Raw genomic sequence first — 57,671 nt, forward strand, 5'->3', positions numbered from 1 at the left:
CTCCAGGGGCTTCGCCCCTTCGGCCCCGCTTGGGGGCTGCTGCCTCCAGGCTTCCGCTGGGGGGTGTGGGGTGGGTGGGCAGTGAGTGGGTGGGGTACTTCGGGTGGGTGCGTGGGTGCGTGGGTGCGTGGGTGCGTGGGTGCGTGGGTGCGTGGGTGCGTGGGGGTTTGGGTGGGTGGGTGTTTGGTCTGGGGTGGGTGGTGTGGGTTGTGGGGTGTCTGCGGGTTGTGTGTGGCTGGTCGCGCCCATGCGGCGGAGCCGCATATCGATACAGCCCCGTGCCCCCTGACGGGGCGCGGCTGCAGCCCCGGCCAGTCCAGGCCAGGGCCCATCAGCCTGTGCCCCACCTCGCCAGCCCCGCACCAGGTTCCTTTGCCCCAGCGCCAAGGTTCTCCGCCTCCGTGCCAAGCTCCTCCGGCTCCACGCCAAGCCTTTTCAGCCCAGGCGAGCCCCCATCGGGACGACACCCTGGCCCGTCTCGTCACCTTCCCCAACGTCCTGGTCACCTCGCACCAGGCGTACTACACGGCGGACGTGGTCGCCCAGATCATCGACACCACGGTCCGCAACGTCCTCGACTACAGGGCGGGCCGCCGCTCCGAGAACGTGCTCGTCCCCCGCAGCTGACCGACCAACTCCCGTACGACGGCCGTACCGTTCAGCGTCAGCACCGACTCCGGGTGGAATTGGACGCCCGCGAAGCCGGGGCCGCGCAGCGCATGCACCTCCCCGTTCCCACCCCGGCTGACCTCCACCCCGTGTGCCGCCAGCTCGGCCTCCGTCTCGTCGTCGCAGTACGCCACGAAGCTGTTGTAGAAGCCGACGGTCTCCGTCCGCCCGAAGAGGTCGATCTCCGTCTGCGCGCCCTGGTACGGGACCTGCTTGCGCACGATCTCCAGCCCCAGTTCGGCCGCGATCAGCTCATGGCCGAGGCAGACGCCGAGGACGCCGTGGCCATGACCGCGGAGCACCTCGGCCGTCAGCTCCCGCAGGAACCGCATCTTGGGGTCCCGGAGATCGCCGGGGTCACCCGGACCAGGGCCCAGGACCAGCGGCCCCTCGTGCACGAGCACGGCCTCCCACAGCCCGGGGGTGTCGTAGCGGCGTACCGTCACCTCCAGGCCCGACGACCGCAGCAGATGCGCGAGCATCGCGGTGAAGGTGTCCTCGCCGTCGACGACGAACGCGTGCCCGGCGAGTGCGTCCGACCGCTCCTGCATCCGCAGCCAGAACGGCGCCAGCGAGGCCCGGCGCCCGTCGAGCGCCGCCCGCACCCGCGGATCGTCCGCGAGTCCCTGCCGTACCCCCTCCTCACGGCGCCGCCCCGGTCGTACTCCCAGAGCCGCCAGCACCCCCGCCGCCTTCGCGTGTGTCTCGGCGACCTCGCTCGCCGGGTCCGAGCCGCGGACGAGCGTGGCACCGACGGGCACCCTCAGCCGGCCGTCGGCCGCGATGTCGGCCGTACGGATCAGGATCGGCGAGTCGAGCGTCTGAGCCCCGCCGGCCACTCCGTCGCGCCCGCCAGCACCCCCTTCCCGCCCGCCACCCGCGTCCCTGCCCACCAGCGCCAGCGCACCGGCGTAGTACCCACGGCCGCCCACTTCGTGCCGCTCGATGACCCGGCACGCGTTCTGCACGGGCGAGCCGGTGACGGTCGCCGCGAACATCGTCTCCTTCAGCACCTCGCGTACGTCCAGAGAGGACCGACCCCGCAACTCGTACTCCGTGTGCGCGAGATGGGCCATCTCCTTCAGACGCGGCCCGATCACGACCCCGCCCATGTCGCCGACCGTGCACATCATCTTCAGTTCCTCGTCGACGACCATGGAGAGCTCCTCGATCTCCTTGCCGTCGGCGAGGAAGCCGAGCAGGTCCTCCGGCGTCGGTCCTTCGGCCGGATAGCGGTACGTGCCGCTGATCGGGTTCATCACGACCGTCCCACCGGACATGCGGACGTGCACCTCGGGACTCGCCCCGACCAGGGTCCGTTCGCCGGTGTGGACCACGAACGTCCAGTACGCGCCCCGCTCGCCCTCCAGCAGCCGCCGGAAGAGCGCGAGCGCGTCGGCGCGGCCGAAGCCGGGGACCCGGCCCTCGTACGTGCGCCGGATCACAAAGTTCGCGCCCTCGCCCCGCCCGATCTCCTCGTGCAGCACCCGCCCGACGATCTCCGCGTACTCCTCGTCACTCACATCGAAGCCGCCGTCCCGGACCTGGACGTCGTGCGCGGGCAGTTCCGCGAGGGCTCGCGGGAGCGGGATCTCGTACGACTCCTCCGGGGTCAGCACCGTCAGCGGGGTGCCGTCGTCGCGGACGTCGAAGCCGCGCTCGCGGATCTGGCGGTAGGGGATCAGGGCCAGGCCCTCGTCGGGGATGTCGGCGAGACGGTCGTACGTGGTGACCGGGCCGAGCAGCAGTTCCACCAGGTCGTGGTCGCGGCCGGGAGTACGGCGGCGCAGCAGGGCGAACGGTCGTTCGTCGTACGGGAGTCGAGCCAGGTCCATGGGTTCCTCTTCCGTCTTCCGTCGGTGATCGGGGAGGAACGGCCCTGGTGCTGAAAACACTGAAGGCCGCCCCTCGGGCGGCCTTCGCGAAGTCTTGCGTACGCGCAGTCAGTGGGCCGCCGAAGAAGCGGTCCACCACCAGTTCTGGGTCGGATGCGCGAACATGCGGGGAATCATAAGGCGCGCGGCGTACCCGTGTCCACCGAGGCTCGTCTTCGTTGTTCCGGACACGGCTCGCGTATCCCCGCCGCTGCAGGGGTGGTCCGGAGTGGCGGTTGCGAGTCGACGTCCGCCACGTGGTCCCCGCCGCGGCGGGGTAGGAGACGCCGGGCCTGCCGGGCCCTGCGTCCCACACTTTGGGCATGCGGCAGATTCCCGGCGCGCAGCCCGTAACCTAGGCGTGTGAACGCTAAAGCCTCTTCTGTCGACGTGAACACCTGGCGAGACCTCCCTGCGGCACAGCAGCCGGAGTATCCGGACCAGGTAGCTCTCCGAAAGGTGATCGCCGAACTGGAGAGCTTCCCGCCGCTCGTCTTCGCCGGCGAGTGCGACCAGCTGCGCGCCCGGATGGGCGCCGTCGCCAGGGGTGAGGCGTTCCTGCTCCAGGGCGGCGACTGCGCGGAGTCGTTCGATGCCGTCGGCGCCGAGCAGATCCGGGCCAAACTCAAGACTTTGCTCCAGATGGGCGCCGTCCTCACGTACGCGGCCTCCGTGCCGGTCGTGAAGGTGGGCCGGATCGCCGGGCAGTACTCCAAGCCGCGCTCCAAGCCGACCGAGACCCGCGACGGGGTGACCCTGCCGACGTACCGCGGCGACTCCGTCAACGGCTTCGACTTCACCGAGGCGGCCCGCGTCCCGGACCCCGAGCGGCTGAAGCGGATGTACAACGCCTCCGCCTCCACGCTCAACCTGGTCCGCGCCTTCACCACCGGCGGCTACGCCGACCTGCGCCAGGTGCACGCCTGGAACCAGGACTTCGTGAAGTCGTCGCCGTCCGGGCAGCGCTACGAGCAGCTCGCGCGGGAGATCGACAACGCGCTGAACTTCATGCACGCCTGCGGGGCCGACCCGGAGGAGTTCAAGACCGTCGAGTTCTACGCCTCGCACGAGGCCCTGCTGCTCGACTACGAGTCGGCGCTGACCAGGGTCGACTCGCGTACGGGCCACGTGTATGACGTATCGGCGCACATGGTGTGGATCGGTGAGCGCACCCGCCAGCTGGACGGCGCGCACATCGAGTTCGCCTCGAAGATCCGCAACCCGATCGGCATCAAGCTGGGCCCGACGACGACGGCCGAGGACGCGCTGCAGTACATCGAGCGCCTCGACCCGGACCGCGAGCCGGGCCGGCTGACCTTCATCGTCCGCATGGGCGCCGACAAGGTCCGCGACAAGCTCCCTGAGCTGGTCGAGAAGGTCACCGCCTCCGGCGCGACCGTGGCCTGGGTGACCGACCCGATGCACGGCAACACCTTCGAGGCGGCCTCCGGCCACAAGACCCGCCGCTTCGACGATGTGCTCGACGAGGTCAAGGGCTTCTTCGAGGTCCACAAGGAGCTCGGCACCCACCCGGGCGGCATCCATGTGGAGCTGACCGGCGACGACGTCACCGAGTGCGTGGGCGGCGGCGACGAGATCTTCGTCGACGATCTGCACCAGCGCTACGAGACGGCCTGCGACCCGCGGCTGAACCGCAGCCAGTCGCTGGACCTGGCGTTCCTCGTCGCCGAGATGTACAGGGACCAGTAGATGTACAGGGACCAGTAGTAGGGCCGGTAGCAGGCCATCAGTAGCAGGGCCGGGTAGTAGGCCAGTAGCAGGGACGCCTGTTACGGCAACGTCGAGTGGGGCGCGGATCACATACGATCCGCGCCCCACAGCACTTTTGCGGCTCCTGAGAGCCGGGTAAGGTTAGGTTAGCCTCACCGACTAGTCGGGGACGGCACCACTTCGATCCCGGCGGGAGGTGAGCCGCGTGTACGTCTGCAGTTGCTTCGGGATCACCGAGCAGCAGGTGAAGAAGCACGTGGAGGGCGGCGCCTGCACCCCCCGGCAGATCGCGTCGGCCTGCAAGGCGGGCACCGACTGCGGCTCGTGCGTACGCCGTATCCAGGCGCTGCTGGGCAGGGGTGCGTGCCCACGCCGTGATCCGGCCGATCAGGGTCGGCCGGTGCTGTCCGAACCGGTGCTGTCCGGACTGGATGAGCTGGAGCAGCTGGAAGAGGCGGCCTAGCCCGGCCTAGCCCAGCCTAGTTCGGCCTAGCTCTCCGGCTGCTCGATCAGCTGCGCGATGTAGAGCGCCTCGCCGAGCTTGTCGATCAGCTCCAGCTGGGTGTCGAGGTAGTCGATGTGGTGCTCCTCGTCCTCCAGGATCGATTCGAAGATGTTCGCCGACGTGATGTCGCCCTTGCTGCGCATCACCTCGATGCCGCGCCTGAGGCGGTCGATCGCCTCCACCTCGATCTGCCGGTCGGCCTGGAACATCTCGGTGACCGTCTGCCCCACGCGGACGTGGAAGAGGCGCTGGTAGTTCGGCAGCCCCTCCAGGAACAGGATTCGGTCGGTGAGCACCTCGGCGTGCTTCATCTCGTCGAACGACTCGTGCCGGGTGTACTTCGCGAGCTTGGTCCAGCCGAAGTTCTCCTGCATCTTCGCGTGCAGGAAGTACTGATTGATCGCGGTCAGCTCACCGGTGAGCTGCTCGTTGAGGAATTCGATGACTTCGGGGTCGCCCTGCATCGCAGAGGCTCCTTCCAAGCGGGGGGACTGGCGGGATGCGCCGCATGATTCCATCGGCACTGAAGATCGTCCAGTAAGTGCATGCTTAGTAAGTAAGTACAGCCTTAGGGCGAGTTGTCCCTGGTCGGCCGGGGTCGGTCAGGTGCATCGCCCGGGGTCTGTCAGGATGGAGTCATGGGTCAGCCGGTGGAACGCGAGTCTGGAGTTCGCGCATCTGAGGATCGCGTCACCTTGGGGATCGCGTGACAGGGAACGCGGCACAGTCACAGCTTCCGCCGGGACAGCGACTCCAGCGCGGCTGGCCGGTCACGCACTACGGGCCCGTGCCGAAGTTCCGCCCCGAGCGCTGGGAGTTCCGCGTCTTCGGCCACACCGCCGACGGCGAGAAGCACTGCTGGACCCACGAGGAGTTCACGGCCCTGCCGTACGCCACTGTCGTGGCCGATCTGCACTGCGTGACGAAGTTCAGCATGATCGGCGCCGAATGGGGCGGCATTCCGACCCGTACGATCCTGGACCTCGCGCCGCCCGCGCCCGACGTCACCCATGTGATGGTGTGGGCCGAGTACGGGTTCAGCTCGAACCTCCGCCTCGCGGACTTCGCCTCCGACCGCGCGATCTTCGCCACCCACAAGGACGGCGAACTCCTCACCGCCGAGCACGGCTACCCGCTGCGGCTGATCGTCCCCCACCTGTACGCGTGGAAGGGCCCCAAATGGGTCCGCGGCGTCGAGTACATGACCGCCGACCGGCGCGGCTTCTGGGAGGAGCGCGGGTACCACAACCTCGGCGACCCGTGGAAGGAACAGCGGTACTCGTACCAGGAGGAGCCCGGAGACGGCCCCGAGCTCTGAGCGTCTGTGTCATGTCCCCGGCCGGGCGCCCGGAGCCGGTTTCCGGTAAGGGCCGGACCGCCGGATGGGCGGTCGGCTACGGGGCGCATTCCGGAAAGGCGCGCGCTCTCCGTCAGCATGGCGCTACGCTTGGTCCCTCGCCTGGCGGGCGGACCCGCGCGGGCGATGAACCACGCGGCTCGGAGTATTCCGCTTGGGACTGTCGGGGGATAGCGGTCGGGGGACGACGGTGGGGCTGTTCGGTGAGCGCCAGACCTTCATGGGAAGGCTGGGGTCCGCGGATCGCGCCACCCTGGCCGACATCGGAACCGGGCACGAGTACCCGCCCCAGCACACGATCCTGAGCGAGGGCGATCGCACCACGTTCGCGGTGGTCATCCTCCAGGGCTGGTGCACGGTCTGGTCGACCACCGAACGGGGCGGACGGCTGATCCTGGGGCTGCGGCAGGCCGGCGAAGTGGTGGGGGACATGGCGGCGCTCGACGGCCGCCCGCGCAGTGCGTCGGTGAGCACACTCGGCCCCGTGAAAGGGCTCGTCCTGCCGGGCGACCGCTTCCGCCGCTTCCTCGCCGCACGGCCGCACGCCAACGCGCTGATGGTGAGCCAGCTCACCGAACGGCTGCGCAGCGCCGATCACGAGCGCCGGGCCCTGGCCTCCATGACCGTGCTGCAACGGCTCTCGGAGCGGCTGGTCGAACTCGCCGACCGGACCGGCCGGCAGGAAGGACGGACGGTGACCATCCGGCTGCCCCTGGCCCAGCACGAACTGGCGGCCTCCGTGGGATCCACCCGGGAGGCCGTGGCCAAGGCGCTGCGGCTGCTGCGGGAACAGGGGCTGGTCCGCACCGGCCCCGGCACCCTCGCCGTGGCCGATCTCGAACCACTCCGCCTGCTCGCGAGCGGCGGGAACCCGGAGCCGGACATCTGACGGACACACCTGGCAGGAACGGACACACCGGCAGGAACGGACGTACCCGGCGGGACACGGATGTCCCCCGCTGTGTAAACGCCTACAGCGGCTGTTCCCCGGCGCCGGAAGCATGGGACGCGTCCCCGGTCGGCGGGACGACAGGGGAGGAGAGGGCAATGGAGACAGAGGCCGAGTACGGATTCATCGTCAACCTGGACGCTCAGGGATCGGGCCTGCTGACCGACTCCGAGAAACCGGACATGCGGCGCAGGCTCTACGAGGTGTCCGGCAAGGCCTTCGAACAGGCGGACATCCGGGCGCCGCGTTTGTACCAGGAGGACCGCGGGGACGGCATCCTCTGCATTCTGCGGGCCACCGTCCCGCCCAGGCGTGTGGTCGGCGAGTGGCTCGAATACCTGCACCAGAACCTGCGCGAGAGCAACCGCGGACTGAAGACCCCGCTCAGACTGCGGGTGGGCATGCACATCGGCCCGGTCACCGCCGACCCCCACGGACGCTCCGGCCGCGCCGTCGACCTGGCCTGCCGGCTGGGCGACTGCGCCACGACCAAGGCCGTGCTGGCCGCGGCACCGGGGTCCCCGCTGGTCGCGGCGGTTTCCGCGACGGTGTACGAGGACGTGGTGCAGGCCGGGGGCCGCTGGGTGGAACCCGGGCACTACCGAGCCTTCGACGTGGAGCTGAAGGAGGGGCGGCGGACCGCCTGGTTCCTGGTGCCCGGCCTGCCGGAACCCCCGCTGCCGGACCACTCCACCGCCTCCCCGACGCCCGGCACCCCTTCCGACGCACCCGGCACGGCGGTGCGGCAGGGGGAGCGGGAGGAGCGGGAGGAGACGGCTCGGCGCACCGTGGTCAACCACAACTACGGCAGCGGGGAGTTCTACTCCAACGAGCACGTCGGCACCATCAACATCAACAAGTACGCGTCGCCCGCGGACGGTGAACGGTGAACGCGCAGAACCCGCCGCCGAGCCCGTCGCCGCCGCAGCAGCAGGACAACGCGCAGCCCCAGAACCCCCAGCAGGAACCCCAGCACGGCCCCGACGCCGCCGGCGGTCCGGACCGGGCCGACCTGATCGGCGGCCCTGCCGCCGACCCGCTGGCCGGGGAGGGACTGCCGGGAGCCGGCGCGGCGGCGTCCAGGATCTACCGGTCGGCCACCCCCACCTTCACCGCGCAGGACTCCAGCACTTTCATCGGCTCCGGCAGCGTCGGCACCATCAACGTGTTCGACCGGCAGCAGGTGCGCCTGCTCGCCGGGCCGCTGCCCGAGGGCGAACTGCGCACCCTGCGCCGGGTCTTCCAGGAGCCGGAAGGCTACGGAGAGTTCAAGGACGAGCTCCGGTCCGGGCGGCTGCTCGTGCTGTGCGGACAGCCCGGGACCGGCCGGATGTACACGGCCCTGTCCCTGCTGGACGACCTGGCCCGGGGCCGGGTCTCCCGGCTCGACCCCGGCTCCGAACCCGACCGGCTGGATCCCGGCCAGTTCGCCGAGGGCCACGGCTACGCCCTGGAACCCGCCTCGGTGGGGCTGCCGGACGAGACCGGGCTCGACCGGCTCGGCGCCCTGCTGGCCGAGCGGCAGGCGTACGCGGTTCTGCTGGCCACTCCCGAACCCGGCGACGTACGGGTGCGGGCCAGCCGCTACTACCGTCCCCACGCCCCGGCGGTCGCCGCCGCCGTACTGGAGGGGCACCTCGCGGACGAACTGGCCGACGATCCCCCCGCCCTGCTGGACGAGGCGCGCGCCCTGGCGGCCGGTGCGGACGTGGTCGAGGCGCTGGGTCTTGACGAGCTGCGCCCGGCGGAGGCGGCCCGGTTCGCCGCACGGGTGGCCGAGCGGGTGCGGGGCACCCTCACCCACGACGAACTGCTGGCCGAGTGCCGGGGCTTCGCCGAGGCGCAGGCCGCGGAGTGGTTCGCGGCCGGCGCGCGGTCCGAGACGCCGGAGACACCTCAGGGGCTGCGGGACGCGGCGTACCGGATCGCGGTCTCGGCGCTCGGCGGGGCCTCGCTCAGCGCCGTCGCCGAAGCGGCCGAGGTGCTCGCCTGGGAGCTCGCGGTCACCGTCGACCCGGAGGCCACCCCGGGCCGGCCACTGTTCGGCGACGGCGTCGACGCGCGGCTGGTCTCCGCCCGCGCCGTCGCGGAGCCGGGCGTCGAGCAGGTCGGCGACGAGGACGTACCGGTGCGCACCGTACGGTTCCGCGGCGAGGGGCTCGCCCCCGCGGTACTGGGGCACCTGTGGGAGCACCGGCACAATGTGCGCGGCCCCGTCCTGCGGTGGCTGGCCGGGCTGTGCGAGGACTCCCGCCCCCAGGTCTGGGTCCGGGCCGCCGTGGCCGCCGGACAGCTGTGCCGGCTCGACTGCTCGCACACGGTGCAGGAACTGGTCCAGCCCCTGGGCCAGGCCGACCAGGCGCGCCGCCGGCTCTTCGCCGCCACTGTGCTCGACGTGGCCGCCACCTCCCCGGAGGTGGGCACGGCGATCCGCGCGCTGGTCGCCCACTGGGCACGCGAGGGAGGCGAGAACACGCGGTGGACCGCCGCGGCGGTGCTCGGCCGGGGGCGGGCCACCGCCACGGCCCGTCAGACGCTGGACCTGCTGGGCGGGATCGGCGTCTGGGAGGAGGGAAAGCTGCGGGCGCCCGCCGCGGTCCAGGTCGCGCACTGCGCGGGGGCGAGCTGTGACGCGGCGGTGTTCCGGCGGATCCGCGCCTGGCTGTCCGACGAGCGGCGGCCCCAGCAGGACCTCGGCCTGCAGAGCGCGGTCTTCCTCGCCGCCGTCTCCGTGGCCGACCTGTGGAACTCCCACCCCGACCTGGAGGGCCACGGCGGATGGCCGCTCATGCTGGCCCTCGCCGCCGTACGGCCCGACTGCGCCGCGGAACTGGCCGGACTGCTCTGGACGGCGCTCCAGACCGGCCGGTCCTACGAGGCGGCGCTGGACACGTTGTCGGACTGGCTGCGCGGCTCGGCCGAGCAGCCGTGGGCAGAGCCGCTGGCTCAGTTCCTGCCGCTGCTCGTGCACACACCGGACGACCGGCACCGGCTGCTGACACTGATCAAAGAACTCTCGGAAGACCCAGACAATCCACTGGACGACACGCAGGTCCGCCGCATGTGGGAGGCGGTCCGGGGAGCGAGTACGCAATGACGCACAACGCATGGGGCCAGCCGTGGCCGCCTCAGCAGAACCAGGAGTTCGTCCTCCCGTACGACCTCCGGGGGCCCTTCTTCAGGGAGTTCACCCCTCAGGGGCCGTACCGGCACAAGCACAGCCAGGTGGCCTCCGTGCTCTACTACCGCAACGGCGGCCACAGCGTCGTGACGGTCCGCGGCGCCCAGCACCACAACAAGCCGCTGATGGGCAAGCCCACTTCGGTGTGCTGGATCGCGCGCGGACAGCATCAGGCCTCGTTCCAGCTGGAGTTGCCCACCCTCGGTGACCGGGCGCAGTTCAAGGCGGGCGCCGACGTCAACTGGGAGGTACAGGACTTCCATCTGGCCGCCGAGAAGCGGGTGGTGGACGTGGAGCGGATGCTCCGCCCGCCGCTTCAGGCCCGGCTGCGCGGGATCAGCAGACAGTACAACCTGGACGCGGCCCAGCAGGTGGACGAGTCGATCCAGACCGAGCTGGCGAGCGGCCGCTGGAGCGACTTCGGCGCCGATCTCGGCCTGACCACCCAGGTGTTCATCCGCATCGACCTCGGCCAGGCCGCCGCCGACTACCAGGCCCAGATGGTGGCGGTGGAGAAGGGCAGCGCGATCCAGGGGGCCATGGACGAGGCCCACCAGCGCCGGGTCGAGGCGAACAAGGCGTACGCCCTCGAACTGATCAACGCGGGCGAGGCCGACCAGTACGCCCACGTCCTGGCCCAGGACCCCGGCCGTGCGCAGGAGATCCTCGGCGAACTCCAGCAGCAGGCCAGGCAGCAGCGGCACGCCGCGCTGGACTACCTGACCAACCTGATCAACCAGGGCGTGGTCCAGCGCCACCAGATCGACGAGCAGGTGCAGGCGCTCATCGACTACAGCCGTACGGTCGCCGGCGGCGTCTTCCAGCAGGGGCTGCCGCCCGCCCCGACGTCGTTGCCGCAGCCGCCGACGCCACCGGCTTCGTTGGCGCCGCCCGTACCGCCGGTTCCGCCCGCTCCGCCCGCCGTCGCGCCGGCAGCCTCCCGTGATCCGGAGGACGAGGCACCGGAACCGGACGCGGTGCGCAACGACAGCGCGGGGCCGCGGTGACTCTCCCGGCGACCCGGCCCGAACCGGACGCCGCCGCCCGCTATGTCGCCGAGCGGCTCCTGCTGACCGTACGCGAGGACCTGGGCAGGGCGGACGTGAAGGCGTCCGTGCTGCTCTCGGGCGCCCTGGCGGTGCCCGCGCTGGTGCTCGGCGGTGGCGGCGGCGTGGCCTCCGGTGTGTCCGGCGGCGCCCTGGTGCTGCTGGTGACCGGGGGCCTGTGCTGGGCGGCCGGTGCGCTGGTGCTCCTCCTCGGCGTCATCCTGCCCCGCACCGGGACCGTACGGGCGGCGCCCGGACCCACCTTCTACGTCGACGCCCTCGACGCCGCGGACCCCGACGCACTCCTGACCTGCGTCACCGAGGCCGGCCAGGACCAGGTGCGGTGGCTGCTCACGCAGTTCCAGGACGTCAGCGTGATCCTGGCGGCGAAGTACCGCTGGCTGCGGTGTTCGATGGCGTTGCTGGGACTGGCGGTGGTGCTGGCGGCGTATCCGCTGGCGACGGGCGGGTGAGCGGGGCGGTGACGAGCGGCTGACTGGGACCGCGGCGGACGGTTGGCCGGGACGGCGGCGGGTGGGGCTGACCGGGGCGGCGGTGGGCGTCGGCTTCGGTCCCCGGTTTCGGTCTCCGGTCCGCCTGGTTCACGTCCGCTTCGCTCGCGTCCGTCCGCAACGCCCTGCGCGTTCAGCCGTCCTCTTCTTCAGCCGTCCCTGAGCTTCTTCAGGCGCTCCACGTCCGCCGCGTGCCCCTCCTTGCGGCCCGGGGTCTCGATGATCAGGGGTACGCCCTCGGTGGCGGGGTGGGTCATCAGCGCCCGGAACGGGTCCTCGCCGATGTGCCCGGCGCCGATGTTCTCGTGGCGGTCCTTGTGGGCGCCGGCCACGTCCTTGGAGTCGTTGGCGTGGATCAGCTTCAGGCGGCCCTCGCCGACGGTGTCCACCAGCAGGTCGAGGGTCTGGTGCATACCGTTGGGGCCGGTGAGGTCGTGGCCGGCCGCGAAGATGTGGCAGGTGTCGAGGCAGACGCCCAGCTTCGGGTGCGCGTCGAGCGCCTCGAAGTACGGTCCGAAGTCCCAGGTGCGGGAGCAGAGCGAGGCGCCCTGGCCGGCGGTCGACTCCAGCAGCAGGTACGGGTCGTCGTCATGGGTCAGCTCGTCGAGCAACGGCAGCATGTACTCCCGCACCTGCTTCAGCGCCACCGACCTGTCACGGCCGCCGGTCGCGCTTCCGGTGTGCACGACGACGCCGAGCGCGCCGATCTCGCGTCCCCTGCGCAGCGAGTGCCGCAGCGACTCCACGGACTTCTCGACCGTGGCCTCCGTGTGCGAGCCGAAGTTGATCAGGTACGGGGCGTGTACGTACGCCGGGATCTTCTCGGCGGCACACGTCTCGCGGAACTCCTCGTCCTGCCTCGGGTTCCCCGGGGGTGTCGCCCATCCGCGCGGGTTCGCGACAAAGACCTGTACGGTCTCGGCCTTGAGATCGTGCGCATAGCTCAGTCCGACGGAGTGAAGACCACCGGCCACGGGGACGTGGCTGCCGACGGGGTTGCGGGCGGGGCCGGGGAGAGGCCGGGACTGCTGAGTACTCACGCCCCCAGGGTGCCATGTGGGAGTTCCTCGCCCTCGCCGCCCCTACGCGTCCCATCCTCCAGGGGCTTCGCCCCTTCGGCCCCGCTTGGGGGCTGCTGCCTCCAGGCTTCCGCTGGGGGGTGTGGGGTGGGTGGGCAGTGAGTGGGTGGGGGAGTTGGGGTGGGTGGGAGTGTCTGCAGTGGGTGGGGTACTTCGGGTGGGTGCGTGGGTGCGTGGGTGCGTGGGTGCGTGGGTGGGTGGGTGTTTGGTCTGGGGTGGGTGGTGTGGGTTGTGGGGTGTCTGCGGGTTGTGTGTGGCTGGTCGCGCCCACGCGGCGGAGCCGCATATCGATACAGCCCCGTGCCCCTGATGGAGCGCGGCTGCAGCCTGGACCGGTACCCACCAGCCCGCACCGGTCTCTCCGGTCCCGCGCCAAGCCTTTGCAGCCCGGCCAGGTACTACAGCCTGTCCGGCGTTTGAGGACGAGGCCGAAGGCCACCCGCCCGCACGGTCCCACCCACCCGGGGGTCTGGGGGCGCAGCCCCCAGCGGGGTCCGGGGCGGAGCCCCGGGGATGGGACGGGTAGGGGCGGCGGGGGCGAGAGACTCCCGGGCGAGCGAGCTGACGTGGACGTGCTCGGACAAAACCGCTTGGGTCAGCGGATCTCGATCGTGATGGTCGACCCCTTGGGCGCTTCGTCGCCGCCCTCCACCGACTGGCTCCTGACGGTGTCGCCGAAGAGGCCGAGGATCCCCCGGTCCTCGTCGACCTCGAAGCCCGCGGCCTGGAGCTTCTGCTTGGCGTCGTCGACGCTGTCACCGACGACATCGGGGACCTCGACCATTTCGGGACCCTTGGAGATGGTCAGGGTCACCGTGTCGCCCTCGCCGACCTCCTTGCCCGGGGCCGGCGACTGCTCGGCGACCAGGCCCTTGTCGAACTCCGAGTTGACCTGCTCCTCGGCGATCCGGACCTCCAGGCCCGCGTCCCCGAGCTCCTGGGTGGCGTCCTCGACGGAGTCGCCCGTGACCTCCGGGACCTCCACCGGGCTCCCCTTGCTGACGACGAGCGCGACGGCCGAGCCCGACTTGCGCTCGGTGCCGGCCCCCGGACTCGTGCTGATCACATAGCCGTTGAGGACGTCCTCGCTGAACTCCCGGGTGACCAGGCCCGGTTCGAGCCCCTCGCTCTTCAGCCGCTCCTGCGCCTTGTTCAGCCGGAACCCCTCCAGATCGGGCACCTTGACGACCTCCGGGCCCTTGGAGACGGTCAGGGTCACCGTGTCGTTGTCCCGGATCTGCGCCCCCGGCGCCGGATCGCTGCTGATCACCTTGCCGCGCTTGACGGTGTCACTGAACGCCTGCTTGATCTCCACGCCGAGCCCCGCGCCGGAGAGCTGCCGCTCCGCGTCCGCCTGGGTCTTGTCCAGCACCGCCGGCACCTGCGTGAACTGGCCCGAGTTGATGTACCAGACACCCGCACCGACCCCCAGCACCAGCAGTACGGCGGCGACGACGGCGAGTATCCCGCGCCGGGGCGCCACGGCCCGACCGCGCGGCCTGGTCCGCCCGGGAGGCAGCGGCGGTCCGGACTCGAACCGGCTCGTCCGGTCGAGCCGCTGGTCGTCGGCGGGCGCCCGGCGGGGCACGGACAGCGAGCGCGGAAGCACACTCGTCCGGTCCGCGGAGATGTCACGCTGCTCGTGCTCCCCGGCGAGCGCCTGCGGCGGCACGGCGTCCAGCTGGGCGGTGCTCAGCCCCGACCGGGCCTGACGCACCTGCGCGAGCAGCGCCACCGCGTCGTACGGGCGCAGCTCGGGGTTGCGGGCCGTCGCCGAGGCGACCAGCTCGTCCAGCTCGTACGGCAGCCCCGGCACCGCGGCCGACGGCGGTGGCACGTCCGCGTGCAGCGCCTGGTAGAGCACCCGGGCAGGGGAGTCCCCGGCGTGCGGCTTGCCGCCGGTGAGCATCTCGTAGAGGACGACACCGCACGCGTACACGTCGACACGGGTGTCCGTCGTGCCGTTCTCCAGCTGCTCAGGGGCGAGGTAGGAGACCGTGCCGAGGACGCTGCCCGTGGTGTTCGTGACGGTGTCCACGGCCCGTACGAGGCCGAAGTCGGCGACTTTGACCCGGCCGTCGTCCCCTATCAGGACGTTCTCAGGCTTCATGTCCCGGTGCACGAACCCGGCCCGGTGCGCGGCCCCGAGCGCGGCGAGCACCGGCTCCAGGATGTCGAGGGCGGCCCGCGGCTGCAGGGCCCCGCGCTCGCGCAGCACGTCGCGCAGGGTGCACCCGGCGACGTACTCCATCGCCAGATACACGTACGCCCCGTCGGTTCCCTGGTCGAAGACCTGCACCACGTTCGGGTGGGCGAGGCGGGCCACCGACTTGGCCTCGCGGATGAACCGCTCGACGAACGTGCCGTCGGCGGCCAGCGTCGGATGCATCACCTTCAGCGCGAGCACGCGGTCGAGGCGGGTGTCCACGGCCCGGTAGACCGTGGCCATCCCGCCGACCGCGATCCGCGCGTCGATGCGGTAGCGGCCGTCGAGCACCTGGCCGACAAGCGGGTCGTGAAGGGTCGTGTCCACGCAGGCGAGTGTACGAGCCGCCACTGTCAGCGCCGCCGGTTCCGTGGCAGGCGGGACGGAATGCAGCAGAGCTGTGACCGAGATCATGGGGCTCCGTGACCGTCGGGCGCGCAGCTCTGACCATTCGGAATGCGGAGCCCCGACCACTGAGGTCCGGACTCAGAACGCCGGCCGCTCCGGGTCCAGCCGCGCCACCCCGTCCGTCGGCGACGACGCCTGAGCGAAATGCCGCCGTGGCATGCGGCCCGCGCGGTACGCAAGCCGGCCCGCCTCGACCGCGTGCCGCATGCCCTCGGCCATGAGCACCGGCTCCTGGGCCCGGGTCACGGCGGAGGCGAGCATCACCCCGGCACACCCCAGCTCCATCGCGAGCGCGGCGTCGGACGCCGTACCGGCCCCCGCGTCCAGGATCACGGGCACGCGCGCGTGCTCCACGATCAGCTGGAAGTTGTGCGGGTTGCGGATGCCGAGCCCGGAGCCGATGGGCGAGCCCAGCGGCATGATCGCGGCACAGCCCACGTCCTGGAGCTTCCGGGCCAGAACGGGATCGTCATTGGTGTACGGCAGTACGGTGAAGCCGTCGTCGACGAGGGTCTCGGCGGCGTCGAGGAGTTCGATCGGGTCGGGCAGCAGGGTGCGCTCGTCGGCGATGACCTCCAGCTTGACCAGACCGGTGCCGAGGGCCTCACGCGCGAGACGGGCGGTCAGCACAGCCTCGCCCGCGGTGAAACAGCCCGCCGTGTTGGGCAGGACGCGGATGCCGAGCCGGTTCAGCACGGACAGGACCGAACCGTGCGCCTCGGGGTCCACGCGGCGCATCGCGACGGTCGTCAGCTCCGTGCCGGAGGCCACCAGCGCGCGCTCCAGGACGTCGAGGCTGGGCGCACCGCCCGTACCCATGATCAGGCGGGACGCGTAGGTCGTACCGCCGAGGACGAAGGGGTCGTCGGCCATGAGGTCAGCCTCCTTGGACAGCGGTGAGGACTTCGACGCGGTCCCCCTCGGAGAGGGGAGTGGACGACCACTGCGCGCGCGGGACGACGGTTTCGTTGAGGGCGGCGGCGACGCCGGAGGGTGCCGCGGTCAGGGCCCGTACGAGCGTGTCGAGAGCGGTGTCCGGGGCGACCTGCCGGGGTTCTCCGTTGAGGAAGACGTTCATGCGGGCTGCTCCGTGAGTGCGCCGGTGCTGAAGCGCCTGGGGGTGAAGGCGCGGGCCTCCTCCGGGAGTTCCCCGGTGGTGAGGACATGGGCCATGGCGTCGCCGGTGACCGGGGTGAGGAGCACTCCGTTGCGGTAGTGGCCGGTGGCCAGGAGGAGCCCGTCGAGTTCGGTGGGGCCGAGGAGGGGCGCGTTGTCGGGGGAGCCGGGGCGCAGTCCCGCGCGGGTCTCGGTGAGCGGGAGTTCGGTGATCCCGGGGACCAGTTCGTGGGCGTCGCGCAGCAGTTCGTACACCCCGCCCGCGGTCACCGTCGTGTCCCAGCCGAGCTCCTCGCTGGTCGCGCCGACGACGAGTTCGCCGTTCTCGCGTGGCACCAGATAGACGTGGCTGCCGCGGACGACGGCGCGTACGGTCCGGTTCAGGAAGGGCGCGTACCGCCGCGGCACGGTCAGCCGCAGCACCTGGCCCTTCACCGGCCGTACGGGCGGCAGGATGTCGTCGGGAACCCCGGCCAGCCGTCCGCTGAGGCTGCCCGCGGCGAGGACGACCTGCCCGGCGGCGAGCTCGGTGCCGTCGGCGGTCCTGACCCCCACGGCCCGCTCGCGCCCCACTGACAGCCTCTCGGCCCACACCCGGTGGAAGATGACCCCCGCGCGCTCGCAGGCCGCGACAAGGGCCTTGGCGAGCCTTCTCGGGTCCACCTGGTGATCGCCGTCGACCCGCAGACCGCCGCGCACGCCCGGCGCGAGCATCGGCTCCAGGCGGCGGCAGTCGCGCCCGCTGAGCCACTCCGACTCCAGGCCCGACCGGTGCTGCAGGGCGTGCAGCTCGCGCAGATGGGCGCGGTCGTCGGCGTCGAGCGCGACGGCGAGCGTGCCGCACCGGCGGTAGCCGAGGTCCAGGCCCGTCGCCTCGGTGAGCTCGGCGGCGAACCCGGGGTAGCGGCGGGCCGACTCCAGGTTGAGGCCCAGCAGGGTCTGCTCGCCGTAGTGCAGCTCGGTGACGGCGGCGAGCATCCCGGCCGCCACCCGCGCGGCCCCGCCGCCCGGCTCAGGGTCCACGACAGCCGTGGCGAACCCGCGCTGAGCGGCCCGCCAGGCGGTCACGAGCCCGATGATGCCGCCCCCGATGACCAGGACATCCGAGACGTCTGCTGTATCCGATGTACGCGACATGGGCGTCCAGCCCCTCCCTTCGCCGGCATGACCCGGATCAGGTTCGTACGGTCGGAGGCCGTCAGCCTCCCTCTCAGCCCGGTGCGTCCGGGCTCCCGCGAGTGCTCTACGGTGACCACCCTAGCCCGCTGCCGTATGTCCAGGTAAGGGAGCCCGTGCCCGTGCCCCGCTCGCTCGACGGCCTCGTCCTCGCCCCGGTTGCCGACCAGGCTCCAGGTCAGGTGGGGACCCGCACCCGTTTCACCTACCACGAGAAGGACGGCGCGATCTGGGCCGAGTACGCGGGCGGCGATGTCGTACGCGGCCACCTCGTCGGTACGCGTGAGGGTGACCGTCTGGACTTCCGGTACGTGCAGCTCAAGCACGACGGGACGACGTCCTCCGGGCACTGCGTGTCCCGTGTGGTCGAGCTCGCCGACGGGCGCGTACACCTGGAGGAGACCTGGGAGTGGGAGTCGCAGCCGGGCAGTGGGACGAGCGTTGTGGAACAGGTCACTGAACGCGCCCACTGACTGATGACTGACTATTCGTCAGTTGTCTATGGTGATCGAGTGAGCGAGCAGACGCGGGAACGGGGCAGGCCGAAGCCGGGGCGCGTGGTCGTCGTGGGCGCGGGCATGGCGGGCGTGCAGACAGCGGTCGCGCTTCGGGAACAGGGTTTCACCGGGAGCGTGACCCTGATCGGCGCGGAGCCGCACCAGCCGTACGACCGGCCGCCGCTGTCCAAGGCCGTTCTGCTCGGCAAGGCCGAGGGCTCCGCCTTCGACGTCGACTTCGAGGCGCTCGGCATCGAACTCCGGCTGGGCCGCGAGGTGTCGGGCGTACGCCCCGGGGACCACGAACTCGACACGGTGGCCGGGCCCGTCCCGTACGACGTCCTGGTCGTCGCGACCGGCGCGGAGCCCGTTCGGCTGCCGGGTGTGGAGGGCGTGCCCGGGGTGCATCTGCTGCGCACGCTGGACGACGCCGAGCGGCTGCGGCCCGTGCTCGCCCAGCAGCACGACATCGTGGTCGTGGGCGCGGGCTGGATCGGCGCGGAGTTCGCCACGGCCGCGCGCGAGGCGGGCTGCGCGGTGACGGTCGTCGAGGCGGCCGACCGGCCGCTCGCGGGGGCTCTTCCGGCGGAGGTGGCCGCGCCGATGACCGCCTGGTACGCGGACAGCGGGGCCGTTCTGCGCACCCACGCGCGCGTGGAGCGTGTCGAGCCCGGCACGGTGGTCCTGGACGACGGCTCGCGGGTGACCGCCGGGGCGGTGGTCGTGGGCATCGGCGCCCGTCCGGCCACGGCGTGGCTGAAGGGCTCGGGGGTGGAGCTCGGCGCGTACGGGGAGGTGGTGGCCGACGATCATCTGCGTACCTCCGCGCCGGATGTGTACGCGGTGGGCGACTGCGCCTCCTTCCCCTCGGGGCGGTACGGCGAACGCCTCCTCGTCCACCACTGGGACAACGCCCTCCAGGGGCCCCGTACGGTCGCCGCCGACATCCTCGGCGAGGCGCCGGCGGTGTACGACCCCGTCCCGTACTTCTGGTCCGAACAATTCGGCCGCTTCGTCCAGTACGCCGGTCACCATCCCGCCGCCGACACCACCGTCTGGCGCGGTGACCCGTCCGGTGCCGCCTGGACCGTCTGCTGGCTGCGTGAGGGCCGCCTCGTCGCCCTCCTCGCCGTCGGCCGCCCCCGGGATCTCGCCCAGGGGCGCCGGCTGATCGAGTCGGGCGCGCTGATGAATTCCGAGGTGCTGTCGGACCCGTCGAAGCCGCTGAAGACGGCTACGGCGTAGGGCTGGGGCGAGTTTGTTTCGCCCTCGCCGCCCCTACGCGTCCCATCCTCCAGGGGCTTCGCCCCTTCGGCCCCGCTTGGGGGCTGCTGCCTCCAGGCTTCCGCTGGGGGGTGTGGGGTGGGTGGGCAGTGAGTGGGTGGGGTACTTCGGGTGGGTGCGTGGGTGCGTGGGTGCGTGGGTGCGTGGGTGCGTGGGTGCGTGGGTGCGTGGGTGTTTGGGTGTTTGGGTGTTTGGTCTGGGGTGGGTGGTGTGGGTTGTGGGGTGTCTGCGGGTTGTGTGTGGCTGGTCGCGCCCATGCGGCGGAGCCGCATATCGATACAGCCCCGTGCCCCTGACGGGGCGCGGCTGCAGCCCCGGCCAGTCCAGGCCAGGGCCCATCAGCCTGTGCCACACCTCACCAGCCCCGCACCAAGCTCCTCCGGCTCCGTGTCAGGCTCCTCGGACTCCGCGCCAAACTCCTCCGCCTCTGCCCCACACCACACCCGCCTCCGCGCCGAGCCCCCCGCCTTCGCGCCAGCTTCTCCGGTCCGCGTCAGCTTCTCGGTCCCGCGCCCCACTCACAGTCCTGCGCCGAGCCCCTCTGCCTCTGCGCCAAGTGCCTCCGCCTCCGCGCCGAGCCTTTGCAGCCCAGGCCAGGCACCCCCAGCCTGTCCGGCGTTTGAGGACGAGGCCGTAAGGCCGATTCACCACCCACTTAGCCGCACATTCCCGACTCACCCCAGGCACCCCCAGCCCGTCCGGCGTTTGAGGACGAGGCCGTAAGGCCGATCCACCACCCACCCAGCCGCAGACTCCCAGCCCACCCCAGACGCCCCCAGCCCGTCCGGCGTTTGAGGACGAGGCCGTAAGGCCGATCCCACGGGAACCCCCACTCACCCGCACACAACTCCACCCACCCGAAGGCGGGGGTCTGGGGCGCAGCCCCGGGGGGCCCAAGGGCGTAGCCCGAGGGCATGCTGCTGTCCCCCCGGCCAGGGGCATGGCAGGCTGGTGACGTGACCGAGATTGACGCAAAGATTGATGCTCTCGTCCCCGCGTGGCTGACACTCCCCGACATCGCCGAACGGCTCGACGTCGAGGTGACCCGGGTGCGGCAGCTGGTCAAGGACGGCCAGCTCATCGCCGTACGCCGGGGTGAGAACCGCGCGCTGCACGTTCCCGCCGCCTTCATCGACGAGGACAGGGTGGTCAAGGGCCTGTCCGGCACCCTGACGCTCCTGCGGGACGACGGCTTCACCGACGAAGAGATGCTGGAGTGGCTCTTCACCCCCGACGAGAGCCTGCCCGGCACACCCGCGCAGGCTCTGAGCGAGAATCGCGGCACGGAGGTGAAGCGCCGCGCCCAGGCGCTCGCCGTCTGATCTGAACGAACACACCGTCCGGCGTACGGGCCGCGCCTCCGCGAGGCCCGCGGCCCGTACGCACCGACAGTGAACCGACACCGACACGTAGACACGTACAACAGGACCGACACCGACAACGGGACCGGAAACGGACCGCCGCACGGACCCGCAACGGGGGATCACGTATGCCCAGCGCCACCGCACAGCTCGCCGACGCCCGGGTCTACCTCTGCACGGACGCCCGCAAGCGCCAGGGTGACCTCCCGGAGTTCCTGGACGCGGTGCTCGCGGGCGGTGTCGACATCGTGCAGCTCCGTGACAAGGGCATGGAGGCCGCCGAGGAACTGGAGCACCTCCAGGTCTTCGCCGACGCGTGCCGGCGACACGGCAGGCTCCTCGCGGTCAACGACCGTGCCGATGTCGCCCACGCCATCGGCTCCGACGTCCTGCACCTGGGCCAGGGCGACCTTCCCGTCCCGGCCGCCCGCGCCGTCCTCGGCGACGACGTCCTCATCGGCCGCTCCACGCATGCCGAGACGGAGGCGGCCGCGGCAGCCGTCCAGGAAGGTGTGGACTACTTCTGCACCGGTCCCTGCTGGCCGACCCCCACCAAGCCCGGCCGCCCCGCCCCCGGCCTCGACCTGGTCCGGTACACCGTCGGCCTCGGTACCGACCGCCCCTGGTTCGCCATCGGCGGCATCGACCTGGGCAACCTCGACGAGGTCCTGGAAGCGGGCGCCCGCCGCATCGTCGTCGTACGCGCGATCACGGAGGCGGACGACCCAGGGGCCGCGGCGACGGAGTTCGCGAAGCGGCTGCGCGCGGTGTCCTAGACGGAGGGACGGAGACCCAGCGGTGCCGGAATTGTCCGAGGGATGGACAATAAGGCGACAAAGCAGACATAACGCCTTGCTCTGGTTGGGGGATGGCCCCGACCTGACTAACCTTCCGGTATGGCCCTAGGAACCGCTTCCACCAGGACTGATCGCGCACGCACTGTGCGCGACATGCTTGCCGCCGGTCGGACGACGTGTTCGTTCGAGTTCTGGGCGCCCAAGACCGAGAAGGGCGAACGGAACCTGTGGAACGCCCTCCGCAGGGTCGAGGCGGTCGCTCCGAGCTTCGTCTCCGTGACCTACGGGGCGGGCGGTTCCACGCGCGCGGGCACGGTGAAGGCGACCGAGCAGATCGCCGCCGACACCACCCTCACCCCGGTCGCCCACCTCACCGCGGTCAACCACTCCATCGCCGAGCTGCGCAACATCATCGGCCAGTACGCCGACGCCGGGATCCGCAACATGCTCGCCGTGCGTGGCGACCCGCCCGGCGACCCCATGGGCGACTGGGTGCCGCACCCGAGCGGCCTGACGTACGCGGCCGAACTCGTCCGTCTCATCAAGGAGTCCGGCGACTTCTGCGTGGGCGTCGCGGCCTTCCCCGAGATGCACCCGCGCTCTGGGGACTGGGACGCCGACGTCGCGCACTTCGTCGACAAGTGTCGCGCGGGCGCCGACTACGCGATCACCCAGATGTTCTTCCACCCGGAGTCGTATCTTCGCCTGCGCGACCGTGTCGCGGCTGCCGGCTGCGCGACCCCGGTCATTCCCGAAGTCATGCCCGTCACCAGTGTGAAGATGCTGGAACGGTTGCCAAAGCTCAGCAACGCGTCGTTCCCGCCCGCGCTGAAAGAGCGGATCCTCGCAGCCAAAGACGATCCGGCCGCTGTACGCTCCATTGGCATCGAGTTCGCTACGGAGTTCTGCGCGAGGCTGCTGGACGAGGGAGTCCCCGGACTGCACTTCATCACGCTCAACAACTCGACGGCGACGCTGGAAATCTACGACAATCTTGGTCTGCACCATCCAGAGCAGGCCTAGAGGCCTGAGCCGCGTACGACACAGGGCGGGGCGGCCACGGCCGCAGGGAGAGGGGCGTACATGGGCTGGACGGTCCTCTACATCGCGTTCGGAATCGTCGCGTTGTGGCTGCTCGGTGAGGTGCTGCTGCAGTACAAGGCGCGGCTGCGCTGGCGGCTGCTCGCCTTCGTCGGCTTCCTCGGGGTGGTCCTCGGCGTCCTGATCGCCAACGTGGTGGTGATCGGCCTGGGCGCCGCCGCCTTCGCGGTCGGCCAGACGTACGTCACGCTGTCGTTCCGCAGCGGCTTCGCGGCCGGCTGGGCCGTCGGCAACCGCTCGCGCGAGGACGGCGACGATGGTGGTGGCAGCAAGCGCCGCCGCGGCGGCGGCGACCCGGACCGCCAGGAGCCGGGGCTGGAGGTCTCCGGCCTGGAGGAGAACGCTGCCGGAACGTACCGGCAGCAGGACGATGCCTATGGCCACGAGGACCACGCCGACCACGACGACGACGTGTTCACTCCCGTGCGTCCCGCCGCCTCCGCGGCCGAGACCACCGCCGTCTACTCCCCGGAGCCCCTCCCCGAGGACACCGGCTCGTACGGCGTCTACAACGACGCCGCGTACGCCGCCGCCACCGACCCGTCCTACGCGGCCGCCGCCCAGGCCCAGGCACAGGACCAGAACTTCGGGTACGAGGGCTACTCCGGCTACGACCAGCAGCAGTACGGCTACGACCCCAACCAGCAGCAGTACGCCGCCTACTCCGACCCGTACATCGGCACGCAGACGTACGACGGCGGTGCGTACGACAGCACCGCGTACGGCGACCAGCAGGCGTACGCCCAGCAGGGCTACGGCCAGGACCAGTACGGCACCGGCGCCCCCTACGGCGAGACCCCGCCCGGCGGCGTCTGGGTCCCGCAGCAGCGCACCACCGACGACCCGTACGGCGGCGAATTCCCGCCGGAGCAGCAGTACCCGTACCAGGAGGACGGCAACGGGCAGGGCGGCGGTCAGGGCGGCCAGGGATACGACGAGCAGCAGTACCGCTTCTGAGGGCCGCCGGGCAGCGGTTGGACTGCCGGACCGCCGCCCTGCCGGACCGGCCGAAAGGCCGCCCGGCCCCTCACTGAGACCCGCGGAACTCCGGCCCCTCCACGATCAGCCCCGCCACCAGCGCGCCCGACATGCCCGCGTGGGGCAGTCCCCCGCCCGGATGCGCCCAGCCGCCCACCAGGTACAGCCCCGGGAAGCGGGTCGTGTTGCCCGGGTGCAGGAAGCGGCCGTCGGCCGCGGCGAGCGCCGGCGGGGGCACGGCACCGTCCTCGGCGCCCGTCTCCCGTGCGATGTGGTCCGGTGTGCGCACCTCGCGCCATATCAGGCGGTCCCGCAGGCCCGGCACGGCGGCCTCGGCGGCGCCGACGAGGACGTCGGCGCACCGCTCGGCGTGGTCGCCCATCGACCGGTCGACCTCCGTCGACACCGCCGCGGAGACGGTCACGGACTCGTGCTCGTCGTCCGGGCGCAGCGCGGGATCGTCCGGCCGCAGCACGGTCACCGTGGGCCGCACCTGGAAGTCACTGTTGGTCAGGTAGTCCAGGTAGTCCAGCTCGGCGGTGCGGTCCGGGGTGTGCACGACCGTGCGGTGCGCCGTGCCCGCCTCACGCGCGCCGCGCAGGGCCAGCAGCACGGTGAACCGCGCGGTCCGCGGCGGCTCCGGGGCGGGCCGCACATCGCCGTCGTCCTGGAGCGGACGCCCCGTCAGGCTCCTGAGCCGTACGGGCGTCACGCCCGCCACGACATGGTCCGCCTCGGCCACCGCCCCGTCCGCCAGCTCCACCCCGGCCGCCCGACCGTCCTTCTCGACGATCCCGGTGACCTCGGCATCGAAGACGAACTCGACCCGGCGCGCCAGGCACCGCTCGTACAGCGCCCGCGCCAACTCCCGTATCCCGCCCCGCACATACCAGGTGCCGAATGCGTGCTCCATGTACGGCAGCACGGCCGCGCTCGCCGGAGCCTGCCGGGGATCGAGGCCGTACGCGAGCGCGTGGCTCTCCAGCAGGGCGGTGAGCCGGGGGTCGCGCAGCTCCCAGGCACCGACCTCGGCGAGGGTGCTCGCCCGCCGGGTGCGCAGCAGCCGCTTGTGGGGCACCGCCGGGTACGGCTCACGCTCGCCGAGGGCGCGCCAGTCGGGCCACAGAGGCTCCTCCAGGAGTGGCCGCCGGGTCTTGTCCCAGGCCTCGCGAGCCCGCACCAGGAAGTCGCCCCAGCGGTCGCCGGCACCCGCCCCGAGCGCCTCGTTCAGGGCGCTGACCACGCCCGCGCGCGAGGCGTTCGGCAGCGAAACCTGGGTGCCGTCCGCGAAGACGTGCCGTGCGGCCGGGTCCACCTGGACCAGGTCGACGCACTTCTCCAGCGGCTCCTTGCCGGTCTTGAGGAACAGATCGCGGTAGACGGCGGGCAGCGGCAGCAGCCCGGGGCCGGTGTCGAACGCGAAGCCGTCCCGCTCGAAGCGGCGCACCGCTCCGCCGTACGTCGCTGTGCGCTCGTACACCACCACCCGGTGGCCCGCGACGGCCAGCCGGGCGGCGGCCGCCATCGCGCCCATCCCGGCGCCGATCACCACAATCCGTGCCATCAGTCTCCTAGCAGTGGTTCCTTCGCTGCGTCCCGCAAGGGATCGGTTCGGGCTGGACCGCAGCCTTCGGGTTGGAAGCCTCCCGCCTCCGGCGGGGGAGCGGAGTCACGCCAGGGACTTTATCCGCCCGGCAGCCGCAAGTCGGTCCCGGCCCTGAGGGCCGGGACCAGCTGATGTTCAGCCCAGCGGTTCCCCCACCCGCCCCGCGAGCCGTTTCTCCTCCCGCCGCTCGGCCCTGCGCCGCCAGAACCGCCGGATCCGGGAGACCAGGAAGTAGAGCAGCAACAGTCCGGCGAGCAGCAGGACGCCCGCGATGACCGCCGCGGCCTCCGGGTGGAAGATCGCGAAGGTGACGATTCCGGCCACTGAGAGATCCTCGGCGAGGCTCACGATCACGTTGCTGAACGGCTCCGGCGAGGTGTTGATTGCCATCCGCGTTCCGGCCTTGATCGCATGGCTCACCAGGGCCGTGGAGCCACCGACCGCGCCCGCCGCCAGTTCCGGGAGGGACCCGCTCTGCCCGGCCAGCAGCGCCGCGACCACGGCGCCCGACACCGGCCGGATCACGGTGTGCACCGAGTCCCACACGGAGTCGACGTACGGGATCTTGTCGGCGACCGCCTCGCAGAGGAACAGGACGCCCGCTGTGACCAGGATCTCAGGGCGCTGCAACGCCTCCGGAACCTCGTCGCTCAGGCCGGTGGCACCGAAGACGCCGAGCAGCAGCACCACCGCGTACGCGTTGATGCCGCTGGCCCAGCCGCTGGTGAAGACCAAGGGAAGTATGGACACGGACGCGATCGTAACCACTCGGCAACGGCGCGTCCTGGGTGTGAGTGCGCAGGCCTGAGTACGCGTACCTAGTGGGGGAGTTGAGTACGCGCGCGGATGGGCTCCGAACTGCGCGAACGAGAGAGTGAAGACACGGAAAGGGGCGCGGCTCCGGCACCGCCGACACGGGGCGGCGGAACGGCTCTCGCGCCCTTGGCCGCTCCTTCCGCCGACCCGTTCGGCGGGAGCGAGGCACGGGGGTACCCGGGGGAGCCCGTACGGGGGATGTACGGGGGACACGGGGGGTACGGGGGAGCACGGCGAAGCGCCGGTTCGAGGTGGCCCGCGGGGGACGCGGCCACGACGGACCGGCGCTTTCGTCGTACCGGCCGGCTACCGGTGTCCGCTCACGCGCCCCTGGAGCAGCCGGGACAGCGCCGCGTGGACGTCGTCCAGGGAGCGCTCCGGCTGGAAGGCCTTCCAGTCCAGGGCGGCCACCAGGACCATGCCGACCAGTGCGGACGCCGTCAGCGGGATGTCGATCTCCTCGCTCAGCTCGCCGCCCGCGACGCCCTCGCGCAGGACGCCCTCGACGACCGCGACGGCCTCCTGACGGACCACCATCAGCGTGGACTGCCAGGCCCGGTTGGTGCGCCACAGCTCGGCCACGTACAGCTGGGTGAAGGCGGGGTAGCGGTCGATGAAGACGAGCCCGGCCCGGATCATCGCGTCCAGCGCGTCGACCTTGCTGCCGCCGTCCTTGGCGGTGCGTTCGGCCGCCTCCCGGAGGGAGGCGGTGAGGAGTCCCACTCCGTGCCGCAGCAACTCCTCGAAGAGGACCGACTTGCTCGCGAAGTTGTAGTAGACCGTGCCCTTGGCGACTCCTGCGCGCTCGGCGATCTCGTCCACCGTGGTGGCGGAGAAGCCCTGTTCGGCGATGAGGGTGACGGCCGCTTCGTAGAGCTTCTGGCGGGTGGCCTCGCGGCGGCCGACGCCGCCTCCCGTGGCGGTGCTGCTTTCCATGGCCCAGATTCTCACAGGAACCGCCGCCCGCGCGGTCACAGGCTCAGCTCCGGGTGCAGCCGGTCCAGGGTCCACACCTGCTTGCGGCGGGCCGACAGGGCGGTCAGCGCGAGGGCGCCCGCGGTGAAGGCCGCCAGGACGGCGCACGCCATCCAGACCGGTGTCAGGCCGCCGCCCGTGATGAGCCTCCTGAGGGCCTCGACGACGTAACTCATCGGCAGGAAGGGGTGGATCGCGTTGAAGAAGTCCGGGCTGGTCTGCACGGGATACGTGCCGCCCGCGGACGTCAGCTGGAGCATCAGGAAGGCGAGGACGAGAATCCGGCCGGCCGCACCGAAGCGCGCGTTGAGCCACTGCACGATCGCCGCGAAGCACGCCGTCACCAGGAACAGGAAGCCCACCGTCCCGGCCGCCCGTGCCATCTCCAGGCCGACCGCCCAGTGCAGCACCGCCATGAGGGCGGCGGTCTGCAGCACCCCCAGGGCGGCGACCGGCAGCCAGCCCGCCAGCGCGACCCGCCACGCCGAGGCGCCTGCCGCGAGCGCGCGCCGGTTGAGCGGCGGGATCAGCATGTACGCCACCATCGCGCCCACCCACAGGGACAGCGGGATGAAGTACGGGGCGAAGCCGGTGCCGTAGTTGGGCGCCTTGTGCAGGTCCTGGGTGGCGAGCCGCACCGGGTCGGCCATCACCCGGGTGCGCTGCTCGCGGTCCTGCTCGTCGTAGTCGGGGATCTTCTCGGCGCCGTCGTGCAGCCCGCCCGCGAGCTTCCCGGAGCCGCCGACGAGCTTGTACAGGCCACCGTCGAGGTCGTTCGCGCCCGCCTTCAGGTCGCCCACGCCCGTGTCGAGGTCGGCCGCGCCGGTCTTGGCCGTACCGATGCCCGTGTGCAGCGTCTCCGCGCCCTCGGCGACCTTCGCGGCGCCCTTGTTGAGCGCGTTGACCTTGGTGACGGCGTCTTCGAGGTCCTCGGAGAGGTGGGGTGCCGCCTTGGCGAGGGCTCTGGCCTGCCGCTGAAGGGTCGCCAGGTCCTTGTCGAGGGCCACCATGTCGCCGTCGTAGTCCTGCACCACGGTGTTGACGTCCTCGGCCAGCCGCGCCGCGTCGGCGGCCGCGTCCTTCGCCTTCTCCAGGTCGCCGCAGGCCGGATCGGGCACGGGCTGGTCCTCGCAGCGCCTCATGTAGACGCCGTCGAGCGTCTCGGAGGCCGTACGCGTGCCGCTCTCGGCGACCGGGGCCGTCTCGGCGAAGGCGTCGAGGTGGTCGCGGATCACGCCCGCCGCGTCGGCCACCAGGGTGGCGGTGTCGGCGATCGTCTCGCCGTTCTTCTTCAGGAAGGGCCTTACCCGGTCCGCCGTGCCGTTGACGTTGTCGGCCAGCGCCTGGGTGCCCTCGGAGACCTGACGCGAGCCCTCCTCCAGGTCGCCGGCGCCCTTGTGGAGCTTCTTCAGGCCGCTCGCCAGGTCACCGCTGCCCTCCTTGGCGTCCTTCAGGCCGTCCGCGAGGTCCTTGGAGCCCGTCTTCGCCCTGCCGATCCCGCCGTTGAGGTCGTCGGCCCCCTTCGCGGCCTTCTCGGTCTCGTCGTGGAGGTCCGAGAACGAGACGAAGATCCGGTCCAGGAACGACCGGGACGCCTTCGTGGACGCGGCCGTGCGCACCTCGGAGAACACCGTCCGGGAGATCTGCCCGACGATGTAGTTGTTCGCGTCGTTCGTACGCACCTGAAGGGCGCCCGTCTCCGGGGAGTCCCCCGAACTGGAGGCGATCCGCTCGCTGAAGTCCGTCGGCATGGTCAGCGACAGGTAGTACGTGCCGTCCTCCACGCCCGCGCGTGCCTCCTCGGCGCTCACCTCGTGCCACTCGAAGGTGTCGCTGTCCCGCAGCCCCTTGGCGATGCCGTCGCCCGCGGTGAGCTTCTCGCCGTCGGCGGTCACCCCCTGGTCGGCGTTCACCAGTGCCACGGGGATACGGTCCAGACGGCCGTACGGGTCCCAGAAGGACCACAGGTACAGGGCGCCGTACAGCAGCGGCAGCAGCAGGAGCGAGGCCAGGGCCGCGCGCGGGAGCTTCCCCCTGCCGAACCGCCTGAGCTCAAGCGCGGCCAGCTTCGGCGAGCGCATCGGCCGTCTCCTTGTCGTCGTCGTTCGCCGGCTTCTCGTCTTCTTCGTTCGTGTCGTCGTCGTTCGTGTCGCCTTGGTCCGTGTCGTTCTCGTTCGTGCGGGGCGGCGTCCTGTCGTCCGCCGCCTCCTCGGTGCCGTTCGCGCCGGGCGACACCCGGACCGCGTCCTCGGGGGCCTCGCTGCACACCGCCACGACCGTGGTCCCGGACTCGGTGAGAGACCTCAACAGGGCCCAGGCCTCGGCCCGTTCGGCGGGGGAGAGCTTCAGGTCGGTGTCGTCGACGCCCAGAAGGCGCGGGCGGCCGGTCAGGGCCAGGGCGACGGACAGCCGCAGTGCCTCCAGCCGCTCCAGGTCGCGCACGACGGTCCGCGACCCCTCGGGCAGAGCCTCCCGGTCGAGCCCGGCGGCGGCCAGCGCGGTGTCGATCCGCAGCCTCTCCTCGGCCACCCGATCGGCACGCGGCCGCAGCAGTCCGCGCAGGGAGCCACCGAACCGCCGCTGCAGCAGGGCCCGTTCGTGCAGGTGCTCCCCGACGGTCAGGGCCGGGTCCAGGTCGGTGACGCCGGGGACATGGGCGAGCGCGCTGATCCGGCGTACGGCCGCCATGTGCTGCGGCAGCCGGTGGGAGCCGACGGCGGCGTGTCCCTCGCTCGGCTTCATGCGCCCGGTCAGGGCCAGCAGCAGACAGGTCCGGCCGGACCCCGACGGTCCCTCGACGGCGATCAGCGAACCGGGGCCGGCGTCGATCCCCACACCCCGGAACGCCCACCCGCGCGGGCCCCTCAGCCCGAAGTCCTCGGCGTGTACGGCGACTCCGGCGGCTGCCCGTGACTCGTCCATGTCCCCCCAAGCTCCGCTGAACGAGGGCCGGTTCAGGGCCGCCCGCTTTTGAACTGACTGGTCAGTGCAAAAGCTATCTCGAACCTGCGATCGAAGCAAAAGCCCAGGTCAGAACGGATTGTCAGTGGCATACCTCACGATGGGCACATACGGCACCACTTGACAGGGCATGCCAGTCGCCCAGACGACAGGAGGTTCGTCATGGCCAGCTATCACGCGGCAGCCGCCCGCCGGCGCCGCGCCACCGGCCCTGCCCCCTCTTCGACCGGCCCGGCGAGCGACGTGCACCCCGTGCTTCGCCGGGCCACGGCCCCGCCCGCCGCCCTCGACCTGCTCGCCCAGGCCCACGCCGGACTCGACGAGGCGGCCGTGCTGGAGACCCCCAACGAGCGGTACGCCACGGCCCACCTCGCCGCCCTGCGCACCGCCGCCGCAGTGCTCGCCGCCCGCGGGCGCCCGGAGCCCACGGCGCGGCGCCGGGCCAAGATCCGGAGCGCCTGGGAAGTGCTCCCCGAGATCGCGCCCGAACTCGCGGAGTGGAGCGCCCTGTTCGCCTCCGGGGCACCCCGCCGCGCCCGCGCCGAGGCAGGCATCCAGGGCGCGGCGAGCGTGCGCGACGCCGACGACCTGATACGCGACGTGGCGATGTTCCTGCGCCTCGTCGAGCGGATGCTGGTGCTCCAGCCGGTGCTGCCCCAGCCCCGGCAGGACGGCGACCAGGGCGACCAGGAGGTCCCGGACGCGGGCTGATCGGCGCGGCCGCCGGGGGCCGACCAGTGCCCATGCCGGTGCCGGTGCCCTGGGACGGCCGGTGCGGGAGGGAGCCGCCCATGGGGCGCGTCCGTCGCACGAGACATGCGGTCGGGTACGGCACCGGAGGCAATAGGGTGGGGATGCCCGCACCCTTCGCCGTGACCACCGGGACACGGGCGGAGGCAAGCCCATCGCTCCGCCGTCAGCAGGCGGTGCCGCGCCGAGGAGTCAACTTCCGTGTCGGACCCGATGCGACCCCGCGCCTCACTCCGTACCGCCGTGGTCTGGGATGTCCTCCAGGACGCCCTCGAACGCCGGGTCAAGGCCACGGGGCGTGAGTCGCACGGCGTTCTCGATGTACTGGACACAGGAGGCGGCAGCGGCAAGTTCGCGGTGCCCGTCGCCCGCCTCGGCCACCGCGTCACCGTCGTCGACCCCAGCCCGAACGCGCTGTTCGCGCTGGAGCGCCGCGCCGCCGAGGCCGGCGTCGCCGACCGCGTCCGGGGCGTGCAGGGTGACGCCCACGGCCTGTTCGACGTGGTCGAGCGCGGCGGCTACGACGCGGTGCTGTGCCACGGCGTCCTGGAGTACGTGGACGACCCCGCCGAGGGCATCGGCAACGCGGTCGCCGCGCTGCGCCCCGACGGCGTCCTCAGCCTGCTCGCCGCCGGCCTCGGCGGAGCGGTGCTCGCGCGCGCACTCGCCGGGCACTTCAAGGAGGCCAAGCAGGCGCTCGACGACCCGAACGGCCGCTGGGGCGAGGGTGATCCCGTACCGCACCGCTTCACCGCCGAACAGCTCACCGCGCTCGTCGAGGGCGCGGGCCTGAAGGTCGCCGCCGTGCACGGGGTACGCGTCTTCGCCGACCTGGTCCCCGGCGTGCTCGTGGACACCGAGCCGGACGCCCTGGACGCCCTGCTCAAGCTGGAGGCCGCGGCGGCCGAACTGCCCGCCTTCCACTCCGTGGCCACGCAGCTTCATGTGCTCGGTGAGACGCAAGGGACCACCGAGGCCTGAGTCGCCTCCCGTGCCTGCGCCGCTGATCAGGTGCTCGACGGCGGATGGAGTACGCCACAGGCCCCCCGATCGGGCGCCGGGAGCCGTATGATCGAGGGAGACCGTCCCGGCATGACGGGCCGTTCGCTGGGGCATGTACGCCTCAGTAGATCGGAGTGGCCATGGCGGGTTCCGGTTGGCGAATTGGCGTAGAGGGGCGGGTTTCAAGGGGGCGATTCCCTGCCTATCCTGAAGAGGACCCCCCGGGTCGCCCAGGCGACCGCACGATGAGGAGGACTCCGTGCCGCTCTCGGAGCACGAGCAGCGAATGCTCGAGCAGATGGAGCGAGCGCTGTACGCCGAAGATCCCAAGTTCGCGACAGCGCTCGAGGGAAGCGGGCTGCGTACGTACACCCGGCGACGGGTCTACCAGGCGGTCGCGGGCTTTCTGGTGGGTATCGCGCTCCTCATGGCCGGAATGGTCGCACAGCAGATCTGGGTCAGCGTGGTGGGATTCCTCGTCATGCTGGGCTGCGCGGTGCTCGCCGTGACCGGTTGGCGCAAGGCCCCCAAGCCGGGTGAGCAGCAGGCTGGCGCCTCGGGCGGCGCCCGCCGTCAGCCACGACAGCGCCGCTCCATGATGGACCGCATCGAACAGCGTTGGCAGCGCCGCCGCGACGAGCGGGACGGCCACTAGGCCGCACGGCTCTGCCGCACCGACAGCTTCATACGTGAGGGGTGACCGTTCAGAGGGCGGTCACCCCTCACGCATGCCCTGAAGCAGGTCCACCGGACGGATGGCAAGGGCTCCGGCGCCTGTGAGGTGCCGTGGGCGTGGGCCGCGAACACCGCCGCGCCGCCTGCCGGGGCGAACCCCGGCAGGCGGCGCGGATACGGATACGACGAGAGCCCTCTGTCGCGCTGGGAGAGCCCTCAGCCGCTCTGGCTCGACGGCCACCACCGCAGGGTCGGGCGGCGGGCCGCCACGTCGGCCTTGAGGGCCGCCCAGCGGGCCGAGGTCGCCCAGGCCACCCGGACGGCTGAACGCGGGGCCAGGAGTGCCCACAGACGGGCCCCGCGGCTGACCCGGGCGCCGAAGGCGTCCGCGACCTTGCGGGCGTCGGCCGCCATTCCCGGCGCCGGACGGGGGTGGGGCGCGTAGAGCACCTGCTCCACCGCCGCCGCCATCCGGTGCACCGCCGCCGACGCGTCCTCGTCGAGATGCCCGAGCCGGACGATCCGCGCGGCGGCCTTGCGGGGCGTCAGGGACTCGTCCGGCGCGATCCCGTAGTCCCACGCGGTGTCGGTCACCTCCTGCCACGCGGCCAGGGTGTGAACGGCCGCGTCCGCCTCCGTACGGCCGTGCGCGCCGAGCCGTACGGCCCGTATCCGCATCCGCCACACCATCGGCAGCAGCGGGATCGCCAGCGCCGCGACCACCGCCACGACCAGCAGCAGGGTCCACAGCCACTGCCCGTCGTCGTTGTCCGTGCTCAGCGCGGCCGCCGGGGACTCGCTCCCGCACGCCTCCAGCATCCTCTGCTCCGCCATGCAGCTCTCGCTCGCCGACGGCTCCGCGGAGGGCGCAGCGGACGCCGAGGCCGAAGGCTGGTCCACCTCGGGGAGGGTGCTGCCGTCCGGGGTGTCCGGGATGGTGTAGTCCGGCGTCGAGCCCCGGTTCGGGGTCGGCTCGAAGCGGGTCCAGCCCACGTTCTCGAAGTACAGCTCGGGCCAGGCGTGCGCGTCCCGCAGCCCGACCACCATCGAACCGTCACCCTGCGGGGAACCGGGCGTGAAGCCCACCGCGACCCGCGCCGGGATGCCGAGCGTGCGGGCCATCGACGCCATCGCGAACGAGAAGTGGACGCAGAAGCCCTCCTTCTCGCTCAGGAAGCGCGCTATCGCGGCCGGACCACTGCCGACCTGCACCTCGGTGTCGTAGGTGAACCCGCCGCTCACCGCGAACCAGTCCTGGAGCTTGACCGCCCGCTCGTAGTCGTTCACCGAGCCCTGGGTCACCTCGCGTGCCCTCTCCGCCACCACCGACGGCAGTGTGTCCGGCACCTCGGTGAACTCGCGCCGCAGGGCCGGCGGCGGCTCCGGCGCCGCGGCGAGCTGCGCCGCGGTCGGCTGGACGACGAGACTCGTGACCTCGTACTCGATACCGCGGGTGTTCTGCCCGTGGTCGCCGACGAGCGTGCGGCCCACGTCCTCGTACCGCCAGCGGCCGTCGATGTCGACGCTGGTCGCGGGGAACGGCATCGGCAGCCAGTCCTGCGCGTAGTCGTCCGCCGCCTCGATGCGGGTCGTGATCTCGGTCCGGTCGACGGCCGAACTGAGGCCGATCGGCTCCGGGAACCTGTCCGGCACATCCGTGATGGACCGCTGGGCCGGCTTCCAGGCGGTGCCGTCGAACTCGTCCAGCGAGACGATCCGCAGGTACATGTCCCGGGTGTCCTCGACGCCCTCGCCGCGCGTGCGGTAGGTCATCACCTCGCGGTCCTCGTCGACGTTGAGGCTGTCACGCAGTGACACCAGCGGGTTGACCGCCGAGATCGTGCCCCCGCCGGAGCCCACGCCGACGCCGGAACCCGTGCCGTCCAGCAGCCCGCCGTCGAGCGCGGGCAGACCGAGCGGCACGACCAGGGCGATGCCGAGGGTGACCGCGCCGATGCGCCGTCCCGTGCGGACCGGCGCCACCGGTCCGTTCCCGGGGTCGCCGACCGGATCACGGGGCGCCCCGCCGAAGACGCGGCCCCACTGCGAGAGCCGCTCGCGGCTCTCGGCCAGGAGCAGCATCAGATAACCGGCGGCCGCGACCACGAACCACAGCCACGCGGCGCCGTCGGACAGCCCGGCGGCGACCGAGTACAGCGCGAGCAGCGGCAGTCCGGCCGGGGCGGCGCTGCGGAACGTCACCGCGAGCGTGTCCACCGCGAGCCCGATCAGCAGGACACCGCCGACCATCATCAGCCGGATGCCGTCGCTCAGCGGCGCCGGGATCGCGTACCGCCCGACGTCCTCCGCGCCCGTCTGGAGCAGCGTCCCGAAGTACTGGAAGGCCTCCGGCCCCGGGAAGAGGCCGAAGAAGGCCTGCTCCCGGGCGAAGGCCAGTGTCAGCAGCATCAGCGTCACCAGCGCCTGTGCCGCGATGGTCAGCGGCCGGGCCACCGGGACGCGCCGGGTCAGCGCGCCCACGATGGTCTGAATGCCCAGCATGATCGCGGCCTGCAGGAGCCAGGTCGCCGGGTCGACCAGTGGCAGCAGCGCGCACGCCGCCATCAGCGTGGCGCCCCAGGCGCACAGTGCCAGCCTCGCCCGCCCGCTCATCACCGCTCCTTTGTGCCGATCCCGGCCGTACTGATCCCGGCCGCCACTCCCGTGCGCTGCCGGTCCGCCTGGCGCCACAGGTCCTCCAGCGCCGCGCCGCGCGGTACGCTCACCGCCGTCCAGCCGGACTCGCGCAGCATCCGCAGCGAGTCCTCGTGCCTGTTCGCCGCGCCGGGGCCGGGCACGTCGCCCGGCTCACGCGCCCAGCCGTCGCTGTCCAGCAGGAAGGCGATCGCCCCGCCGCTGCGCCGGCGCATCCTGCCCGCCACGGCGGCCTGTTCCTCGTCGAGGTCGCCGAGAAAGGCCACCAGCAGCCCCTCGTTGCCGCCGCGCAGTACGTCGTACGCCCGTGACAGTCCCGCGCCGTCGGAGTGGTCGATCACCGCGAGCGTGTCCATCATCAGCCCCGCCGCGTCGGCCGACTCCTGGCTCGCGCCCGCGAACCCGTCGGCGGCATCGCCGGGAACCGAGTTGCCGGTGTCCGTCAACAGCCGTACGGAGAACCCCCGTTCGAGCATGTGCACCAGCGCGGACGCCGAGCCGGAGACGGCCCACTCGAAGGCCGAGTCCGGGCCCGCGCCCTCGAAGGCCAGGGCCCGGGTGTCGAGGAGCACCGTGCAGCGGGCGCGCTGCGGCTGCTCCTCGCGGCGCACCATCAGCTCGCCGTAGCGGGCGGTGGAGCGCCAGTGGACCCGGCGCAGATCGTCGCCGTAGCGGTACCCGCGCGGGATCACGTCGTCCTCGCCCGCCAGCGCCAGCGAGCGCTGACGCCCGTCGCCGTACCCCTTCGCCTCGCCGCTGAGCCGCACCGGCGGCAGCGGCTCCACGCGCGGGATGACGGTGAGGGTGTCGTACGTGGAGAAGGAGCGGGTCAGCTCGCACATGCCGAACGGGTCGGTCAGGCGCAGCTGGAGCGGGCCCAGCGGGTAGCGGCCGCGCAGGTCGGAGCGCACGCGGTACGACACCTCGCGGCGGCCGCCCGCCTCCACCCGGTCCAGGACGAAGCGGGGGCGCGGGCCGAGCACGTACGGCACCCGGTCCTGGAGCATCAGCAGTCCGGTGGGCAGCCGCGAGACGTTGTCCATCCGCAGATGGACGCGGGCCTCGGCGCCGGCGGGCACGCGCGCGGGGGAGAGGCGGCGGCTGCCCGCGACCCGGTAGCGGGTGCGGTACAGCGCGGTCGCGCAGACCAGCGGCAGGACGGCGAGGAGCAGGCCGACCCGGAGCAGATCGCTCTGCCCCAGGACGTACGCGCAGATGGCCGCCGCGATGCCGGCGGCCAGGAAGGAGCGTCCGCGCGTGGTGAGGCCGGCGAACGCCGTGCGCAGCCCGCCCTTGTCCTGCTCCTGGTCGGGCACCGGCCCCGCGGTGGTCATCCCAGCCTCCGCGGCGGCTGACCGAACCCGGCCGCCGTGCCGGAGTAGCCGCCCTGCGGCGCCGGCGCGGCGGGGACGGGGGTGCGCTGGATGATCTCCTGGACGACCTGCTCCGCCGTACGGCGGTTCAACTGCGCCTGCGCGGTGGGCAGCAGGCGGTGGGCCAGGACCGCGACGGCGAGGGCCTGGACATCGTCCGGCAGCGCGTACTCCCGGCCCTGCAGCGCGGCGGACGCCTTCGCCGCGCGCAGCAGGTGCAGCGTGGCGCGCGGTGAGGCGCCGAGTCTGAGGTCGGGGTGCGTGCGGGTGGCGGCGACCAGCTCCACCGCGTACCGCCGTACCGTTTCCGCGACGTGCACATTGCGCACGGCCTCGATCAGCTTCACGATCTCGTGCGCGTGCGCCACCGGCTGCAGGTCCTCCAGCGGCGAGACCCCGCCGTGGACGTCGAGCATCTGCAACTCCGCCTCCACGCTGGGGTAGCCGACGGAGACCCGGGCCATGAAGCGGTCGCGCTGTGCCTCGGGCAGCGGGTACGTCCCCTCCATCTCGACCGGGTTCTGCGTGGCAACCACCATGAAGGGGCTCGGCAGTTCGTATGTGTGTCCGTCGATCGTGACCTGGCGCTCCTCCATGGATTCCAGGAGCGCGGACTGTGTCTTCGGCGAGGCGCGGTTGATCTCGTCGCCGATCACGATCTGCGCGAAGATCGCGCCCGGTTTGAACTCGAAGTCCTTGCGCTGCTGGTCCCAGATGGACACACCTGTGATGTCCGACGGCAGCAGGTCGGGCGTGAACTGGATACGCCGCACCGAGCAGTCGATGGACCGCGCCAGTGCCTTGGCGAGCATGGTCTTGCCGACGCCCGGAACGTCTTCGATCAGAAGATGTCCCTCGGCGAGCAGCACGGTCAGCGAAAGCCGTACGACCTCAGGCTTGCCCTCGATCACTCCCTCGACCGAACTGCGGACTCGCTCCACAGTGGTGGTCAGATCAGTGAGGCTCGCTCGATCGTCATAGGTCGTCACCCGGCCCTCCTCGGCCCGTTCTTTCTCCGGGCCGACGCTCTGTGATGCGGACCGGCCCACCCCGAACACGAGCACCACGCGCGAAAAGTTCCGCGTGACGCCACATCCGCATTCTTGCTGCCGTTACCGATTCGTGTCACTCGCCTGTGGACAACTGCTCGCGATATGTCCGCCTTGCGGCCTTTTCAGGGCTGGGGAGTTGGGACTTTCCTCTGTGGCAAAGCCCACACCAGCCCCTGCGGCAGGGCCGGTTCGACGACTCTACGCGGGGTCGATCTCGTGTCTACGCCGGGTCGATCTCGTGCAGCAGACCGGTCTTCACGTCGAAGACGAAGCCCCGGACGTCATCGGTGTGCACCAGGAACGGCGAGGTGCGCACGCGCTGCATCGACTGCCGTACGTCCTGCTCGACGTCCCGGAAGGCCTCCACCGCCCAGGCCGGGCGCTGCCCGACCTCCATCTCCAGCTCGTGCCGGAAGTCCTCGGTGAGGGACTCAAGGCCGCAGCCGGTGTGGTGGATGAGGACCACGCTGCGGGTGCCGAGCGCCCGCTGGCTGATGGTGAGAGAGCGGATCACGTCGTCGGTGACGACTCCGCCCGCGTTGCGGATCGTGTGGCAGTCGCCCAGCGCCAGGCCGAGCGCGTCGTGCAGGTCGAGCCGGGCGTCCATGCAGGCCACGACAGCGACGCGGAGGACGGGACGGGCGTCCATCCCGGGGTCGGTGAACGCGGCGGCGTACCGCCCGTTCGCCTCGACGAGCCGGTCGGTGACAGTGCCGCGGTCGGATATGGCGCCTTCGGGTCCGGTGGGAACTGATGCGGAAGTCGTCATGACTACGACGGTACTGGTCACGCGTGGTACGAGCCTGTTGTGAGAGAGGGACAAAGAAAGCCATTGAGGTTTGTTGTGACGTAAGCCACACGGGTGACCGCAGCGCTTCCGTACGGGTGATTCCATACCTTCTGCGGCGTCGCCTCGGGAGCGCCTCGCGACGCGCAGGCCGGTTGATTGACCGCGAGACACCGTGGACTAAAGTGACGCGAAGCGGGAGGCGAGGTTCCCCCTGCTGGATGAAATCCCAGGAGATCAGGCGTCCGTCCGGTCTCTCCCCGCGTGCGCGGCGCGTACGTACGGCTCGGCCTCCTCCCGCTCCGGTCGGCTGACGCTTCCGGCGCCGGCAGGCCTTCCCCTTCATGTGGGGCACCCCCGGTGTCAGCCGGGGAGGGCGGGGACCCGGCGGTGCGTACCGGCGCGGAAGACCTGAGAGGGCCCCTTGAGCCAGACGCGACATGTCCCGGTGATGCTCCAGAGGTGCCTGGACATGCTGGCCCCGGCCCTCACCGAGCCCGGAGCCGTCGTCGTCGACTGCACGCTCGGCCTCGGCGGCCACAGCGAGGCCCTGCTCGCACGCTTCCCCGAGGCCCGCCTCGTCGCCCTCGACCGCGACACGGAGGCCCTGCGCCTGTCCGGGCAGCGGCTCGCCCCCTTCGGGGACCGCGCCACCCTCGTGCACGCCGTCTACGACGAGTTGCCCGAGGTGCTGCGCAAGCTCGGCATCCCCCGCGTCCAGGGCGTCCTGTTCGACCTCGGTGTCTCCTCCATGCAACTCGACGAGGCCGACCGCGGCTTCGCGTACGCCCAGGACGCACCGCTCGACATGCGCATGGACCAGACGACCGGCATCAGCGCGGCCGAGGTCCTCAACACCTATCCGGCCGGCGAACTCGTGCGGATCCTCAGGGCGTACGGCGAGGAGAAGCAGGCCAAGCGGATCGTGTCCGCGATCGTGCGTGAGCGCGAGAAGGAGCCGTTCACCAACAGCGCGCGCCTCGTCGAGGTGATCCGGAACGCCCTGCCGCAGGCCGCCAAGCGCACCGGCGGCAACCCCGCCAAACGCACTTTCCAGGCACTGCGCATCGAGGTCAACGGCGAACTCACCGTCCTGGAACGCGCGATCCCCGCCGCCGTGAAGGCCCTCGCCGTCGGCGGCCGGATCGCCGTGCTGTCGTACCACTCGCTTGAGGACCGGCTGGTCAAGCAGGTGTTCGCGGCCGGTGCCGCCACCACCGCTCCCCCCGGACTGCCCGTCGTCCCCGAGCGCTACCAGCCCCGGCTCAAGCTGCTCACCCGCGGTGCCGAACTTCCCACCGAGGAGGAGGTCGCCGAGAACCGGCGAGCGGCTCCCGCCCGGCTGCGGGGGGCGGAGCGCATCCGCGAGGACGCCGAGTGAGGCGCGCACGGTGGTCGTACGAGACGGTCGAGACGATCGAGGCGGTCTTATGAAGGCGAGGCGGTCTTATGAAGGACGCGAAGGGGACGGCGAGTGAGCCGGAAACTCCAACTCGCAGGGAGGGCGCGTGAGTAGGAAACCCGAACTGAGGGGGCGGGCCGCCCGCCTCGCACGGCTCATCCCCACGGGCCGGAGCCAGGGCCAGGCCGCCCGCACCCCCTTCGTCCTCCTCGTCGTGACCCTCCTGGGCGGCGGTCTCATCGGCCTCCTCGTGCTGAACTCGGCGCTCAGCGAAGGCTCGTTCAAACTCGGCGACCTGCAGAAGGAGACGAAGAGCCTCACCGACGAGGAACAGGCCCTCCAGCGGGACGTGGACGCCTACTCGGCCCCCGACGCCCTCCAGCGCCGCGCCCGCGAACTCGGCATGGTCCCCGGCGGCGACCCCGCCTTCCTCGACCCCGACGGCACCGTCAAGGGCGTCCCCGGAGCCGCAGCCCAGCAGTCCTCGGCGCGCGTCCCCCTCGTCCTCGCCCCGGAGGCGATCGAAGCCGAGCCGTACGCGAGCCCCAGCCCCACCCCCACGCCTACACCCACCCCCACGCCGTCGGCCCCACCGGCACAGCCACAGGCCCCCGCGGCCACCCCCTCCCCTCAGCCTCCTACGACCCCCGGCAGGTGACCGAAGTGGTCGATGACTTCGGCAGGCAACCGCCGCGCCGCCGCGTACCCGGCCCCGCCCGGCCCGGACGCCCGAGTGCCCGGCGCCGCCCGGGAGGCCCCGGTGCCCGCCCCGAGCGCCGCCCGGGCCCCGCTCCCCGGCCCCCGGCCGCGCGCACCATCCGCCTCGGCAGTCCGCGCCCCCGGCTGCGCATGGTGAGCCTCGCGCTGACGCTGGTGCTGATCGCCTTCGTCGTACGGCTGTTCCAGGTGCAGGCCGTCGACGCGAGCACGTACACCGCCATGGCCGAGAAGGACCGGTACGTCGGCCACGTCCTGGCCGCCGAGCGCGGCGGGATCACCGACCGCAACGGCGTGGCCCTCGCGACCAGCGTCGACGCCAACGACATCACGGCCGACCCGACGCTGTTCACGCGCGAGGCGACGGGGATCGACGACGCCCCCGAGCAGGCGGCCGCGCTCCTCGCGCCGATCCTGGGCCAGGACCAGGAGACGATCGCCAAGAGGCTCAGGACGAAGAACACCCAGTACGTCCTGCTCGCCCGCCGCCAGGTCCCGCAGGTCTGGAACCAGATCAAGGACCTGAAGAGCACGCTCGGCGAGAAGGCGGCGAGCGACAAGAACGCCGTCAACGTGCTCGCGGGCGTCTTCCAGGACCCCAGCAGCAAGCGCGTGTACCCCAACGGCGACCTGGCCGCCGGGATACTGGGCTGGGTCAACGCCGAGGGCAAGGGCGGCGGCGGCCTGGAACAGCAGCTGGAAGAGGAGCTGGCCGGCGAGGACGGCGAGATCCGCTACGCCCAGTCCGGCGGCCGTCAGGTGCCCACCGCGGGCTCCACCGAGACGCCCGCCGTGGCCGGCTCCGACATCGAGCTGACCATCGACCGCGACATCCAGTGGGCCGCGCAGAACGCCATCGCCGAGCAGGTCGAGAAGTCCAAGGCGGACCGCGGCTACGTGATAGTGCAGGACACGCGGACCGGCGAGATCCTCGCCATGGCCAACTCGCCCGGCTTCGACCCCAACGACCTCTCCCGGGCGAACGCGAACGCCATGGGCAACGCGGCCCTCCAGGACGCCTACGAGCCCGGCTCCACCGCCAAGGTCATGTCGATGGCCGCCGTACTGGAGGAGAACGTCGCCGCGCCCGGCACCCACGTGACGGTGCCCAACCGGCTGCACCGCGGCGACCGGCTCTTCAAGGACGACATCGACCACCCGACCTGGTACCTGACGCTCAACGGCGTCCTCGCCAAGTCCAGCAACATCGGCACCATCCTGGCCACCGGCCAGCTCGGCAAGACGCAGCAGGAGGCCAACCGGGTCCTGTACTCGTATCTGCGCAAGTTCGGCCTCGGCAGCTACTCCGGGCTCGGCTTCCCCGGCGAGACCAAGGGCATCCTCGCGCCCCCGGGCCAGTGGTCGACTTCGCAGCAGTTCACGATCCCCTTCGGCCAGGGCGTGTCCGTCAACGCCCTGCAGGCGGCCTCCGTGTACTCGACGATCGCCAACGGCGGCGTACGGATCGAGCCCACCCTCGTCCGCGGCGGCAAGGGACCGGACGGACGCTTCACCCCCGCCCCGGAGCCCGAGAAGACCAGGGTCGTGAGCGAGAAGACGGCGAAGACCCTCGCCCAGATGCTGGAGTCGGTCGTGGACGACGAGGAGGGCACGGGCACCAAGGCGCGCATCCCCGGCTACCGGGTGGCGGGCAAGACGGGTACGGCCAACCGCGTCGATCCGGCCACCGGCAGGTACCGCGGCTACACGTCCTCGTTCGCCGGGTTCGCGCCCGCGGACAACCCGCGTGTCACCGTCTACTGCGCGATCCAGAACGCCACGACGGGCAGCTACTTCGGCGGCCAGATCTGCGGCCCCATCTACAAGGAGGTCATGGCGTTCGCTCTGAAGACCCTCCAGGTCCCGCCCACCGGGGCCAAGGCCCCCAACCTGCCCGTCACCTTCAAGCCCTGACGGGCCCGGCGGCAGCACGCCCGACAGGGCATGCCCGACCTGCACGTCCCCGAGGGCACTCCCTACAGCACGGAAACAGCACGGAAAGCAGGTTGGAACCAGCTCGTGAGAACGATCACTCCCGACTCCGGGAACCACGGCTCGCCGCACGCCCCGCAGCGCCCCTCGCTTCGCTCCGACGGGGGTACGCCCGGTACGCTCACCGCCGTGCCACACGCCGATCAGTCCCAAACCGCCCAGAAGGGCCATCCCGTGACATTTCCCGGGCCGCCCCGACCGGTTCACGTCTCCGCCACACCTCTCGCGGAACTAGCCGGTCAGCTGGGCATCGCACCGTCGGAGAGCCCGGACGGCATCGCCGAGGTCACGGGCATCACCCACGACTCGCGCGCCGTGCACCCCGGTGACCTGTACGCCGCCCTGCCCGGCGCCCGGCTCCACGGCGCCGACTTCGCCAACCAGGCGGCCGGCCTCGGCGCCGTCGCCGTACTGACCGACCCGACGGGCGCCGGGCGCGCCGCCGCCACCGGGCTCCCCGTCCTCGTCGTAGAGAACCCGCGGGGCAGGATGGGCGAGCTGGCAGCCACGATCTACGGCCGCCCCGGGCGCGACCTGCTCCAGATCGGCATCACCGGCACCTCCGGCAAGACGACGACGGCGTACCTCATCGAGGGCGGCCTGAAGACGGTCCGCTCCACCGGACTCATCGGTACGGTCGAGATGCGCATCGGCGACGAACGCATCAAGTCCGAGCGCACCACCCCCGAGGCCACCGACCTCCAGGCCCTGTTCGCGGTCATGCGCGAGCGCGGGGTGGAGGCGGTCGCCATGGAGGTCTCCAGCCACGCCCTGGTCCTCGGCCGCGTCGACGGCTGCGTGTTCGACATCGGCGTCTTCACCAACCTCAGCCCGGAGCACATGGAGTTCCACTCCGACATGGAGGACTACTTCCGGGCCAAGGCGCGGCTGTTCACGCCCGAACGCAGCAGGCTCGGCGTGGTCAACCTCGACGACGAGTACGGCCGCAGGCTCACCAAGGAAGCCGGCGTCCCCGTCGTCACCTTCTCCGCCGAGGGCCACCCGGACGCCGACTGGCGCGCCGAGGACGTCCAGGTCGGGCCCATGGACTCGACGTTCACCGTGATCGGCCCCAAGGGCGAGCGGATCGCCGCCACGTCGCCGCTCGCGGGCCCCTTCAACGTCGCCAACACCCTCGCCGCGATCGTCTCCCTCGCCGCCGCGGGGCTCGACCCGCAGGCCGCAGCCGACGGCATCGCCGCGGTGCCGGGTGTGCCGGGCCGCCTGGAGCGCGTGGACGCCGGGCAGCCGTATCTCGCGGTCGTCGACTACGCCCACAAGACCGACGCGGTCGAATCCGTGCTCCGGGCCCTGCGCAAGGTCACCGAGGGCAAGCTGCACATCGTGCTCGGCTGCGGCGGCGACCGGGACAGGACCAAGCGGATGCCGATGGGCGCCGCCGCCGCCCGGCTCGCCGACACCGCCGTACTGACCTCCGACAACCCCCGCTCCGAGGACCCCCTCGCGATCCTCGCCACCATGCTCGCCGGTGCCGCCGACGTGCCCGCGCACGAGCGTGGCGAGGTCCAGGTCTTCGAGGACCGGGCGGCCGCCATCGCCGCCGCCGTCGCCCGCGCGCGGCCCGGGGACACCGTGCTGGTCGCGGGCAAGGGCCATGAGCAGGGCCAGGACATCGCCGGGGTGGTGCGTCCCTTCGACGACCGCCAGGTGCTTCGCGAAGCTATCCAGAAGACCCAGGGATGAACTTGTGATCGCCCTCTCTCTCGCCGAGATCGCAGAAGTCGTCGGCGGGCAGACGCACGACATACCGGATCCGTCCGCCCGGGTCACCGGGCCGGTCGTCCGGGACTCCCGCGAGGCGGGCCCCGGCAGCCTCTTCGTCGCCTTCGCCGGTGAGCGCGTGGACGGCCACGACTTCGCGCACGCGGTCGTCGAGGCGGGCGCGGCAGCCGTGCTGGCCGCCCGCCCCGTCGGTGTGCCCGCGATCGTCGTGGACGACGTCCAGACGGCCCTCGGCGCCCTCGCCCGCCACGTGGTCCAGAAGCTCGGCACGACCCTCGTCGCCCTCACCGGTTCCGCGGGCAAGACCAGCACCAAGGACCTCGTCGCCCAGGTCCTCCAGCGCAAGGCGCCCACCGTGTGGACGCCCGGCTCCCTGAACAACGAGATCGGGCTGCCGCTCACCGCGCTCAGCACCACCGAGGAAACCCGCTTCCTCGTCCTGGAGATGGGCGCCCGCGGACTCGGCCACATCCGGTACCTCACGGACCTGACCCCGCCGAAGATCGGCCTGGTCCTCAACGTCGGCACCGCCCACATCGGCGAGTTCGGCGGCCGGGAACAGATCGCCCTGGCCAAGGGGGAGTTGGTCGAGGCGCTGCCCGAAGAGGGCACCGCGATCCTCAACGCCGACGACGCCCTCGTACGCGCCATGGCATCCCGTACGAAGGCGAAGGTGATCCTTTTCGGAGAGTCCGGCGAAGCGGACGTACGCGCCGAGAACGTGAGACTCACGGACAGCGGACAGCCGGCCTTCCTGCTTCACACACCCTCCGGGTGCAGCGATGTGACCATGCGCCTGTACGGTGAGCACCACGTGTCGAACGCGCTCGCCGCGGCCGCCGTCGCCCATGAGCTGGGCATGTCCGCGGAAGAGATCGCCACCGCGCTCTCCGAGGCGGGCTCCCTCTCCCGCTGGCGGATGGAGGTCACCGAGCGCCCGGACGGCGTGACGATCGTCAACGACGCCTACAACGCCAACCCCGAGTCCATGCGGGCCGCCCTGCGCGCGCTGGCCGCCATGGGCGAAGCCTCACGGGCACAAGGGGGTCGGACGTGGGCGGTGCTCGGCAAGATGGCCGAGCTCGGGGACGAGGCGCTCGCCGAGCACGACGCGGTCGGACGGCTCGCCGTCCGGCTCAACGTCAGCAAGCTCGTCGCGGTCGGGGGCAGGGAAGCGTCCTGGCTGCAACTGGGCGCATATAACGAGGGTTCGTGGGGTGAGGAGTCGGTGCACGTGTCCGACGCACAGGCGGCGGTCGACCTGTTGCGCAGTCAGTTGCGCCCGGGAGACGTCGTACTCGTGAAGGCGTCCAGGTCGGTCGGGCTCGAGAGTGTGGCGCAGGCGCTGCTGGACAGTGGTGTCGAGGGTGAGGTTGCCGCCCGATGATGAAGCAGATCCTGTTCGCGGGCGTCATTGGCCTCTTCCTGACGCTGATCGGCACCCCGCTGCTGATCAAGCTGCTCGCCCGCAAGGGCTACGGCCAGTACATCCGCGACGACGGCCCGCGCGAGCACCACGCCAAGCGCGGTACGCCGACGATGGGCGGTATCGCCTTCATCCTGGCGACGATCGCGGCGTACTTCCTGGCCAAGGTGATCACGGTCTACCTGGACGGCGAGGCCGACGCGGCGCCGACCTTCTCGGGTGTGCTGGTGCTGGGCCTGATGGCGGGCATGGGCCTGGTCGGCTTCCTGGACGACTACATCAAGATCGTCAAACGCCGCTCGCTCGGTCTGCGGGCGAAGGCGAAGATGGCCGGCCAGCTGACCGGCGGTATCGCCTTCGCGGTGCTCTCGCTGCAGTTCGCGGACAACCGCGGCAACACCCCGGCCTCCACCAAGCTCTCCTTCGTGCAGGACTTCGGCTGGTCCATCGGCCCGGTGCTGTTCGTGGTCTGGGCGCTGTTCATGATCCTCGCCATGTCGAACGGCGTGAACCTGACGGACGGGCTGGACGGACTCGCCACCGGCGCCTCCGTGCTGGTCTTCGGCGCCTACACCTTCATCGGCGTCTGGCAGTTCCAGGAGTCCTGCGCCAACGCCCAGACGCTGGCCAACCCGACCGCCTGTTACGAGGTACGAGATCCCCTCGACCTCGCGGTCGTCGCCTCGGCGCTGATGGGTGCCTGCCTCGGGTTCCTGTGGTGGAACACGTCGCCCGCGAAGATCTTCATGGGTGACACCGGCTCCCTGGCCCTCGGCGGCGCCCTCGCCGGTCTGGCGATCTGCTCCCGCACCGAGCTGCTGCTCGCGCTCCTCGGCGGCCTGTTCGTCCTGATCACCATGTCGGTCGTCATCCAGGTCGGCTCGTTCCGCCTGACCGGCAAGCGTGTCTTCCGCATGGCGCCGCTCCAGCACCACTTCGAACTCAAGGGGTGGTCCGAAGTCCTTGTCGTGGTCCGGTTCTGGATCATTCAGGGCATCTGTGTGATTGTCGGACTGGGTATCTTCTATGCGGGATGGGCGGCCGACAAGTGACGTCCTGGCAGGGCAGGTCCTGGGAGGGCATGCAGATCACCGTCGCCGGGCTCGGTGTGAGTGGCATCAGCGCCGCCCGCGCCCTGGCCGGCCTCGGCGCGACGGTCACCGTCGTCGACGGCGGTGACTCCGAGGCCCTCCGGGACAAGGCCGCCGCCCTCGAAGGCTCCCTCGACGGCATCGACGTACGGCTCGGCGACGGCGACACCCTCCCCGAGGGCACCGAGCTGGTCGTGACCTCGCCCGGCTGGAAGCCCACGTCGCCGCTGTTCGCCGCGGCCGCCGAGGCGGGCGTGGACGTCGTCGGCGACGTGGAGATCGCCTGGCGGCTCCGAGGCCCCGACGCGGCAGCCTGGCTGGCGGTCACCGGCACCAACGGCAAGACGACCACCACCCAGATGCTCGCCTCGATCCTGCGCGCCGCCGGCCTGCGCACGGCCGCCGTCGGCAACATCGGCACCCCGATCATCGACGTGATCCTGTCCGACGAGCCGTACGACGTCCTGGCCGTCGAACTCTCCAGCTACCAGCTCCACTGGGCGCCCTCCCTGCGCGCCCACTCCGCCGCCGTCCTGAACCTCGCCCCCGACCACCTCGACTGGCACGGCTCCATGGAGGCGTACGCCGCCGACAAGGGCCGTGTCTACGAGGGCAATCGGGTCGCCTGCGTCTACAACGTCGCCGACAAGGCCACCGAGGACCTGGTGCGCGAGGCGGACGTCGAGGAGGGCTGCCGAGCCGTCGGATTCACGCTCGGCACGCCCGCGCCGTCCCAACTCGGCGTCGTGGACGGCATCCTGGTCGACCGCGCCTTCGTGGAGAACCGGCACCAGAACGCCCAGGAACTCGCCGAGGTCTCCGACGTGACCCCTCCGGCCCCGCACAACATCGCCAACGCCCTTGCCGCGGCGGCCCTCGCGCGCGCCTTCGGGGTGCCCGCCACGGCCGTACGGGACGGTCTGCGGAACTTCACCCCGGACGCCCACCGCATCGCGCACGTGGCCGACGTGGACGGGGTCGCGTACGTCGACGACTCCAAGGCGACCAACACCCACGCGGCACAGGCCTCGTTGGCGGCGTACGAGTCGATCGTGTGGATCGCGGGCGGGCTCGCCAAGGGGGCGGTCTTCGACGAGCTGGTCGCCAGGTCGGCACAGCGGCTTCGGGGAGCGGTGCTGATCGGCGCGGACCGCGCGCTGATCCGGGAAGCGCTCGCGCGACACGCGCCGGAGGTGCCCGTCGTCGACCTCGACCGGACCGACACTGGGGCGATGCTCGCGGCCGTCCGGGAGGCGCGGCGGCTCGCCGCCGCGGGCGACACCGTGCTGCTGGCTCCGGCCTGTGCCTCCATGGACATGTTCACCAACTACAACAAGCGCGGAGACGCGTTCGCGGACGCCGTCCGGGAACTCGCCTCCGCGAGCGCCTGACGGCGGGTCCAGGCCGGTCCGGGCGCGCCCGGGACCCTTGGGAGGGACGCGTGACGCCATCGTGCACGGTGCTTCGCGGGCGGCCTTGTGCCGGTGGCACGGCGGGGGAGGGGCGCGCGGATGGTGAGTAGCCGTACCCGCCGGCCGCCCGTCCAGCGCGCCTTCAAGCGGCCCGCCGTCTCCCGCGCGCCGCGCGACAACGCCGTACGGCGGCTCTACGCGCGTGCGCGCAGGGCCTGGGACCGGCCGCTGACCGCGTACTACCTGATCCTGGGCGGCAGCCTGCTGATCACCGTGCTCGGCCTGGTGATGGTCTACTCGGCCTCGCAGATCACGGCGTTGCAGCTGTCGCTGCCGGGGTCGTACTTCTTCCGCAAGCAGTTCCTGGCCGCGGTGATCGGCGGCGCGCTGATGCTGATCGCCGCGCGGATGCCGGTGAAGCTGCACCGGGCTTTGGCGTACCCGATCCTGGCGGGCGCCGTCTTTCTGATGGCCCTGGTACAGGTGCCCGGGATAGGGGTGGCGGTCAACGGCAACCAGAACTGGATCTCGGTCGGCGGCCCCTTCCAGCTCCAGCCCAGCGAGTTCGGCAAGCTCGCCCTGGTGCTGTGGGGCGCCGATCTGCTCGCCCGCAAGCAGGACAAGCGGCTGCTGACCCAGTGGAAGCACATGCTGGTGCCGCTCGTCCCGGTGGCGTTCATGCTGCTCGGGCTCATCATGCTCGGCGGCGACATGGGCACGGCGATCATCCTGACCGCGATCCTGTTCGGGCTGCTGTGGATCGCGGGGGCGCCCACGCGACTGTTCGCGGGCGTGCTGTCGGTGGCCGCGCTGATCGGTGTGTTCCTCATCAAGACCAGCGAGAACCGTATGGCGCGGCTCACCTGCCTCGGCTCCACCGACGCCGACCAGTGCTGGCAGGCCGTGCACGGTCTCTACGCCCTCGCCTCGGGCGGAATCTTTGGCTCCGGCCTCGGCGCCAGTGTGGAAAAATGGGGTCAACTCCCGGAAGCGCACACCGACTTCATCTTCGCCGTCACCGGTGAGGAACTGGGCCTGGCGGGGACGCTGTCGGTGCTCGCCCTCTTCGCGGCTCTAGGCTATGCGGGTATCCGCGTGGCCGGACGCACGGAGGACCCCTTCGTGAGGTATGCCGCGGGAGGCGTGACCACCTGGATCACCGCTCAGGCAGTGATCAACATGGGTGCGGTGCTCGGTCTGCTGCCGATCGCCGGAGTCCCGCTCCCGCTGTTCTCCTACGGGGGATCAGCCCTGCTGCCGACCATGTTCGCCATCGGGCTGCTGATCGCCTTCGCGCGCGACGAGCCCGCTGCGCGGGCGGCGCTTGCGATGCGGCAACCCCGCTTTGGTAGAAAGCGCGGTGGACGCCCTTCGGGGCCCGGCAGATGGAACACGATGCGACGGCGCGCCTCGGCGGCGCGCTCGTCCGGAGAGCGGTGAATTTCGGTGCATGTCGTACTCGCCGGCGGGGGAACCGCAGGCCACATCGAGCCCGCGCTCGCCCTCGCGGACGCCCTGCGCAGGCAGGACCCGACCGTGGGGATCACGGCCCTGGGCACGGAGCGCGGCCTGGAGACCCGGCTCGTGCCGGAGCGCGGGTACGAACTCGCGCTGATCCCCGCCGTACCCCTGCCGCGCAAGCCGACGCCCGAGCTGATCACCGTTCCGGGTCGGCTGCGGGGCACGATCAAGGCGACCGAGCAGATCCTGGAGCGCACCAAGGCGGACGCCGTCGTCGGCTTCGGCGGCTATGTGGCCCTGCCCGGCTACCTCGCCGCCAAGCGCCTGGGCGTGCCGATCATCATCCACGAGGCCAACGCCCGCCCCGGCCTCGCCAACAAGATCGGTTCGCGGTACGCCGCCCAGGTCGCCGTCTCCACGCCCGACAGCAAGCTCCGGGGTGCCCGTTACATCGGCATCCCGCTGCGCCGCTCCATCGCCACCCTGGACCGGGCCGCCAGGCGCGCCGAGGCCCGTGCCGCCTTCGGGCTCGACCTCAATCTGCCGACCCTGCTGGTCTCCGGTGGCTCGCAGGGTGCCCGCCGCCTCAACGAGGTGGTCCAGCAGGTCGCGCCGTACCTCCAGCAGGCCGGCATCCAGATCCTGCACGCGGTCGGCCCGAAGAACGAACTGCCGCAGGTGCAGCAGATGCCGGGAATGCCCCCGTACATCCCGGTACCGTACGTGGACCGGATGGACCTCGCGTACGCCGCGGCCGACATGATGCTCTGCCGCGCGGGCGCGATGACCGTCGCCGAACTCTCCGCCGTCGGGCTCCCGGCCGCGTACGTCCCGCTGCCCATCGGCAACGGCGAACAGCGGCTGAACGCCCAGCCGGTGGTCAAGGCCGGCGGCGGAGTGCTGGTCGACGACGCGGAACTGACGCCCGCCTGGGTCCAGCAGAACGTGCTGCCCGTGCTCGCCGACCCGCACCGGCTGTACCAGATGTCCCGTGCCGCCGCCGAGTTCGGCCGCCGGGACGCCGACGACCTGCTCGTCGGCATGGTGTACGAGGCGATCGCCGCGCGGCACCGCCAGTAACGACCGGCGAGTGAGCCGAAGGGGCGCGCCGGTGCCGAGAGGTCGAGCGCGCAGGCCCGAAGGGCTGAGCGCGGTCGGGCTCTCGGCACCGGCTGGAGCGCCCCGGAGGTGAACCGAGCCAGGAAAAAGGAGGGCGCGTGGCCGGATCGACGACCGCCGAGCGCGGTGCGCACGAGGACCTGGAGTCCGGCCCGCTCCGGCTGCCGCGCCCGGGGCGGCTGCCCGGTCCTCGTACGCTCATCATCCTTGCCGTCGCCGTGGTGTTGCTCGCCGCCGGCTCCCTCTGGGTCCTCTACGGCTCCCAGTGGCTGCGCGTGGAGCGGGTGACGGTCTCGGGGACGGGTGTCCTGACGCCGGCGCAGGTGGAGGAGGCGGCCGACGTACCGCTCGGGGCACCCCTGATTTCCGTCGACACCGATGCGATTGAGGCACGACTGCGTCGGAAATTGCCCCGAATTGACTCGGTTGATGTGGTCCGTTCCTGGCCCCATGGAATCGGGCTGAAAGTGATCGAGCGCACTCCGGTTCTGATTGTCGAAAAGGCCGCAGGTGCAGAAAATGGGGGCAAGTACGTCGAAGTGGACGCCAAGGGCGTGCGATTTGCGACGGTTTCGCAGGCGCCCAAGGGTGTCCCGGCGCTGGAATTGTCGGTGTCCCGGTCGGGTTCGACCGCCGCGAGTCTGCGCCGGTTCGGTGAGGACCGGCTGGTGCGCGAGGCGGTCCGGGTCGCCGGTGCCCTTCCGTCCGCCGTCGCGCGGGACGCCCGGACCGTCAAGGTCCGTTCGTACGACTCCATCTCGCTGGAGTTGAGCGGCGGCCGGACCGTCGTGTGGGGAAGTGCCGAGAAGGGCAGGGCGAAGGCGGCCACGCTCACCGCGCTGATGAAAGCGGCGCCCGGTGCAACGCACTTCGACGTGAGCGTTCCCACCGCCCCTGCGTCATCAGGGAGTTGACGCACATCCGCGCAGGCCAGCACCCTGGTTGGGCACCGCTACGGCTGATCACATAGGGTGAAAAGAAAAACGGGAGGTTCGGCGTGTTCGTTGAACGTGCGCCACTTGTCGACTTAGTGTCCTGTTCAGAAGACTCCAGGGAACAGACATACTGGTAACCCTAAACTTCAGCGTTAGGGTTCGGGTCGGCACTACGGACCGTCCCAATCGGCATCCGTCGTCACCTCGCTCCATCGTGAAGTGGCGACCCGTAAATCGAGGCGAGAGGCCTTCGACGTGGCAGCACCGCAGAACTACCTCGCAGTCATCAAGGTCATCGGTGTCGGCGGCGGTGGTGTCAATGCCATCAACCGAATGATCGAGGTCGGTCTCAAGGGTGTCGAGTTCATCGCGATCAACACCGACGCCCAGGCGCTGTTGATGAGCGACGCCGACGTCAAGCTCGACGTCGGCCGTGAACTCACCCGCGGACTCGGCGCCGGAGCCAACCCGGCCGTCGGCCGCAAGGCCGCCGAGGACCACCGCGAGGAGATCGAGGAGGTCCTCAAGGGGGCCGACATGGTCTTCGTGACGGCCGGTGAAGGCGGCGGCACCGGCACCGGCGGCGCGCCCGTCGTGGCCAACATCGCACGCAACCTCGGCGCCCTCACCATCGGTGTGGTCACCCGCCCGTTCACCTTCGAGGGACGGCGCCGCGCCAACCAGGCCGAGGACGGCATCGCCGAGCTGCGCGACGAGGTCGACACCCTCATCGTCATCCCGAACGACCGGCTGCTGTCCATCTCGGACCGCCAGGTCTCGGTGCTCGACGCCTTCAAGTCCGCCGACCAGGTCCTGCTCTCCGGTGTCCAGGGCATCACCGACCTCATCACCACGCCCGGCCTGATCAACCTCGACTTCGCCGACGTCAAGTCCGTGATGTCCGAGGCCGGTTCCGCCCTCATGGGCATCGGCTCGGCCCGCGGCGACGACCGCGCGGTGGCCGCCGCCGAGATGGCGATCTCCTCGCCGCTCCTCGAAGCCTCCATCGACGGCGCCCGGGGCGTCCTGCTCTCCATCTCCGGCGGTTCCGACCTCGGCCTGTTCGAGATCAACGAGGCCGCGCAGCTGGTCAGCGAGGCCGCGCACCCCGAGGCCAACATCATCTTCGGTGCGGTGATCGACGACGCCCTCGGCGACGAGGTCCGGGTCACGGTCATCGCCGCCGGCTTCGACGGGGGCCAGCCCCCGGCCAAGCGGGACAACATCCTGGGCTCGTCCTCGGCCAAGCGCGAGGACCCCACGCCCGTACGGCCCACCGAGAGCCGCCCCTCCTTCGGCTCGCTCGGCAGCGTCACCCCGCGCGAGGAGACGCCGGAGCCCGCCCCGGAGCCGGCGAACGAACTCCCGGTCGCCCCGCCGGTGCCGCCGTCCCGGTCCTACTCGGACAGTGCGGCCGAGGAACTGGACGTGCCGGACTTCCTCAAGTGATAGGGCAGCGCTCCGGAACGAGCACGAGCGGCGCGCACTTCGCCTTCACCGACCGGTGGGGCGGGGTGAGCGCCGCTCCGTACGAGGAGCTCAACCTTGGCGCGGCGGTCGGCGACGACCCCGACGCCGTACGTACGAACCGGGAGCTGGCGGCCAAGTCGCTGGGACTGGACCCGGCCGACGTGGTCTGGATGAACCAGGTGCACCGGGCGGACGTGGCCGTGGTCGACGGACCGAGGGGCTCCGCCGGCGTCCCGTGCGTCGACGCGGTCGTCACCGCCCGGCGTGGCCTCGCCCTCGCCGTACTCACCGCCGACTGCGTGCCCGTCCTCCTCGCCGATCCGGTCGCCGGAGTGGTGGCCGCCGCCCACGCGGGACGGCCCGGCATGGTCGCCGGGGTCGTCCCCGCCGCTGTACGGACCATGGTGGAACTCGGCGCCGAGCCCTCCCGGATCGTCGCCCGCACCGGGCCCGCGGTGTGCGGCCGGTGTTACGAGGTACCCGAGACGATGCGCGCCGAGGTCGCGACCGTCGAGCCGGTGGCGTACGCCGAGACGAGTTGGGGCACACCTTCCGTCGACGTGAGCGCCGGAGTGCACGCGCAGCTCGATCGGCTCGGGGTGTGCGACCGGGAGCAGTCGCCGGTGTGCACGCTGGAGTCGGCCGACCACTTCTCGTACCGCCGCGACGGCGCCACCGGGCGGCTCGCGGGCTATGTCTGGCTGGACTGATGGGGCATGACGGACCGTAAGGCTCAACTCGCCGGAAATCTGGCGAAGGTGGAGGAACGTATCGCCGCCGCGTGCGTGGCCGCGGGGCGCAAGCGCGACGAGGTGACGCTGATCGTGGTCACCAAGACGTATCCCGCGAGCGATGTGCGCATCCTGTCGGAACTCGGTGTGCGCCACGTCGCCGAGAACAAGGACCAGGACGCGGCACCCAAGGCCGCCGCATGCTCGGATCTGCCGCTTACGTGGCATTTCGTCGGTCAGTTGCAGACCAACAAAGTCCGTTCCGTTGTCGGTTACGCGGATCTTGTGCAGTCCGTCGATCGTTCCAAGCTCGTGGCGGTTCTTTCGAGGGAGGCGGTGCGGGCCGGGCGCGAGGTGGGGTGTCTCCTCCAGGTCGCGCTCGATGTGAAGGAGAGCGGCCGGGGGGTGCGAGGGGGCGTCGGGCCTGGCGGAATCGAAGAGTTGGCCGATCTCGTGGCGAGTTCACCGGGGCTCAGGCTCGACGGGCTGATGACCGTCGCGCCGCTCAGCGGAGCGTACGCGGGGCGCGAACGGGCCGCGTTCGAGCGGTTGATGGATTTGTCGACTGCGCTGCGCAGAGCCCATCCGGCTGCGAACATGGTCTCGGCAGGGATGAGTGCGGACCTCGAACAGGCTGTGGCCGCCGGAGCGACACATGTACGCGTCGGCACCGCGGTACTCGGAGTCCGCCCCAGGCTCGGGTAACGTCGCCAAGAAGTCGGACCACAGCAGAAAATATGGTCATTACCGCTGATAGGCGGGCATAACGACCTCGTGGATCGCGGGCACTTGGTTATTCGTCAGTCGATCCACCACAGAGCGGAGGACTCAGAGCATGGCCGGCGCGATGCGCAAGATGGCGGTCTACCTCGGCCTCGTGGAGGACGATGGGTACGACGGCCGGGGATTCGACCCCGATGACGACTTCGAACCCGAGCTCGACCCGGAGCCCGAGCGGGACCGCCGACGACACGAGCCGGCGCACCAGTCACACCAGCCCCAACGGGACGAATCGGTACGAGCGGTGCAGTCCTCCGTGCAGCGCGAACCGGCAGCGCATTCCGCTTCGCTGTCTGCGGAATCGGTGCGACCCGCCCGGATCGCGCCCGTGGCATCCATCACACCAGAACGTCAGAGCATGGAGAAGAACGCACCGGTGATCATGCCCAAGGTCGTGTCCGAACGAGAGCCTTACCGGATCACCACACTCCACCCCCGGACCTACAACGAGGCCCGTACCATCGGGGAACACTTCCGTGAGGGCACTCCGGTGATCATGAATCTCACTGAGATGGATGACACAGATGCGAAGCGACTTGTCGACTTTGCGGCCGGTTTGGTGTTTGGTCTTCACGGCAGTATTGAGAGGGTGACGCAGAAGGTGTTCCTGTTGTCGCCTGCTAACGTCGATGTCACGGCGGAGGACAAGGCCCGCATCGCAGAGGGCGGGTTCTTCAACCAGAGCTGAGACGAACAACCAGACCGATGTACGGGAAACAGGGGAGAGGGAAGCACGGATCATGAGCGTGGTTTGGCAGGTGCTCTACGTCGCGCTGATGTGTTTCCTCATCGTGCTGATCTTCCGGTTGGTCATGGACTACGTCTTCCAGTTCGCCCGCTCATGGCAACCCGGCAAGGCGATGGTGGTCGTTCTGGAGGCCACCTACACTGTCACTGATCCACCGCTCAAGCTTCTGCGGCGGTTCATCCCGCCGCTACGTCTCGGGGGCGTGGCACTTGACCTGTCCTTCTTCGTATTGATGATCATCGTCTACATCCTCATCTCCATCGTGAACAATCTCGCGAGGTGACTGTGGACGATACGGTCTTGCCGACTGCCGATGACTACGTTGAGGTGAAGAGATGCCGTTGACCCCCGAGGACGTGCGGAACAAGCAGTTCACGACCGTCCGCCTCCGAGAAGGCTATGACGAGGACGAGGTCGATGCCTTCCTCGACGAGGTCGAAGCCGAACTGACGCGCCTGCTGCGCGAGAACGAGGACCTGCGCGCCAAGCTGGCCGCCGCGACCCGTGCCGCCGCGCAGAACCAGCAGAACATGCGCAAGCCGCCGGAGGGGCCCGGTCCTCAGGATCAGCAGCAGGGTGGCATGCAACAGCAGGGTGGCATGCAGCAGCAGGGCATGCGCGGTCCCGGTCAAGGCGGTCCTGTGCCCGCCGGGATATCGGGCCCGCCGCAGCAGCAGATGGGTGGCCCCATGGGTGGTCCGCCCCAGCTGCCCAGCGGTGCTCCGCAGCTGCCGGCCGGTCCTGGCGGCCAGGGCGGTCCGGGAGGCCCGCAGGGTCCCGGTCCGATGGGCCAGGGCGGTCCGATGGGGCAGGGCGGTCCGATGGGCCAGCCTCAGCAGATGGGCCAGCCCCCCATGCAGCAACAGCAGATGGGCGGCCCGATGGGCGGTCCCATGGGCGGCGGCCCCGGCCTGCCCGGTCAGGGCCCTGGTGGCGACAGCGCCGCCCGTGTCCTCTCGCTGGCCCAGCAGACCGCCGACCAGGCGATCGCCGAGGCCCGCTCCGAGGCCAACAAGATCGTCGGCGAGGCCCGCAGCCGCGCCGAGGGTCTGGAGCGCGACGCCCGCGCCAAGGCCGACGCCCTTGAGCGGGACGCGCAGGAGAAGCACCGTGTCGCGATGGGCTCGCTGGAGTCCGCCCGCGCCACGCTGGAGCGCAAGGTCGAGGACCTGCGTGGCTTCGAGCGCGAGTACCGCACCCGCCTGAAGTCCTACCTGGAGTCGCAGCTGCGTCAGCTGGAGACCCAGGCGGACGACTCGCTGGCTCCGCCGCGCACCCCCGCGACCGCGTCGCTTCCGCCGTCCCCGGCGCCCTCCATGGCCCCGGCCGGCGCGAGCGCCCCGTCCTACGGCGGCAACCAGGGGATGGGTGGCGCGCCGAGTCCTGCCGCTCCGTCCTACGGCGGTCAGCAGCAGATGTCTCCGGCCATGACCCAGCCCATGGCCCCGGTCCGCCCGCAGGGCCCGTCCCCCATGGGCCAGGCCCCCTCTCCGATGCGCGGTTTCCTGATCGACGAGGACGACAACTGACGGCCTCTTGTACGCCTCAGGCGTCGGCAGCGTTCAAAGGGCGAGGCCCCGGATTTCTCCGGGGCCTCGCCCCCTTTTACGCGGGTTGATGGCGGTGGAGACGGCGAGGGCCCCGGGAAATTCCGGGGCCGAGCCCAGTGGGCATGGGATAGCGTGCCCGCAGCGCTGGGGTGCGTAGCGCAGTTGGTTGTCGCGCCTCGACAGCATCTAGGAGGACGCCGGTTCGAATCCGGCCCGCCCCAGCGCCTCCGTCGCCTTCCGTGACGCCGAGAGCCCGGACCCTTCACGGGTCCGGGCTCTCGTACGGGCAGTGCTCATGCCTTCAGGCGGTGCTCATGCCTTTCGCAGACGGAATGTCAGCGACAGACCCTCGTCCGTGAACGGGTCCCCGTACGAGTCGTCCGCCTCGCCCTCGGCGAAGTCCGTCGCGAGGACCTCGTCGGCGATGAGGCCGGAGTGGTCGGACAGGGCGGCGACGACCGCCGGGTCCGTGGCCGTCCAGCGCAGCGCGATGCGGTCGGCGACGTCGAGGCCGCTGTTCTTGCGGGCCTCCTGGATCAGGCGGATCGCGTCACGGGCGAGGCCGGCACGGCGCAGCTCCTCGGTGATCTCCAGGTCCAACGCCACCGTGGCACC

Annotated in this window: 50 protein-coding genes, 1 tRNA gene, 1 pseudogene and 1 riboswitch (1 of these 53 running past the window's edge); of the genes and pseudogenes, 35 read left to right on the forward strand and 17 right to left on the reverse strand. The window is 71.3% G+C overall.

Translation table 11 applies throughout. From position 1 onward, the window contains the following. Window positions 1-459: 459 nt before the first annotated feature. A pseudogene (locus ACWD3C_RS03575) lies at window positions 460-627 on the forward strand (2-hydroxyacid dehydrogenase); the annotation flags it as partial. Here ACWD3C_RS03575 and ACWD3C_RS03580 read toward each other — a convergent pair. Then, window positions 579-2,504: an anthranilate synthase family protein gene (locus tag ACWD3C_RS03580; RefSeq protein WP_451139631.1), complete on the reverse strand. Its 1,926-nt coding sequence runs from the start codon at window positions 2,502-2,504 to the stop codon at window positions 579-581. The pseudogene ACWD3C_RS03575 and the gene ACWD3C_RS03580 sit on opposite strands and share 49 nt — an antisense overlap. A 402-nt stretch (window positions 2,505-2,906) precedes the next feature. Between ACWD3C_RS03580 and ACWD3C_RS03585 the strand changes: the two genes are divergently transcribed. Both ACWD3C_RS03585 and ACWD3C_RS03590 read left to right on the forward strand, forming a co-directional pair. Further along, on the forward strand, window positions 2,907-4,253 hold the full coding sequence (locus ACWD3C_RS03585; protein WP_451139633.1) for a class II 3-deoxy-7-phosphoheptulonate synthase: 1,347 nt from the start codon (window positions 2,907-2,909) through the stop codon (window positions 4,251-4,253). Between the two features lie 217 nt (window positions 4,254-4,470). Beyond that, window positions 4,471-4,737, forward strand: coding sequence for a (2Fe-2S)-binding protein (locus ACWD3C_RS03590; RefSeq protein WP_451139635.1), 267 nt, complete (start codon window positions 4,471-4,473; stop codon window positions 4,735-4,737). A 26-nt stretch (window positions 4,738-4,763) separates the two neighbouring features. On the opposite strand, the gene bfr is transcribed toward ACWD3C_RS03590, so the two are convergent. Further along, window positions 4,764-5,243: a bacterioferritin gene (gene bfr, locus ACWD3C_RS03595; RefSeq protein ID WP_451139637.1), complete on the reverse strand. Its 480-nt coding sequence runs from the start codon at window positions 5,241-5,243 to the stop codon at window positions 4,764-4,766. A 242-nt stretch (window positions 5,244-5,485) separates the two neighbouring features. Between bfr and ACWD3C_RS03600 the strand changes: the two genes are divergently transcribed. From ACWD3C_RS03600 to ACWD3C_RS03625, 6 genes are all read left to right on the forward strand, one after another. After that, the gene (locus ACWD3C_RS03600; RefSeq protein WP_451139639.1) at window positions 5,486-6,097 is read left to right on the forward strand and encodes a sulfite oxidase-like oxidoreductase; all 612 of its coding nucleotides are present in this window, start codon (window positions 5,486-5,488) and stop codon (window positions 6,095-6,097) included. Between the two features lie 229 nt (window positions 6,098-6,326). Beyond that, the gene (locus ACWD3C_RS03605) at window positions 6,327-7,025 is read left to right on the forward strand and encodes a Crp/Fnr family transcriptional regulator (protein WP_451139641.1); all 699 of its coding nucleotides are present in this window, start codon (window positions 6,327-6,329) and stop codon (window positions 7,023-7,025) included. A gap of 158 nt (window positions 7,026-7,183) precedes the next feature. Continuing rightward, entirely contained in the window at window positions 7,184-7,975 is a 792-nt protein-coding gene (locus ACWD3C_RS03610) for a hypothetical protein (protein ID WP_451139643.1), read from the forward strand. After that, window positions 7,972-10,182, forward strand: a complete 2,211-nt coding sequence (locus ACWD3C_RS03615) for a hypothetical protein (RefSeq protein WP_451139645.1) — start codon at window positions 7,972-7,974, stop codon at window positions 10,180-10,182. The genes ACWD3C_RS03610 and ACWD3C_RS03615 overlap by 4 nt, the downstream gene beginning before the upstream one ends. Beyond that, the gene (locus ACWD3C_RS03620) at window positions 10,179-11,273 is read left to right on the forward strand and encodes a hypothetical protein (protein WP_451139647.1); all 1,095 of its coding nucleotides are present in this window, start codon (window positions 10,179-10,181) and stop codon (window positions 11,271-11,273) included. The genes ACWD3C_RS03615 and ACWD3C_RS03620 overlap by 4 nt, the downstream gene beginning before the upstream one ends. Then, window positions 11,270-11,785 (forward strand): Pycsar system effector family protein, encoded by a 516-nt coding sequence (locus tag ACWD3C_RS03625; protein WP_451139649.1) that lies wholly within the window; start codon window positions 11,270-11,272, stop codon window positions 11,783-11,785. The genes ACWD3C_RS03620 and ACWD3C_RS03625 overlap by 4 nt, the downstream gene beginning before the upstream one ends. A gap of 188 nt (window positions 11,786-11,973) precedes the next feature. Here the strand turns inward: ACWD3C_RS03625 and ACWD3C_RS03630 are convergent, their stop codons facing one another. From ACWD3C_RS03630 to thiO, 5 genes are all read right to left on the reverse strand, one after another. Then, window positions 11,974-12,864 carry a deoxyribonuclease IV gene (locus ACWD3C_RS03630; RefSeq protein WP_451139651.1) on the reverse strand — a complete coding sequence of 297 codons (891 nt, stop codon included), beginning with the start codon at window positions 12,862-12,864 and terminating at the stop codon, window positions 11,974-11,976. A gap of 634 nt (window positions 12,865-13,498) precedes the next feature. Then, the gene (pknB, locus tag ACWD3C_RS03635; RefSeq protein ID WP_451139653.1) at window positions 13,499-15,436 is read right to left on the reverse strand and encodes a Stk1 family PASTA domain-containing Ser/Thr kinase; all 1,938 of its coding nucleotides are present in this window, start codon (window positions 15,434-15,436) and stop codon (window positions 13,499-13,501) included. 159 nt (window positions 15,437-15,595) lie between these two features. Further along, complete coding sequence (locus ACWD3C_RS03640; RefSeq protein ID WP_451139655.1) at window positions 15,596-16,390, reverse strand: thiazole synthase; 795 nt, start codon at window positions 16,388-16,390, stop codon at window positions 15,596-15,598. A gap of 4 nt (window positions 16,391-16,394) precedes the next feature. Continuing rightward, window positions 16,395-16,595 (reverse strand): sulfur carrier protein ThiS, encoded by a 201-nt coding sequence (gene thiS, locus ACWD3C_RS03645; protein WP_451139657.1) that lies wholly within the window; start codon window positions 16,593-16,595, stop codon window positions 16,395-16,397. Further along, a complete protein-coding gene (gene thiO, locus ACWD3C_RS03650; protein WP_451139659.1) occupies window positions 16,592-17,770 on the reverse strand; it encodes a glycine oxidase ThiO in 1,179 nt (392 codons plus the stop codon). The genes thiS and thiO overlap by 4 nt, the downstream gene beginning before the upstream one ends. Then, window positions 17,768-17,879, reverse strand: a riboswitch (TPP riboswitch). (Overlaps the previous gene by 3 nt.) A gap of 52 nt (window positions 17,880-17,931) precedes the next feature. On the opposite strand from thiO, the gene ACWD3C_RS03655 reads away from it, so the two are divergent. The 6 genes from ACWD3C_RS03655 to ACWD3C_RS03680 all read left to right on the forward strand — a co-directional run bounded on the left by ACWD3C_RS03655 (window position 17,932) and on the right by ACWD3C_RS03680 (window position 23,806). Then, window positions 17,932-18,282 (forward strand): hypothetical protein, encoded by a 351-nt coding sequence (locus ACWD3C_RS03655; RefSeq protein WP_451139661.1) that lies wholly within the window; start codon window positions 17,932-17,934, stop codon window positions 18,280-18,282. Window positions 18,283-18,321: 39 nt separating this feature from the next. Then, entirely contained in the window at window positions 18,322-19,551 is a 1,230-nt protein-coding gene (locus tag ACWD3C_RS03660; protein WP_451139663.1) for an NAD(P)/FAD-dependent oxidoreductase, read from the forward strand. Window positions 19,552-20,546: 995 nt separating this feature from the next. Beyond that, window positions 20,547-20,912, forward strand: coding sequence for an Rv2175c family DNA-binding protein (locus tag ACWD3C_RS03665; protein ID WP_451139665.1), 366 nt, complete (start codon window positions 20,547-20,549; stop codon window positions 20,910-20,912). A gap of 167 nt (window positions 20,913-21,079) precedes the next feature. Next, window positions 21,080-21,727: a thiamine phosphate synthase gene (thiE, locus tag ACWD3C_RS03670; protein ID WP_451139667.1), complete on the forward strand. Its 648-nt coding sequence runs from the start codon at window positions 21,080-21,082 to the stop codon at window positions 21,725-21,727. A 120-nt stretch (window positions 21,728-21,847) separates the two neighbouring features. Continuing rightward, on the forward strand, window positions 21,848-22,771 hold the full coding sequence (metF, locus tag ACWD3C_RS03675; protein ID WP_451139669.1) for a methylenetetrahydrofolate reductase [NAD(P)H]: 924 nt from the start codon (window positions 21,848-21,850) through the stop codon (window positions 22,769-22,771). 60 nt (window positions 22,772-22,831) lie between these two features. Continuing rightward, on the forward strand, window positions 22,832-23,806 hold the full coding sequence (locus ACWD3C_RS03680) for an SCO2102 family sporulation regulator (RefSeq protein WP_451139671.1): 975 nt from the start codon (window positions 22,832-22,834) through the stop codon (window positions 23,804-23,806). Window positions 23,807-23,876: 70 nt separating this feature from the next. Here the strand turns inward: ACWD3C_RS03680 and ACWD3C_RS03685 are convergent, their stop codons facing one another. From ACWD3C_RS03685 to ACWD3C_RS03705, 5 genes are all read right to left on the reverse strand, one after another. Further along, a complete protein-coding gene (locus tag ACWD3C_RS03685; RefSeq protein WP_451139673.1) occupies window positions 23,877-25,391 on the reverse strand; it encodes a phytoene desaturase family protein in 1,515 nt (504 codons plus the stop codon). A 177-nt stretch (window positions 25,392-25,568) separates the two neighbouring features. Beyond that, a complete protein-coding gene (locus ACWD3C_RS03690) occupies window positions 25,569-26,183 on the reverse strand; it encodes a DUF4126 domain-containing protein (RefSeq protein WP_451139675.1) in 615 nt (204 codons plus the stop codon). 372 nt (window positions 26,184-26,555) lie between these two features. After that, window positions 26,556-27,185 (reverse strand): TetR/AcrR family transcriptional regulator, encoded by a 630-nt coding sequence (locus tag ACWD3C_RS03695; RefSeq protein WP_451139677.1) that lies wholly within the window; start codon window positions 27,183-27,185, stop codon window positions 26,556-26,558. Between the two features lie 35 nt (window positions 27,186-27,220). Next, window positions 27,221-29,305 (reverse strand): YhgE/Pip family protein, encoded by a 2,085-nt coding sequence (locus ACWD3C_RS03700; RefSeq protein ID WP_451139679.1) that lies wholly within the window; start codon window positions 29,303-29,305, stop codon window positions 27,221-27,223. Then, entirely contained in the window at window positions 29,277-30,146 is an 870-nt protein-coding gene (locus ACWD3C_RS03705) for an ATP-binding cassette domain-containing protein (protein WP_451139681.1), read from the reverse strand. Before ACWD3C_RS03705 ends, ACWD3C_RS03700 begins: the two co-directional genes overlap by 29 nt. A 201-nt stretch (window positions 30,147-30,347) precedes the next feature. Between ACWD3C_RS03705 and ACWD3C_RS03710 the strand changes: the two genes are divergently transcribed. The 3 genes from ACWD3C_RS03710 to ACWD3C_RS03720 all read left to right on the forward strand — a co-directional run bounded on the left by ACWD3C_RS03710 (window position 30,348) and on the right by ACWD3C_RS03720 (window position 32,592). Beyond that, the gene (locus tag ACWD3C_RS03710) at window positions 30,348-30,896 is read left to right on the forward strand and encodes an SAV_6107 family HEPN domain-containing protein (protein ID WP_451139683.1); all 549 of its coding nucleotides are present in this window, start codon (window positions 30,348-30,350) and stop codon (window positions 30,894-30,896) included. A gap of 240 nt (window positions 30,897-31,136) precedes the next feature. Next, entirely contained in the window at window positions 31,137-31,916 is a 780-nt protein-coding gene (locus ACWD3C_RS03715) for a class I SAM-dependent methyltransferase (protein WP_451139685.1), read from the forward strand. A 280-nt stretch (window positions 31,917-32,196) separates the two neighbouring features. Further along, window positions 32,197-32,592 (forward strand): DUF3040 domain-containing protein, encoded by a 396-nt coding sequence (locus ACWD3C_RS03720; protein WP_451139687.1) that lies wholly within the window; start codon window positions 32,197-32,199, stop codon window positions 32,590-32,592. 236 nt (window positions 32,593-32,828) lie between these two features. Here ACWD3C_RS03720 and ACWD3C_RS03725 read toward each other — a convergent pair whose 3' ends face one another. The 4 genes from ACWD3C_RS03725 to ACWD3C_RS03740 form a co-directional block, all read right to left on the reverse strand. Next, window positions 32,829-35,225 carry a transglutaminase TgpA family protein gene (locus tag ACWD3C_RS03725; protein ID WP_451139689.1) on the reverse strand — a complete coding sequence of 799 codons (2,397 nt, stop codon included), beginning with the start codon at window positions 35,223-35,225 and terminating at the stop codon, window positions 32,829-32,831. Further along, on the reverse strand, window positions 35,225-36,601 hold the full coding sequence (locus tag ACWD3C_RS03730; protein ID WP_451139691.1) for a DUF58 domain-containing protein: 1,377 nt from the start codon (window positions 36,599-36,601) through the stop codon (window positions 35,225-35,227). Before ACWD3C_RS03730 ends, ACWD3C_RS03725 begins: the two co-directional genes overlap by 1 nt. Next, window positions 36,598-37,629, reverse strand: a complete 1,032-nt coding sequence (locus ACWD3C_RS03735) for an AAA family ATPase (RefSeq protein WP_451139693.1) — start codon at window positions 37,627-37,629, stop codon at window positions 36,598-36,600. The genes ACWD3C_RS03730 and ACWD3C_RS03735 overlap by 4 nt, the downstream gene beginning before the upstream one ends. Window positions 37,630-37,912: 283 nt before the next feature. Further along, window positions 37,913-38,461, reverse strand: a complete 549-nt coding sequence (locus tag ACWD3C_RS03740) for a beta-class carbonic anhydrase (RefSeq protein WP_451139695.1) — start codon at window positions 38,459-38,461, stop codon at window positions 37,913-37,915. 442 nt (window positions 38,462-38,903) lie between these two features. On the opposite strand from ACWD3C_RS03740, the gene rsmH reads away from it, so the two are divergent. From rsmH to ACWD3C_RS03825, 17 genes are all read left to right on the forward strand, one after another. After that, on the forward strand, window positions 38,904-39,860 hold the full coding sequence (rsmH, locus tag ACWD3C_RS03745; protein ID WP_451139697.1) for a 16S rRNA (cytosine(1402)-N(4))-methyltransferase RsmH: 957 nt from the start codon (window positions 38,904-38,906) through the stop codon (window positions 39,858-39,860). Window positions 39,861-39,987: 127 nt separating this feature from the next. Then, window positions 39,988-40,539 (forward strand): septum formation initiator family protein, encoded by a 552-nt coding sequence (locus ACWD3C_RS03750; protein WP_451139699.1) that lies wholly within the window; start codon window positions 39,988-39,990, stop codon window positions 40,537-40,539. Beyond that, window positions 40,536-42,512 carry a peptidoglycan D,D-transpeptidase FtsI family protein gene (locus ACWD3C_RS03755; RefSeq protein WP_451139701.1) on the forward strand — a complete coding sequence of 659 codons (1,977 nt, stop codon included), beginning with the start codon at window positions 40,536-40,538 and terminating at the stop codon, window positions 42,510-42,512. The genes ACWD3C_RS03750 and ACWD3C_RS03755 overlap by 4 nt, the downstream gene beginning before the upstream one ends. A gap of 105 nt (window positions 42,513-42,617) precedes the next feature. Beyond that, window positions 42,618-44,294 (forward strand): UDP-N-acetylmuramoyl-L-alanyl-D-glutamate--2,6-diaminopimelate ligase, encoded by a 1,677-nt coding sequence (locus ACWD3C_RS03760; protein WP_451139703.1) that lies wholly within the window; start codon window positions 42,618-42,620, stop codon window positions 44,292-44,294. 4 nt (window positions 44,295-44,298) lie between these two features. Next, window positions 44,299-45,720 (forward strand): UDP-N-acetylmuramoyl-tripeptide--D-alanyl-D-alanine ligase, encoded by a 1,422-nt coding sequence (locus tag ACWD3C_RS03765; RefSeq protein ID WP_451139705.1) that lies wholly within the window; start codon window positions 44,299-44,301, stop codon window positions 45,718-45,720. Further along, window positions 45,720-46,811: a phospho-N-acetylmuramoyl-pentapeptide-transferase gene (gene mraY, locus ACWD3C_RS03770; protein WP_451140023.1), complete on the forward strand. Its 1,092-nt coding sequence runs from the start codon at window positions 45,720-45,722 to the stop codon at window positions 46,809-46,811. Before ACWD3C_RS03765 ends, mraY begins: the two co-directional genes overlap by 1 nt. Continuing rightward, window positions 46,793-48,241, forward strand: coding sequence for a UDP-N-acetylmuramoyl-L-alanine--D-glutamate ligase (murD, locus tag ACWD3C_RS03775; RefSeq protein WP_451139707.1), 1,449 nt, complete (start codon window positions 46,793-46,795; stop codon window positions 48,239-48,241). Before mraY ends, murD begins: the two co-directional genes overlap by 19 nt. Window positions 48,242-48,361: 120 nt before the next feature. Next, window positions 48,362-49,702: a putative lipid II flippase FtsW gene (gene ftsW / locus ACWD3C_RS03780; RefSeq protein WP_451139709.1), complete on the forward strand. Its 1,341-nt coding sequence runs from the start codon at window positions 48,362-48,364 to the stop codon at window positions 49,700-49,702. A gap of 6 nt (window positions 49,703-49,708) precedes the next feature. Next, window positions 49,709-50,803: an undecaprenyldiphospho-muramoylpentapeptide beta-N-acetylglucosaminyltransferase gene (murG, locus tag ACWD3C_RS03785; RefSeq protein ID WP_451139711.1), complete on the forward strand. Its 1,095-nt coding sequence runs from the start codon at window positions 49,709-49,711 to the stop codon at window positions 50,801-50,803. Window positions 50,804-50,940: 137 nt separating this feature from the next. Then, window positions 50,941-51,756 (forward strand): cell division protein FtsQ/DivIB, encoded by an 816-nt coding sequence (locus ACWD3C_RS03790; protein ID WP_451139713.1) that lies wholly within the window; start codon window positions 50,941-50,943, stop codon window positions 51,754-51,756. 276 nt (window positions 51,757-52,032) lie between these two features. Then, window positions 52,033-53,226: a cell division protein FtsZ gene (ftsZ, locus tag ACWD3C_RS03795; protein WP_451139715.1), complete on the forward strand. Its 1,194-nt coding sequence runs from the start codon at window positions 52,033-52,035 to the stop codon at window positions 53,224-53,226. After that, the gene (gene pgeF, locus ACWD3C_RS03800) at window positions 53,223-53,957 is read left to right on the forward strand and encodes a peptidoglycan editing factor PgeF (protein WP_451139717.1); all 735 of its coding nucleotides are present in this window, start codon (window positions 53,223-53,225) and stop codon (window positions 53,955-53,957) included. The genes ftsZ and pgeF overlap by 4 nt, the downstream gene beginning before the upstream one ends. 6 nt (window positions 53,958-53,963) lie before the next feature. Further along, window positions 53,964-54,683 carry a YggS family pyridoxal phosphate-dependent enzyme gene (locus ACWD3C_RS03805; protein WP_451139719.1) on the forward strand — a complete coding sequence of 240 codons (720 nt, stop codon included), beginning with the start codon at window positions 53,964-53,966 and terminating at the stop codon, window positions 54,681-54,683. A 130-nt stretch (window positions 54,684-54,813) separates the two neighbouring features. Continuing rightward, window positions 54,814-55,446 carry a cell division protein SepF gene (locus tag ACWD3C_RS03810; protein WP_451139721.1) on the forward strand — a complete coding sequence of 211 codons (633 nt, stop codon included), beginning with the start codon at window positions 54,814-54,816 and terminating at the stop codon, window positions 55,444-55,446. Between the two features lie 52 nt (window positions 55,447-55,498). Further along, the gene (locus ACWD3C_RS03815; RefSeq protein ID WP_451139723.1) at window positions 55,499-55,789 is read left to right on the forward strand and encodes a YggT family protein; all 291 of its coding nucleotides are present in this window, start codon (window positions 55,499-55,501) and stop codon (window positions 55,787-55,789) included. A gap of 52 nt (window positions 55,790-55,841) precedes the next feature. Continuing rightward, the gene (locus ACWD3C_RS03820) at window positions 55,842-57,035 is read left to right on the forward strand and encodes a DivIVA domain-containing protein (RefSeq protein ID WP_451139725.1); all 1,194 of its coding nucleotides are present in this window, start codon (window positions 55,842-55,844) and stop codon (window positions 57,033-57,035) included. Between the two features lie 167 nt (window positions 57,036-57,202). Beyond that, window positions 57,203-57,277 (forward strand) — tRNA-Leu (locus tag ACWD3C_RS03825). A 91-nt stretch (window positions 57,278-57,368) separates the two neighbouring features. Here ACWD3C_RS03825 and ileS read toward each other — a convergent pair. Beyond that, window positions 57,369-57,671, reverse strand: the end of a protein-coding gene (gene ileS, locus ACWD3C_RS03830; RefSeq protein ID WP_451139727.1) for an isoleucine--tRNA ligase. Its footprint extends 2,892 nt past the window's final position; the window shows 303 of its 3,195 coding nt (coding positions 2,893-3,195); the start codon falls outside the window, past its right edge; the stop codon is at window positions 57,369-57,371.

Source organism: Streptomyces sp. NPDC002845 (assembly GCF_053591955.1).

Excerpts from the sequence above, each read along its gene's own strand:
- ACWD3C_RS03580 (WP_451139631.1), bottom strand. The coding sequence starts at position 2,504 with ATGGACCTGGCTCGACTCCCGTACGACGAACGACCGTTCGCCCTGCTG.
- bfr (WP_451139637.1), bottom strand. The coding sequence starts at position 5,243 with ATGCAGGGCGACCCCGAAGTCATCGAATTCCTCAACGAGCAGCTCACC.
- ACWD3C_RS03610 (WP_451139643.1), top strand. The coding sequence starts at position 7,184 with ATGGAGACAGAGGCCGAGTACGGATTCATCGTCAACCTGGACGCTCAG.
- ACWD3C_RS03620 (WP_451139647.1), top strand. The coding sequence starts at position 10,179 with ATGACGCACAACGCATGGGGCCAGCCGTGGCCGCCTCAGCAGAACCAG.
- ACWD3C_RS03640 (WP_451139655.1), bottom strand. The coding sequence starts at position 16,390 with ATGGCCGACGACCCCTTCGTCCTCGGCGGTACGACCTACGCGTCCCGC.
- thiS (WP_451139657.1), bottom strand. The coding sequence starts at position 16,595 with ATGAACGTCTTCCTCAACGGAGAACCCCGGCAGGTCGCCCCGGACACC.
- thiO (WP_451139659.1), bottom strand. The coding sequence starts at position 17,770 with ATGTCGCGTACATCGGATACAGCAGACGTCTCGGATGTCCTGGTCATC.
- thiE (WP_451139667.1), top strand. The coding sequence starts at position 21,080 with ATGCCCAGCGCCACCGCACAGCTCGCCGACGCCCGGGTCTACCTCTGC.
- metF (WP_451139669.1), top strand. The coding sequence starts at position 21,848 with ATGGCCCTAGGAACCGCTTCCACCAGGACTGATCGCGCACGCACTGTG.
- ACWD3C_RS03680 (WP_451139671.1), top strand. The coding sequence starts at position 22,832 with ATGGGCTGGACGGTCCTCTACATCGCGTTCGGAATCGTCGCGTTGTGG.
- ACWD3C_RS03685 (WP_451139673.1), bottom strand. The coding sequence starts at position 25,391 with ATGGCACGGATTGTGGTGATCGGCGCCGGGATGGGCGCGATGGCGGCC.
- ACWD3C_RS03695 (WP_451139677.1), bottom strand. The coding sequence starts at position 27,185 with ATGGAAAGCAGCACCGCCACGGGAGGCGGCGTCGGCCGCCGCGAGGCC.
- ACWD3C_RS03700 (WP_451139679.1), bottom strand. The coding sequence starts at position 29,305 with ATGCGCTCGCCGAAGCTGGCCGCGCTTGAGCTCAGGCGGTTCGGCAGG.
- ACWD3C_RS03705 (WP_451139681.1), bottom strand. The coding sequence starts at position 30,146 with ATGGACGAGTCACGGGCAGCCGCCGGAGTCGCCGTACACGCCGAGGAC.
- ACWD3C_RS03710 (WP_451139683.1), top strand. The coding sequence starts at position 30,348 with ATGGCCAGCTATCACGCGGCAGCCGCCCGCCGGCGCCGCGCCACCGGC.
- ACWD3C_RS03725 (WP_451139689.1), bottom strand. The coding sequence starts at position 35,225 with ATGAGCGGGCGGGCGAGGCTGGCACTGTGCGCCTGGGGCGCCACGCTG.
- ACWD3C_RS03730 (WP_451139691.1), bottom strand. The coding sequence starts at position 36,601 with ATGACCACCGCGGGGCCGGTGCCCGACCAGGAGCAGGACAAGGGCGGG.
- ACWD3C_RS03740 (WP_451139695.1), bottom strand. The coding sequence starts at position 38,461 with ATGACGACTTCCGCATCAGTTCCCACCGGACCCGAAGGCGCCATATCC.
- mraY (WP_451140023.1), top strand. The coding sequence starts at position 45,720 with ATGAAGCAGATCCTGTTCGCGGGCGTCATTGGCCTCTTCCTGACGCTG.
- murD (WP_451139707.1), top strand. The coding sequence starts at position 46,793 with ATGGGCGGCCGACAAGTGACGTCCTGGCAGGGCAGGTCCTGGGAGGGC.
- ftsW (WP_451139709.1), top strand. The coding sequence starts at position 48,362 with ATGGTGAGTAGCCGTACCCGCCGGCCGCCCGTCCAGCGCGCCTTCAAG.
- ACWD3C_RS03805 (WP_451139719.1), top strand. The coding sequence starts at position 53,964 with ATGACGGACCGTAAGGCTCAACTCGCCGGAAATCTGGCGAAGGTGGAG.
- ACWD3C_RS03810 (WP_451139721.1), top strand. The coding sequence starts at position 54,814 with ATGGCCGGCGCGATGCGCAAGATGGCGGTCTACCTCGGCCTCGTGGAG.
- ACWD3C_RS03815 (WP_451139723.1), top strand. The coding sequence starts at position 55,499 with ATGAGCGTGGTTTGGCAGGTGCTCTACGTCGCGCTGATGTGTTTCCTC.
- ACWD3C_RS03820 (WP_451139725.1), top strand. The coding sequence starts at position 55,842 with ATGCCGTTGACCCCCGAGGACGTGCGGAACAAGCAGTTCACGACCGTC.